Origin of the sequence: Thalassotalea sp. PLHSN55 (assembly GCF_052030545.1) — a bacterium.
In the GTDB taxonomy this organism is placed as follows: domain Bacteria; phylum Pseudomonadota; class Gammaproteobacteria; order Enterobacterales; family Alteromonadaceae; genus CANMXU01.
The window spans coordinates 57,672-115,342 of record NZ_JBPDIH010000010.1; the positions used below are offsets into that span (position 1 = coordinate 57,672).

Sequence of the window (57,671 nt, forward strand, 5' to 3'; positions counted from 1 at the left end):
GGCTAATCCGATAGCAATTGGCAGTTTGGCGGGTTGACCATTTAAGGTGAATGTTGAATTAACTTGATACAGCTGTGAGCCCAAGGCGAGTGAAACAGTCTTACTTTCGTTAACTAAACCTAGTGGCGTTTGCCATTCGTACTGTAAATTGAATTTAAGCTGATCACCGCCGCTTTCGATCACGCTATAACTTTTATAGGTATGGGCAGCATAGGCTTTATTATCTACCCAAATGGCAGAACCACCCACGCCACGGCTAATTCCTGTATGGTACGGGTCGTAACCTTCACCTTTGTCTTTATGGTATGAAATGCCGTTAACATGGCCTAAATACCACTTATCAATAATAGAATAATCAACTTTTTTCAGCCAAGCATCTACGCCACTAGAATGTCCTTTTAACGGTGCAGCAGGCCCATAAACCCTAAAAGCAACTTTGTCGTTTTCCCAAGCAAAATCGTCTCTGCGCTCTGGAACAAATCGCGCAAACGCCATGACTTTTGGCTGTGCAGAAGCATCTTTATCTGTCACAGCTTCGATGTGCTTAGCATTTGAGCAGCCTAATAAAGTCATTGATGTGCCCAAGCACAACAGCGCTGATGTTAAAGTTAAGCTAGAGAGTTTCATTTCATCTTTCCTGATATTTTGATCACAAAGCGTTTGTTTTATTGTATTGTTCATTGGTGACAGATAATGCATTATTGTGATTGAAAGTGCAATTATGATGTGGGTTTTCAGTCATGACCATTGGCAGGGTGTTAATAATAGAGAAGAATAATGATAAATAGACGTAATTTTATTTTAGGTGGAGCTGGGGTTTTAGCTGCTTCAGCCGCGTATAAGTTTGACTGGTTAACCGAGCTGAAAAAAGAATATCCGAATGTATTAATGCTTATTGTCGACGATTTAAATGATTGGATAGGGCCACTTGGTGGTCATCCCAATACTAAAACACCGAATATTGATCGCCTTGCTGCTCAAGGTACTGTGTTTACTAATGCTCATGCGCCTGCACCTTTGTGTGGTCCTTCTCGCGCAAGTATTATGACCGGGCTTGCACCTTCAGCAACCGGCATATATGGGCATGTTCGCGATAATGATATTAAATCGGCCAACGACAAAGCCGCACAGTCTATTTTCTTAAGTGAGTATTTTAAGCAGCATGGTTACCATACCGCAGGCGTTGGTAAAATTTTTCATCAACGTGTCGCTGATGGCAGTTTTGATGTTTACGGTGGGCGCGTTAAAGGCTTTGGCCCTTATCCTGAAAAACGTTTTAAATGGCACGATAAACGCACTAATACCGACTGGGGCCCTTTTCCTGAAAAAGACGAACAGATGCCAGACTACGACTCGGCGCAATGGTTAGCTAATCAACTAAAACAACAACACGATAAACCATTTTTTATGGTCGGCGGATTTTTAAGGCCGCATGTGCCTTGGATGGTACCGAAAAAATGGTTTGATCTGCATCCGGTGGAAACACTGACCTTACCGCCTTATCTAAAAAACGATTTAGATGATGTGCCAGACATTGCTAAACGCGTTACCGAATTACCCATGATGCCAACTACCGAATGGGCGCTTGAAAACGGCGAATGGCGAAATATGGTGCAAGGTTATTTAGCTAGCGTATCTTTTGTTGATGCTTGTATTGGTACCGTATTAGATGCGTTGGAAGCCAGTGACTATGCGAATAATACTGCGGTTGTCTTGTGGGGAGATCATGGTTATCAAATAGGTGAAAAAAGCAAATTTGCCAAAATGGCATTATGGGAAACGGCAACGCGCACACCGCTAATTATTAAACCGCCAAAATCGAGCAGTGCAAAGGTGAGTGATCGCCCGGTGAGTTTGTTAGATTTGTATCCTACGTTAGTTAAAATGTGCGGTTTGCCAGCTAATCCTGCCAATCAGGGGAACGACATAACGCCATTAATTACCAACCCCAATGCACCGTGGCAACATGCCGCACTGACTACCTATGGCCCGAATAATCATGCCGTGAAAACCGAGCGCTATCGTTATATTCGCTATGAAGATGGCTCTGAAGAGTTATATGATCACCAAAATGATCAGCAAGAATGGCAAAATTTAGCAGGCGATGTTGACTATCAAGAGGTAATAGCATCGCTAAAGGCACATTTACCTCAAGAGAACGAAAAGTGGTCAGCGGTTTCATATTATGAGGGGAACGCATACTTCAAGCAGCTAAGCGATAAAGCATCTAAATAAAAATATATTTATAAACAATTACTTATGACTATTTCTATTGGGTGAGTTAGTTCTAGCTCACTCCACTATTTACCTCTTCATTTCTCTTATTTGTTTCATTTTTAGAACGATTTTTTATTTTTCTCGGTGAATGTGATCGACAGCAAGTCGCGTGTATAAGTTTTGTCATGTATTTCTTTAGGTTTTTTATTTTTTATTTTCAGTGGTTTATATTTTTTAGTGACTTATTTTGAAACAAAAGTGTTGATAAATGATTTTTAATGACAGATATTGTCGTTCGAAAAACGAACACTAAAAATAAAAAACCTCATAAATAAAAAAATAAAATAAGGAATAATAAATGTTCAACATGCCTAAAAAACTATTAACCACCTTTGTTGCCCTACCATTGATGCTCGTAGCGAACATAAGCCATGCCGTTGACTGTACTAGTACGCCGGTAAACCCAGCAGGCAATGCCAGTAAACTAAAAGATGCACTTCAACAAGCGACTAATACGGGACAAGCGCTCACAATAACAGGCACTTACTATATAAGCGCTGATATGAAAGTGTATTTGAAGAAAGATTTGGTCGTAAATGCAACCGGTGCCAAATTTATTGCGACCTCAAGTTTAGATGGCGATATGTTTAGCTTTGATGCGCATACCACTAAGTCGAATGAGTGTAATAGCGCAGGCGTATTGGCAAACTTTACTTGGAAAGGTGGTGATTTCAATATGGCTAATGCAAAAGTCTCGAAAGTAGTGCCGCTTACCTCTAAAACCCCAGCAGGGCGTGAAGGCACACAATCGACTGCCGATGCACTTTCAATTCGAGGTGCAAACAATAGCAACAATACTAATAAAGTTGGCGAGTTATTGATTGAAAATATTAGTTTTACCGGTACAAAAAATAGCGCTGATCCTTATTATTTAGCCGGTGGTGATAGTGGTATTTTAATGACAGGTACCACCAAAGCGACGATTAAAAATAGCAACTTTTATGGTGTGAGAGATGCCGCTATTTATGTATCTGCTGGCGGTAATACCGGGCAGTTTGGTGATCATTTCACTATGACTGGAAATTACGTTGAACGTGCGTACGACGGTATAACAAGTAAACGTGGCGCGGATAATATTCGTATGGAAAACAATACGATGGAAGATGTGGTAGTAGGTTTAAGTATCAAGCGTGTTTATGACGGTTGGACTGCAACCAATGTAAAAATTAAAAATAATACGGTGACAAGTTCAGTTAGACCAATAAGTGTTGAACGTGCCAATAACGTCACGATTACGGGAAATACTATTTCACAATTAGGCGCTGTTGTTGCGGGTTCGAGCACGGCAACCAATATTTATGGTAGTCAGTATGAAGGTATCGCGCTAAATGGGGTGCAAGGCACTAATACGGTTACCGGCAATAGTGTTTCGGGTGTAACAGGCAGCCGAGAAGGTCAAACAACCACTTGGGGCGTGGTTACCCGAGCGGAAGATGGCCGTCAAACAACAGGTGAGACCATCACAAATAATACATTTTCTAAATTAGACAAGTGGGTTAAACGTCTTTAGTTTTAGCGAGCAGCAATACTCTGTGGATCAATGAATTATCGCTATTTGATCACTCTCTTAGTCCGATTGTTATCGGGCGTTATTGATGGGTTTTGCTGCTCTATTTAGCTGTTTACTAACCGTTTAATAAAGGTCACTTTGATTATGAACGTTATATTTAGAAAATTTTCATTTATTTTGGGACTCATGGTCGGAGGGCTTTTTATTGCAGCCTTTAATTGGTTGATTGAAAAGTCTTTGCCGCCCACAAGTTCTGATCTTAACAATCCACATGTAACGCAAAATGTTCCGCAAATTAGATTGCATAATGCGTTTGAGCATGTACGTATAAAGGAATCACCAATTGGCGATAATGAGCAAGCGCAACACCTTAGCGCACATTCAGCCATGCAAATATCTGATGCGACCTTATACGTTGAGCATAATTGGCAAAAATTACTTACTGAGTCGTTATCAGATGCGGAGTTAATGGCATTTTCTGAGGTGACATCACTAAAAGTTGTTGAGCAAATTAGCAATAACGAGATGCTGTTTACCCGTGTGTTAAACAAAATAATGCAATTTGATAAAAGCGAGCAACGAGCGTTTTTACTCAAAATGGTAACCTTGATGGGCGACGCTAAGCTCAATGAGTCTGCCCAGATATTACTTGCGTCTGAACGAGATGTTGATAAAGCCTCTGGCATACTTGTGTTAATGCAAGTACAAGATTTAGCCCTTAAAACATCGCACATTATCGACCTCTTGCAAACTTCACCATCACCTTTTGTGATCAATGAATTGCTTCACCACCTTAAAGCATCAGGCGACGCTAACTTGCTCGCAGCTTGTATGCAAGGTATTGAAAGTATTGCTTTATATGGGGCGTCGTATGAGAATCAAATGCTTGCTTTACGCACTTTGCTTGTCGTTGAACCTGTCGACCCTGACTTTGTTGATCGGGCAATAACGTCATTATTGTCTGATCAAGGCCAAGGCAGTCAATTAGCGTTAGATCTTCTTCAACATAGCGCCACGAATCTTCAGTATTATTTTTCGCGCGGACAAAAAGAGCAATTGATCACGCAATTACAGTGGCTTGCGGATGATACTTATGGCGACATAGATAAAAGGGTAGCAGCCTTAATCGCGCTAAAATCATTAACTGAAAGCTAAATAAGCGCAGGGCGTTGTTACTTGGCGTACTTTATTGTGATTGAGTAAATGCGTTGCTGCGCTTGTTGCATTATTACGTGTTGTTTTTAGGATTTTATTGAATTTAAATCATCTATCTAATAGGATTGCTTTCGACCCAATATGACTTAAAATGATTTATCATGGCTTTGTCGTTAGCGTTTATTCGTTTTAATTAGGACTTATTTTGATAGCGCCAAGCCAAATTAATGAAGGAAAACCAACCAAATGAGTAAATTGATAGTTGATAAAATGCAGGTAATAAAAAAAGGATTATCGATTTGTGGGAAAGTTTTTACCATCGCCATGAGCATGCTGACGTTATTAGCCTGTATTAGTCTTCCCGTGAAAAGTGAACCTAACGAGATAAATAGCCTCGCTATTGATCATGTGTGGTCTGGGCATCGCATAAAGCCTTATTTGCTAACTCGCGGTCAAGACCAATTTGTTGCCTATTTTGATGCTAATCGCCAAATGACCATTGCACACCGCAGACTCGGTAAAGTGTGGCGTTACTATAAAGTGGATAGCTGGTTAGGCTGGGACAGCCATAACTATGTCACGCTTGAAATTGATGACAAAGGTTATATTCACGTGATGGGTAACATGCATGCCGATCCGATGGAATATTTTAGATCGACGCAGCCATTAAGTGTTCGAACGTTAAAACGCGTACCTGTAATGGTTGATAACGCCTTAGAGCAACGTATGACCTATCCTATTTTTATGCGAGATAAAAATAACGCCTTGTTGGTTAAATATCGAGACGGCGGCAGTGGCAACGGTAACGAAATTTATAACATTTACGATACAGACTCCCAAACCTGGTCTCGTTTACATGCCAATCAGTTTCTTGATGGGGAAGGCAAAATGAGTGGTTATTTTGAAGGGCCAACAAAAGGACCTGACGGTTACTTTCATTTAATTTGGGTCTGGCGAAATACACCAAATGCTGCAACAAATCACAGCTTATCGTATGCAAAAAGTCTCGACTTGGTAAAGTGGCAAGACTCAAATGGCAAGCCGCTACCATTGCCTTTAACCTTAGCTAAAACTGAAGTGGTCGACCCGGTTCCACCTGGTGCGGGTATGATAAATGGCAATGTGAAATTAGGCTTTGACCAACAACAAAATCCGATAATTTCCTATCATAAATACGATGAAAACGGTAATACACAACTTTATGTTGCTCGCAAACAAGGCCAAAGTTGGCATAGCGTGCAAGTAAGCCAGTGGCAAAACTTTCGGTGGGACTTTGGCGGCGCTGGTTCTTTAGGACGTTTTCCGATTAAACCTTATGCGCCTGAAGTTATTGATGAAAATACCATTGGGGTGATGGTGAGAAAAAATGATGAGGTGATGCGATTTTATATCGATGCTAAGTCATTGACTGTTAAAAAGACCATGCCAGCGAGCTTATATCCACAACTAATTGAAGCCAAAACATTGGCGTCTAACCAAGCAATTACTAGCAGCAAAAGTGATCAGCTTGAACACCATGTATTTGTTGGTAAAGGTGACCGCAGCGCCGATGGAGGTCAGTATTACTTGTCTTGGTTTAGTCAACCGGGTAATAGAGACCGTGCCCATGAAACCATATCGCCGCCAAGCGTAATGCTATTACATGAAGTTAAATAAGATCGGTTAACTAAGGCAAGAAAAGGACGATTAAGCTGAGAAAGTAGGTTAGCTAGATATAGGCTAACCTATTTTTTATCTGTGTTTATTCGCTGGGGACAACATACCGACAGTCAGCAATTGTTTGCTAGTTAAATTTTATTTTACAGCTGCTTTATCGAGTGTTTAGCTAAAATAGTCAAATTTATTCAATTCATTTCTTTGTGTTATTTTTCAATTCTTTTAATCGCTCAATAATACACTTCGTGATTGAAAATGATTTAAAGTGCTTGACTGTGTTTGTTTAGGCTGTAATATGGCTACTATTGTTTTAATGTAAATAGATTTAGTTCACGCTAAGTGGGAGAGACATAGCAGATGTCAAATAAGAAAAATGAATTTCGTCATGTAGATTATAATTGGGACGATGCCGTAGCTGATAAACTAAGCCCGGTAGAGAACTTGGTTTACCGTTCAAATATGTTAGGGGCTGACCAACGAATTACTAATACTGGTGGCGGTAATACGTCGGCTAAGTTAATTGAAACTGACCCGCTTACCGGTGAGCAGGTTGAAGTTTTGTGGGTAAAAGGCTCAGGCGGTGATTTACGTACAGCTAAAGTAGAAAACTTTTCTTCTTTATATCAAGGTAAATTAAATGCTTTAGATGCAACTTACCAAGCACGCGATGATAAAGGTTACAAACAAGCAGGCGAAGATGCCATGATCGGCATGTATAAGCATTGTAACTTTTGCTTAAACCCTCGTGCATCATCAATCGATACGCCATTACACTCGATGATCGCTGACAAACACGTTGATCATTTACATCCAAATGCCGTTATTGCGATTGCCTCATGTAAAGACCAAGAAGCTCTTACTGAAACCGTTTGGGGCGGTAAGATGGCTTATGTACCTTGGATGCGTCCTGGTTGGGAAGCAGCGAAAGTATGTGAAGATGCTTACGCAGCTAAACCTGACAGTGTCGGGATTTTATTAGGTCAACATGGTCACACTAACTGGGAAAGCGAAAGTAAAAGCTGTTATGAAACCTCGTTATGGGTAATCGAAACAGCAGCACGTTATATTGAAGAGCACGACAAAGGCGAGATGACCTTTGGTGGCGCGAAAGTAGCCAGTTTGTCTGAACAAGCGCGCACTGAATTACTTGCTAAATTCTTACCAGTTGCACGTGGAATATTGTCTAATAAAGTGAAATTTATTGGTACTGTGCAATCAGACGAAACAGCACTGCGTTTTGTTAACAGCGTTGATGCACCTCGTTTAGCAAAATTAGGTACCTCGTGTCCTGATCACTTCTTACGCACTAAAATTCAACCGCTTTACATTGATTTCAACCCACAAGAAGATAGCTTTGATACATTAGTTGAAAAACTTAATGCCGGTATTGAACAATACCGTGTTGAATACAAAGCCTACTACGATGCTTGTAAGCGTGATGACTCACCAGCAATGCGTGATCCTAGCCCTACCGTTATCTTAATTCCTGGTGTTGGTATTATTGGTTGGGGTAAAAACAAGTCTGAATCACGTGTTACCACTGAATTCTACAACTGTGCCATTGAAGTAATGCGCGGCGCAGAAGCGATTAGCGAATATACCGCTTTACCTCAACAAGAAGCATTCGATATTGAATACTGGGCATTAGAAGAAGCCAAATTACAGCGTATGCCTAAAGAAGCGCCACTAGCGCGTGACGTTGTTGTGGTTATTGGTGCTGGCGACGGTATCGGTAAAGAAACCGCATTTCGTGTTGCCAGAGAAGGTGCTCATGTTGTTTGTGCTGATTTACGTTTAGCAGCGGCGCAAAAAACATCAGACGAATTAGCTGAAATATATGGCCAAGGTATTGGTGTAGCAGGTACAGGTATTTCTGGCTGTGGACCTGCGATTGCACAAGAAGTTAATATTACTGACCGTGAAAGCGTGCAAAAAATGTTTGAACAAGTCATTTTAGCCTACGGTGGTATTGATAAAGTTATCGTTACTGCTGGTGTCTTTTTAGCACCGGGCCAATCAGGCATGAGTGATGACCAACAGTTTGACGTAAGTTTTGCGGTAAACGTTAAAGGTGGTTACATTGTTGGCACTGAAGCAAACAAAATTTGGACTGCGCAAAATTTACCAGGCGCAATGGTATTAACGACTAGCGTAAACGCAGCGGTATCGAAAAAGGGCTCTTTGGCTTACGACACCTCTAAAGCTGCTGCAAATCATTTAGTACGAGAGTTGGCGGTAGAACTTTCACCATTAGTGAATGTTAATGGCTTAGCGCCTGCTACAGTTGTTAAAGGCAGTACTATGTTTCCTCGCGACCGAGTGATTGCTTCGTTAACTAAGTACAATGTTGATTTTTCTGACGCCGATTCAGATGATGAACTTCGCGACAAACTGGCGATGTTCTACGCGCAGCGTACCTTAACGAAACAACCTATTACACCAGCAGATCAAGCTGAAGCAGCTTATTTAATGGTTTCAGGTCAGCTAAGTAAAACAACCGGTCAAATTATTAGTGTAGATGGTGGTTTACACGAAGCGTTTTTACGCTAAGCAACCATTATTATAAAAACGATATTAGGGAATAACTATGACACAACGTATCGATAAAGCGCTTATTGCAGAAGAAAATGCAAAGTTAGAAGCTTATTTGAAAGAAGATTATGAAGCACTCGGTGCTAAACTTGCTCGCGAAGATATTAACATCGACGATATTACTGCTAAAGCAGAAGAGTTCCAAATTGCTGTGCCTTCATGGGGTACAGGTACCGGTGGTACGCGTTTTGCGCGTTTTCCTGGTGAAGGTGAACCACGTAATATTTGGGAAAAATTAGAAGATAGCGCTGTGATTAACGACTTGTCACAATGTACTGAGCGTGTATCGCCGCATTTCCCGTGGGATAAAGTGGATGACTTTAGTGAACTTAAGCAAACTTCTGACAGCTTAAACTTGAAATGGGATTCGATTAACTCGAACACTTTCCAAGATCAACCAGGCCAAGAGCATAGCTTTAAATTTGGTAGCCTAAGTAATACTAGCCAAGCCTCACGTGATTTAGCCATTCAGCATAACCTTGACTGTATTGAATACGGCAAGGCGCTTGATTCAAAAACGCTAACGGTATGGGTTGGTGACGGCTCTAACCATCCGGGACAACAACATTTCCAAGGTGCGTTTGAACGTTACCTAGAAAGCATGAAACAAATTTACGCGGGACTTCCGTCTGATTGGGAATTGCATATTGAACATAAAATGTTCGAGCCTGCTTTTTACTCAACTATTATTCAAGACTGGGGTAGCAATATCTTAGCGGCGATGGAATTAGGTCCACAAGCTAAGTCTTTGGTTGATTTAGGTCACCACGCACCAAACGTAAACATCGAAATGATTGTTTCTCGTTTAATTCAATTTAAGAAGTTAGGTGGATTCCACTTTAACGATTCTAAATACGGTGATGATGACTTAGATAGCGGTAGTTTGCACCCGTATCAACAATTCCTAATTTTCAATGAATTAGTTGATGCTGAGTACCGTAACCAAGAAGGTTTTGGTCCTAACTACATGCTAGATCAATCGCATAACGTTACCGACCCAATTGAAAGTTTGGTGAATTCAGCAGCCAGTGTGCAGCGTTCATATGTTTCAGCATTAATTGTTGATCGTGAAAAATTGTCTGGTTATCAAAATGATAACGATGCACTAATGTGTAGCAATACCTTAAAGCATGCGTTCACTACAGATGTTTCACCGATTTTAGCGATGGCTCGCTTACGTAAAGGCGGTGCTATTGACCCAATCGCGGTTTACCGTAAATCGGGTTACCGTGCGCAAGCGGGTATTGAACGTCCAAACAGTGGTGGCAATGGTTCAGGTATCGTTTAAAGCCAAACCTATGTACGTATATTTGTACAAATATTAAAAATTTCATGGAGATGCTTAGGCATCTTCATGTGTTTTAATACAGTAAATATGTTCTGATATCTCTATAAAAATCAATGAGTCAGTACTGTGGTCGCTGAAAAAGACCAAAAAATAATAATATAATAAAAAAATAACATGTTCTACCAACGACATTCACAAACGAAGCATTGGTAAACACGGAGTAAATAATGACAACAACAGCAGAAGAATTTGAAACCAAACCAATATCACCACAAAAGCTGCAAGGTGCAAAAACCTTCGCCGCAAGCTACGCAGGCGAACATGTTGCAGGCACTGAATTTGTCATCGGTGCTTTATTTGTATCTTGGGGGGTTGGCGCGGTAGATGTATTGCTTGGTTTATTATTAGGTAATTTATTAGCGGTATTAACTTGGGGTTTAATCACTGCCCCAATCGCAACCGATACGCGTTTAACCCTGTATGCCTACCTAGAAAAAATTGCCGGTCCAGGCACAATTAAATTATACAGTGTTGTTAATGGTATTTTATTTTGCGTACTGGCAGGGGCAATGATCACCGTTTCGGCTTCCGCGGTAAGAATTTTATTTGGTATTCCTGATCAAGTTGGCTATTTTCCCACTGATTTACGATTTGTACTCGTTGTACTTGGCGTCGGCGCCGTTGTCGTTTATATGGCGGTAAAAGGCTTTGAAAAACTTGCAGCCTTTGCCGAAGTCTGTGCGCCATGGATGATTTTAATGTTTTTAGTGGGCGCTTTTGTCATGATGCCTACAACGGTTGGTGCAACCGCTGGCGTTGATAGCATTAACAGCTTTGCTGACTTTTTAACTGTTGCCAGTGAATCTATTTGGAAAGACAGCGATGGTGCAATTGGTATTTGGCATGTTGTCGCATTTGCTTGGGTCGCTAACCTTGCTATGCACGGTAGCTTAGGGGATATGACCTTATTACGTTTTGCTAAAAGCGCAAAATATGGTTATTTCTCTGCACTTGGTATGTTCATTGGTCATTACATGGCATGGATTTGTGCCGGTATTATGGGCGCAGGTGCTGCAATTATACTGAAAACGAGTATTACGGCAATCGACCCCGGTTCTGTAGCGTATCAAGCATTGGGGGCTTCAGGTATTTTAGCGGTAATTATTGCTGGTTGGACAACGTCAAACCCAACAATCTACCGAGCTGGCTTAGCTTTTAGCTCTTTAAACCATACTTGGGGACGCACTAAGGTAACGATTGTGGTTGGTGTGATCACGACCATTATTGCCTGTTCGCCATTTGTCTTTTCCGGCTTGCTTGGTTTTGTTGGTTATATGGGGCTATTACTGGCACCCGTTGGTGCGATTATTGTCGCCGAACATTGGCTATTTCCACGTATCGGCTTAACGCGTTATTGGTCATCGTATAAAGGCAATACCACGAATATGGCCGCTTTTATCACTTGGATTGTATCTATGGTGGTTGGTGTTGCCCTCGATAAGCTTGGCGTTATGCACTTGTTCTTTATTTTGGTGCCTTTATGGACATTCGCAACGGCAATGTACATTGTTATGGCGTCAATGATGGGCGCTAAAGACACTTACCCTGAAGCTAAAGAAGCTGAAGAAGCCGAACGTTTGAGAAAAGAAGCTGAAGTGGCCTATTTAAACTCTCCTGAATCAAAAATGCAGTCAGCTAATCAACAACTACCAGCGTTGGCCAAAGCTGCTAAGTACATTTCTTGGGCGGCGTTAGCAAGCTGTGCTTATATGGGCTTAATGTCTTATATTAATCAAGATATTGAAACTATTAGGGCTTGGTTAATAGTGCCGACACTCGTTTATTTCGTCACCGCAACTTATGCGTATTTAGCACAACCGAGCAGTGAAGAAAAAGCCGTAGCAGCCAATTTAAACAGCGCAACCTAACCATTTAATTGGCAGTACACATTGCCATTAATGTGTACTGCCATATCAAAAAAGCAATGTTGATGGCACCGGTTGTTTTGTTTTACAAGCATGCTACCACCGCACTATATGCTCTTTTGGTGTATACCGTCTTATAAAATAAGGGCTGTAAATAAATCTTAGCGTTTAATTTAAATGGCTAAGCACGTTTTGTTAATTAATTGAAAAAGAAACGTAATGACGAACACAAATAAAAATAATACCGTGATCATTGATATCGGTAAAACCAATATCAAACTCCATGTATTAGATAAAGATGACCAACCTTTGTTTGCGAAACAAATGAGCAATACGGTGGATACTTCAGGCATTTATCCGTGTGCTTGTGTCGATGATATTTGGCAATGGTTATGCGATACCATCAAATCTGTAACGCCTCAATACCCTATCAGTAGTATTACCATAACCACACATGGCGCAACAGCTGCACTGATTGACCGTAATGTCACCGGTGGCAATGGCTTGGTGTTGCCTGTGCTTGATTATGAATTTGCAAATATTTATCAGCAATCACCTGATTATGACCAAATTCGACCGCAGTTTAATCAAACCTATTCACCAAACTTGCCAGCAGGTTTAAATCTAGGTCGACAATTATTTTGGCTAAAAGAAACCTTTGATCAGGCCTTTAGCTCTGCTACCGATATTTTAATGTACCCACAATATTGGGCTTGGCGCTTCACTGGGCAATGTTATTCTGAAATCACATCGTTAGGTTGTCATACAGATTTATGGTCAATTGAACAAAACGATTATTCAAGTTTGGTTGATGAATTAGATTGTCGTGAACTATTTCCGCCAATGAAACCCGCTTGGCACAACTGTGGTGAAGTTTCAGCTGCCATCTGTGAACAACTAGGGTTAGATAAAAACTGTCGTTTTTATAATGGTTTACACGACAGTAATGCAAGCTTTTTGCGTTATCGCATGACACAAAAAGACAATCCGTTTACGGTAGTTTCAACAGGCACGTGGACGATTTTAATGGCGTCACAAGTGCCTTTAGCCAATCTTGATGCCAGTAAAGATATGCTCGCTAATGTCGACGCTTTAGGCACGCCGATCGCGTGTGCTCGTTTTATGGGGGGTCGAGAGTTTGAAGCTGTTTGCACTCAAGCAGGTGGAGTCGTTGGCGAACAATTTAGAATGCAAGATATTACTTCACTTATCGAGCAAGAGGTATTTGCTTTACCTGACTTTAGTGATGGTAGTGGGCCATTTGGTGGTCAGCAAAGTGAACTTATTGGTGAGTTTGAACATGTTAATCCAATGGCGTTAGCGACGGTTTACTGCGCATTAATGATTGACTATCAATTGACAAAACTCGCTGCCAAAGGTGATATTTTCATTGAAGGCGCCTTTCTGAAAAATCCATTGATGTGTGCGTTATTAAATCAATTGCGATCGCAACAAGATGTTTACTTATCGTTAGATGAAACCGGCACGGTATTAGGTGCAGCGTGTTTAACCCATTGGCAAAGTGCACAAGCCAATATTGAAACGCAGCTCGCCCAGACCAGTGAAATTAAGCAACTAGATGCATACAAAAATAAATGGCTTAACTTGATTGAAAAGCGAATGTAACGACATGGCTGTAATGCGGTTGTTATAGGGTTTTTTAAGGCAGGAAAGCACGACAGGAAAACACAAAAAATTAAGGCGATTTAAAGCCAATGTATTTGGTTTTAAATCGCCTTTTTAATTTATAGCATATAAAAGGTTTTGAATAATAACGACAAATTATTCGTTCACGGCTTCTACAGTTATTACTTCAATACCACTTGCTTCAAAATGACTGATTAATTCAGGATCGGCATTAGAGTCAGTGATCAAAATATCAACTTCGTTTAATGGGCAAAAAATAAAGTTACTGCGCTTACCGAGTTTTGAGCTGTCAGCCAATATGACTAATTTTTCAGTTTGCTTTTTAAGTTTTTGCTCTGAACGGATCAGTAATGGGTCAGACTCCATAACACCAAACTTACCAATACCTGGGCTACCCATAAACATCATAGTGCCGTGATAATATTCGGTACTGTCTTTTTCGTAAGAGCTAAGAATAATACCTTGCTCTCGGTATATTTCACCGCCGGGTAGCGACACTTGGTTGTCACTGTTTTCAGTAATATAGTTCGCGAGCACAAAGGAGTTAGTTAAAATATTTAAGTGCATATCTGATAAGTATTCACCCATCATATATGTAGAACTACCACCATTAATAATAATTGAATCACCATCACTACAAAGTTCGACTGCGCGCTTGGCAATTAACTTTTTCGTTTCAGAATGTTTGGTTTTATCTACTATAAACGCCGAGCTAGAAATGTGCTTCTTTTTAGGAACACCATTAATTGATTCAGCACCACCACGGATTTTGGTAATTTCACCACGCTTAGACATTTTGGTAATGTCACGTCGTATTGTGGCTTCTGAAGCATTAAGTTTTTCAGTTAAATTCCTGACGCTTGCAAATTGCTGCTGATCCAAAATATCTTTGATCAGTTGTTGCCTGTGTTTTTCTAACATAGGTAAAACCTTTTCTGTGGTAACGCTGTCGTTTTTATTAGGATTCATATTCTATAGGCAATTTTTAGTAGATACAATTATAAGATAATTTAACATATTTTGAGCGATAAAGAAAGTTTGTGAGTAAATGTGCTTATTATTAAAGGTGGCTAACTGATAGCCATTTCTCATTTATTTATCATTAATATTTCTTTAAATTCCTTGATGTTAATCAAAAAATTCAACATTAGCGTTTACAATTAAATATATTTGATGCGATTAATCATCATGACCCTATCAACTTTAGTCTTATTTAATCATTTACAATCATTTGGTGCGTGTATATAATCATTTTTTATTATGATTATGCTGTTTATTACTTTAAGTTGCTCATAAAAGTCGCTTACGGTTAACAGATTGGCGTTTGATTACAGATAATCATCAGTTAAAAAAGCACAATAAATAATATAGTGGTTAGTACAACAATGACGTTTAAACGATTTGTGTCACTAAAAACCACTGCTAAATTTGGGATACAGCACATGCAAGAATATTTATCTAAACAATTTGGTTTAACAAATAAAGTTGCCATTGTAACTGGCGCAAGCCGTGGCTTAGGTCAAGCAATGGCTATCGCATTAGGTGAAGCCGGAGCAACGATTGTTGCAGTAGGTTCAAAACCTGAAAATGTTGCCAATACCATTTCACTGTTGAAAGCCAAAAATATCGAATGTTTAGCGTTAGGTTGCAACCAAGCAAATGGTGAAGAAATATCCGCTGTTGTTGCCGACACCATGTCAGCTTATGGAAAAATAGATATTCTTGTTAATAATGCTGGCACCATTAAACGTGCGCCAGCACATGAGTTTAGCGACGACGATTGGAATGAAGTGATTAACGTAAATCTTAATGGTGTGTTTAAGTTTTGTCGTGAAGTCGGTAAACAGATGTTAAAGCAAGGTAGCGGCAAAATTATCAATATCGCCTCACTGTTAAGTTTTTCAGGTGGCATTACCGTGCCAGCCTATGCGGCTAGCAAAGGTGGTGTTGCACAAATAACTAAAGCACTTGCCAATGAATGGGCAAATGCAGGTATTCAAGTTAATGCTATCGCACCCGGTTATTTTGAAACAGATAATACCTATAACCTGCGTCAAGACGAAGAACGCTATGCCAGTATCACTGCAAGGATCCCTAGTGGTGAATGGGGCAAACCAGAAGACTTAGCGGGTGCTACGGTATTTTTATCAAGCAGAGCATCAAATTATATGAATGGGCATGTCATGTTAGTTGACGGTGGCTGGATGGCGCGTTAATTCGTGCTGATATTTTAACTTATCTATATTAAGGAAGTTTCATGGACTTTTTATTTTCTGCTGACATTCGAAGCTATAAAGATATGCGCAACGCTGAGTTACGCGAAGCATTTGTTACCGCACCGCTATTTTCAGCCGGTCAAATTAGCTTAACTTACACTGATGTTGATCGTGGTGTTGTTGGCGGTATTATGCCAACGGCCACTTCGATTAAATTACCAACCCATAAAGAGCTTGCTGCTGACTACTTTTGTCAACGCCGTGAAGCGGGTGTCATCAATATTGGCGGTGAAGGCTATATTACCGTTGATGGCGAAAAATACGCGATGGCGAAAAAAGACAGCCTTTATATTGCTAAAGAAAGCAAAGAAGTCGAGTTTTTCTCTATTGATGCAAGCAACCCGGCTAAGTTCTATTTAGTTTCGTATCCTGCGCATCGTGTGACTAAAACTGTGCACGTACCCAAAAATAAGGCGCAAACCGTTGAGCTAGGCTCACAAGATACGTCGAATGAACGAACAATCTTTCAATCTATTCGCCCTGGTATTGTTGACAGTTGTCAGCTTGTTATGGGGATCACCGAATTAAAAACCGGAAGTGTTTGGAACACCAAACCACCACATACTCATTTTAGACGTACTGAAATCTACATGTATTTCGACTTACCTGAAGATGAAAAGGTGTTTCATTTAATGGGGGAACCGTCAGAAGTTCGCACGTTACCACTAGAAAGTGAGGTAGCGATTGCATCACCAAATTGGTCTATTCATAGCGGTGTAGGTACCACAAACTATACCTTTGTTTGGGCAATGGGCGGTGAAAATCAAGAGTTTGACGATATGGACCATATCAAGGTCGCTGATTTGAAATAAGACCGCGCTAAATAAGTAGCAGTTATTTTACGTGATTCGCGTTCGCTAGCTGTTCATTTAATTCTCGTTTAACAACCGAGTGTACTCATTAAAATATCTTGCTGTGCTGTTATTGCATAGCAGGATTTTATTACCCTAAATTTAGGAATTATTATGTCGATAATTGCGTTTCCTAAGGAAACAGTCACTGGAGAAAATCGGTGCACTTTATTGCCAAGTAATGTGAAAGCGTACTTACTGATGGGAGCTGAAGTTCATATTGAATCAGGCTTAGGAGAAAGTCTTCACATTGACGATAAACAGTATGAAGCGGCTGGCGCAAAAGTTATTGCCAACCGAAATAAATTACTGGCGTTTGCAGATGTAGTGCTAACTCTGCATAAACTGCCGGTTGACGATTTAGCCTTGTTAGCCGATAAAGTTGTGATCAGCTTTTTGGACCCATTTAATGGCGGAGACTACGTACAAGCGCTTTGTCAGCAACAAGTGACCAGTTTAAGCATGGAAATGATCCCACGTTCAACACGTTGCCAAAAAATGGACGCGCAAAGTTCTCAAGCGAGTTTAGCGGGTTATGTCATGGTGCTTAAAGCAATTAATGCCCTTAAAACCATTTTACCTATGATGATGACTGCAGCAGGCACAATTAAGCCGGCAAAAGTTTTTATTATCGGCGCTGGTGTTGCGGGGCTACAAGCTATCGCGACAGCTAAACGTTTAGGAGCAGCAGTAACGGCATTTGATACGCGCTCAGTTGTCGCAGAGCAAGTGCAGTCTCTTGGCGCGAAGTTTTTAGAAATTGATTTAGGTGAAACAGGGCAAACCGCGCAAGGGTATGCACAAGCGTTAACACCTGAACAAATTGCCATTCAACAAGAAGCACAAGGTAAGTGCATTGCTGATTCCGATATTGTTATCACGACAGCGCAACTGTTTGGCCGCAAGCCACCGGTACTTATCAATAAAGAGACGATCGCTTCGATGAAGCCTGGCGCAGTTATTGTTGATATGGCGGCTGAAAATGGCGGCAATGTAGAAGGTTCAGTGGCGGGTGAAAATGTCGTTATCAATGGTGTTACTGTTATTGGCACAGGCAATTGGGCTAATGAAGTTGCACAAAATGCCTCACAAATGTATGCCAATAATGTTTTTAATTTGGTCAGTGAATTTTGGCATAAAGAAGATAAAGCGTTTGTTGTTGATCTTGATGATGACATTCAAAAAAGCGCGGTGATCACTCATGATGGCTTCATCACCAATGAAACCATTCGCACGATATATGAAAATTCAAATATCGCCCCAAAAGAAATTAAAGTCGCCAGCAATGACAAGGTTGAATCAATGCTGCTAGTGGAGAATACGTAATGACTGCTGTCTATCTAATTTTTATTTTGATGCTTGCCATATTTGTTGGCTTTGAGCTTATTCGCAAAGTGCCAGCGACATTGCATACCCCATTAATGTCGGGTGCCAATGCCATTTCAGGCATTACCGTGCTTGGCGCATTAAGCCTTGCTGGTGGCGAGCATAGCCAGTGGAGTACCTGGCTTGGCGCTATTGCTGTTGCTTTAGCAACAATAAATGTTGTTGGTGGTTACATGGTAACCGACCGTATGCTAGCCATGTTTAAAGGGCGTTAGGGAATACGTATGAGCGATTATTCATTATTAATTAATTTTGTCTATGTCCTGTCGGCAACCTTATTTATTTTCGGTTTAAAACTATTGAGCCACCCATTAACGGCAAGAAAAGGTAACTTATTATCGGCCACCGCAATGTTAATTGCCGTGATCGTGACCTTGTTAGACAAACACATTATCTCGTTTGAAGTGATAGCCGCGAGTGTGGTTGTTGGATCATTTATCGGTGTTATTGCCGCTAAAAAAGTTGAAATGACGTCAATGCCTGAGTTGGTCTCATTGTTTAACGGTATTGGTGGTTTAGCAAGTTTAGCAGTTGCCTATGCCATGTTCGTGGGCAAAGAGCCGCTGTCTACCTTCAATCTCATTGTTAGCTTTCTAGCGTTATTTATTGGCGCAATTACTTTTTCAGGCAGTATCGTTGCTTGGGCAAAACTCAGTGAACGTATAGTGGGGCGCCCGATTGTGTTCAAAGGGCAGGTAACAACCAATATCCTGCTTTTAGCTGCCATTATTGCAGTTGGCACTTTGATTGTTACGCAACCTAATGTGAGTACTTGGCATTATGTGGCAATAGCGCTGTCGTTAATTATTGGCATTATGTTAGTTATTCCAATTGGCGGTGCTGACATGCCTGTGGTTATCTCATTACTTAATAGTTATTCAGGTTTAGCCGCATGTGCTGCAGGTTTTGCTATTGAAAACAACTTGTTAATTGTGGCCGGTGCACTCGTTGGTGCCAGCGGCATCATTCTTACCAACATCATGTGTAAGGCAATGAATCGTTCGTTGGTCAATGTGCTCACCTCTGGGTTTCAAGCCGTTGTTAGTAGCGATATGAAAATAGAGGGTGAAATAAAACCACTCACACCAGAAGATGCTTTTTATGTGTTAGAAGCATCGCAATCAGTGCTAGTTATTCCAGGTTATGGCATGGCGGTAGCACAGGCGCAACACACAATGAAAGAGCTGCAAGAATTACTTGAACATAATGGCGCTGAAGTTGTTTATGCGATTCACCCTGTTGCTGGAAGAATGCCGGGACATATGAATGTATTGCTGGCTGAAGCCGATGTGTCATACGAGCAACTTTATGAAATGGATGAAGTTAACCCACGTATTGAAAACTTTGATGTGGCAATTGTTATTGGCGCAAACGACGTTGTAAACCCAGCCGCACGCGAAATGGCCGGCAGTCCAATTTATGGTATGCCAGTAATTAATGCTGATCTTGCCAAGAATGTTTTTGTGCTTAAACGTGGTATGGCGACAGGTTTTGCTGGCGTCGATAATCCATTATTTTTCAAAGACAATTGCCGAATGATTTTTGGTGATGCCAAAGAAACTTTGGGTAATTTAGTAAGACAGTTTGCTGATTAATTAGGTCCGTGAACCTTACCTTGAAGCGAGCAACGGGTTGCTAACGTTGCCCCGATAGGTGTCGGGGTAACGGAATTCATTTTAAAAATATTGATTGATAACTGAAAAGGATGGCATGAGCATGACAAACCTATCAACGCAAATACCCGCCGGTGTGGTTACCGGTGAACAGGTCACCACATTGATTGAAACGGCCAAGCAATATCAGTTTGCTTACCCCGCTGTAAACGTTGTGGGAACAAACTCGGTGAATGCGACACTTGAAGCCGCTGCGAAAGTAAACTCTCCCGTTATTTTGCAGTTATCATATAGCGGCGCAGCATTTTTTATTGGCGACAATAAGCAAGCGACAATGGACAAGGCGATTGCTGGCGCAATAGCAGCAGCTCACTATATTCGTTCAGTTTCAAAAAGTTACGGCGTGCCAGTTATTTTGCATACCGATCATGCATCGCGCAAATTACTCCCTTGGATTGACGGACTTTTAGATGAAAGCGAGCGCTATTACGAGCAAACCGGTGAACCACTGTTTAGCTCTCATATGATCGACCTTTCTGAAGAAAGTCTTGCTGATAATATTGGCACTTGTGCTAAGTATTTGAAACGCATGTCAGCAATGGGCATGACTTTAGAAATTGAATTAGGTTGTACTGGTGGCGAAGAAGATGGCGTTGACAACACCGATATCGACAGTACAAAACTTTATACCCAACCTGAAGATGTTGCGTATGCTTATGAAAAACTGAGTGAAATTAGCCATCGTTTTATTGTCGCGGCATCGTTTGGTAATGTGCATGGTGTTTATCAGCCGGGCAATGTTTTGTTAAAGCCAATGATCTTAAAACAGTCACAAGCTTATGTTTCTGACAAATTTGATTTACCTCATCACAGTTTAAGCTTTGTCTTTCATGGCGGTTCAGGATCAGATGTTGGTGATATAAAAGAAGCGATTTCGTATGGCACGATAAAAATGAATATCGATACCGACACGCAATGGGCGACTTGGCAAGGTGTCTTAAATTTTTATAACGACAATAACGCTTATTTAACTCGGCAAATAGGTAATCCAGAAGGCGCAGATAAACCTAATAAAAAATTCTATGATCCGCGAGTTTGGTTACGCAAAGGAGAAGAGAGCATGGTTAAACGCCTTGAAAAAAGTTTTATGGATCTTAATTGCATGAATCGTTATTAGCTAATAGCGCTAAAAACGAAGTGTTTTGAGCCAACCCCCCGTTACTTCACGCACATTAACAGTGTTAGTGTGCGTACAACACCATCCTTATGTGTCTTCTTTTCTGATTTTATAGCTTCAACCACATTCTCAGTAGGCTGTTATACTTTTTTGATATCTCGATAAAAATTTTCATGCGAAGCCAATGTAATAAGTTCAAGTGTTACAGTTCCATCTTTATAGCTGTAACCTAGCAAGGTGAGTTGTTTTACCATTTTAAATTTGTATACTCGTAAAAATGCTAAATCACCTTTTTTTTGCACCCCTAAATAGGGATCTTGAATAAGTTGCCTAATTGCATCGTCAAGATCCGCTTTTTGGTTCTTATGCAATTTCTTTACAGCTTTTTTAAAAGTTGGTGTTTGTAAAATATGGTTTATTTTAATCAAAGCTATAAGCCTCTAACTTACCTGCCTCTTTTTCCGCTTTAGCAATAATAGCTTGTTTTACAAATTCGTAAGGTAAGTCAGGATTATCTTCCATCATTTCGCCAATTTTGGCCCAATGTTCAATCTGTTTTGGGGTTGTACGATTTAGTGCTTTAGCCATGATAGCTGCTTTTTCAAAAAGTTCTTGGTCAATACGCACGCTTGCAGTAGCCATAATAAATTCCTAGTTTTTTGCTAAACGCATCTATTGTAGCAGAATGCTACAATAGATGCGAATTGATACATTGTGTAGAGTAGGCTTTTAACATTAATGAACAGTAAATTTTTATGAGGAAGAAAAGGGGGAGTTTATTTTACTTAAACGCGCAAATAAACGTGTTGTTATAACCTGCTCCCCACGTTACTGTGCAAACATAAACACTGTTTAATAACGTTTTTAAACACCGTTTAATAATGGATTTTTACCAACAATTAACGAATAGAGGGGAAAGTGTTTGAATATTGTTTTTATTGGGCGTAGTTCCATTGATGTCGAGATATTTGTGTTTTATTGTTCAGATAAGTGCTCAACTTAACGTCAAAGCCGCTACCGACAGCAACACTTCCGTTTTGATACCTTACCATTGTGTTGTGCTGATTCTGAATTTCTTGGCAGATTCGCAGTTGTTTTCGTTAACTTAGATGGTTCAAAGATATCTTTATATCGATGTACTTAGGTCGGAAACCAATTTATTTTAATAACTTTTAGTCCTTACAACATCTACCATTGAAGCTTATTTTAGGTGGATAAATAGTATGGCTTTCAGTATGATTAAAACGTGTTTTAACAGTAAAAAATATGATTGGAGGTATTTATGGTTGGCCCAAAAGTTATTTAGATGTGTGATCTACTGCCAATTTGTAGACGTCTAACTTCCAATTAAAAACCTGTTTTATATTCATCAGTTCAAGTTGAAACCACTTAGCTAAATTCGTTTTACTGCTATTTTATAGACCTGATTACGGTCACGCTTTCCAACAACAACTATTGCAATTTAAATGTCACTATCGCTCACTTGATATACTAATCTAAACCCTGTGCTACGTAATTTGATCTTGTAGTCGTCTTTCATATCACTCAATCGACAAGATTCAACTCTGGGAAGATCTACCCTTTCAATGAGCTTCTTCTTAAACTGGGCCTTAATTGCTGAATCTAGCTTACCCACTTTTTTTGGCGTCTTGCTTAAAAATAAGCTTAAAGGTCTTTTATAGAAATATATTAACTTTGATTTACCGATTTTTACTCTACACAGTCATCGGCTTATTACTTTGTTAAAGCTATATAACTGACTATTTCCAGATACAAAACCGGTTGCCATTGATAAATTAGAGGTTAATCAATCTGTATACATTTTCATGAAAACCTTAAATCTTCATTTTGCTATCCTATAATTTTATGTTCTGAACACTAAAGCAACTACTTAGTTAAATGTATGTTTTACTAAGTATTGTTTCACTAAAATTGATTTTGTGGGTTGTTGGGCTTTTATTTCACGCAGAGTTATAATATTATGAGCTGTATGAATATACAGTGTAGTGTGCTTTGAATGGGAGAAAATTTGGATAATAGTTTAGTTTCAGTTGATAATGAAAAGTTATCGTCAGACCTTATTCCGTTTAAACCCTATATCCGACGACGGTCAAATTCGTTATCACCATCGTACCTTTATTTAATTTCGCTTGATTCAGCGGGTAGTCGCAAAACGATGGCCAGTTGCCTCAATTTTGTTGCGCGTTTTTTTGGTGTCGACAACCATATCAATATGGCATGGGAACATCTCACCTATGAATCGGTGTGTGCTATTCGTACAACGTTAATAAACACAAATTCTGCACCGTCAGCCATTAATTTAAAAATAACAGCAATTAAGCAGGTTTGTAAGGCGGCATTTCGTATTTCACTGATGAGTGCTGATAGTTATGAAAAAATTAAATTAGTCGAGCGAGTAAAAGGTAAGCGAGTAAGAACGCAACGCATCATTACCACTGCAGAAATTCAGCAATACCTTAAAGCGTGCGATGATAACTCGTTTATGGGCTTAAGAGATGCGGTAATATTTTTATTGATGATCGGCTGCGGTCTACGTCGCGCAGAGGTTGTTAAAATAATGATTGAGGATATTAATTTTGCCACTTGTGAAATTATTATTAATGGTAAAGGTAATAAGCAACGCAAAGTATGGATGCCACAATTAGCAAAAGAGTATCTTGATGCTTACATTCAAGAGATAAGAACGATGGCGCCAGGGCCACTTATTTTAAAATATGCGATTAATGATGAAATTAGTCTACAGTATTTAAAAAACGACATGTCTTGTTGCTTAGCGCCAGATTCTGTTAATTATATTTTAAAAAAGCGTGGTATCGCATTGGCGGGCTTAGACAAATTTAAGCCACACGATCTTCGTGGTAGCTATGCGACAAAACAATTAATGAGCGGCACACCGATACAAACAGTCCAAAAGTTACTAGGGCACTCTGATATTAGTACCACTCAAATATACGATTTAAGCGATGAAAATGAAGCGAAAAATGCTGCGTTAACGCATGCTATTATTTAACCTTATCCATGACATCTTTAAGCAGTGAATCAAAATATTTAGCAATAGTATAGGCTTAGTCAGCGACGGGCCATTACCGACGCTAAATCCGATACCATTCAGTATCGGACATAGCGTTTACTGTTGATTGATAGTGATATTGGCATAGTTAAGTTTCAATTATTCTTTTTAATATACATTGGTCAGTTATGTTAATCGTACTCACCTTTTGTCACAACATACCACGATTTAATAAAAACATGACGCACGAACAAGTCCGCTGCTACCTTTGAATTTAGTGATACTTAAAAAACACGTTAGTTTCACACGCTAAAAATTTCGCAACCTATGTTGTGGTTTAGTAACACTCAGTGATTGCGGCCTGCTTTTTCAATAGTCAACTTTGGTATGTTGTGACAAATAAATTTTGACAAGTGACATTATTTAGCCAAAGTCAGGTTTATTGTTTTGCAATGACTTAAGTTAGATTAATTTACAATCCAAAACGTGCCTAAACCAATTGAACTAAGGCCAAGCAGTTTAGTGAAAATATTGGCGACCTTGTTGGTGATGTTTTTCAACTGCGTCTGATATAAGCTAAACGCATAGCCAAAACAAAACATCCCCACTAAGCAGCCTAATGAAAAAAGTGAAATGTGTAATATGAACTCGGCTTGTTGCATGTTTGGCATAATAACTAATAATGGCGCACTACCAGCTACGCCATGTAACATGCCAATAAATAGCGATGTGTGATCATGCTTACCGGTAAAAATTTTTATTTTGCTTAATTGCGACTGTAAGTTAAAAACACCTGAGTGATGTAAAAACAATATTAATTTTAGTCCTAAGTAAATCAAGACAACACCAACAAGTATTTCTGCATAATGAACAAACCACTGCGGTAACTGAAAGCCCACAAAAATAAGGAGCAAACCTAAAATAACTAAAACACCACCATGCCCCATTCCCCACTTTAAGGTATGGGTTAGGATCGATTTTTTATCTCGGTGCTGCCCTGAAAATGACGCCATTGCCATAATATGGTCAGCGTCAAAGGCATGGATAACACCAAAGAACATACCGGTTGCTAATAGTGCTAAATAACTCTGTTCAATCATCATTATCGCTCACTGAATTGGTTAATAATTTTAATTGCTGCATTAGCACCACCAAAACCATTATCAATATTTACCGCTAATATACCCGGAGAACATGAAGCTAAGGCGCTATCTAACGCTACTTTGCCATCTTGGGAAACGCCATAACCAACTGAAGTTGGTACGGCAATGATCGGTGCTCTAACTAAACCAGCCAGCACACTAAATAACGCACCTTCCATTCCCGCTAGCGCAATAATAATTTTGTATTGACGAATATGATCTATTTTTTCCATTAAACGCCACAGTCCAGCAACGCCAACATCTGAAAAAATAGGTGCCTTGTAGCCATTAAACGCTAAGGTGCGTTGTGCTTCAGCAGCAATGTTAAGATCAGAAGTACCTGCAGTAACAATGCAAATGTCGTTACAGCTGACTATTGTTGGTGGTTCATTAATAATCGCCGTGGAGGAAGTGGTATCGTAATCGAGTATTTGTTGTAACTTTACTGGAAGGCGTTGATATTGATCTAAGTTTAGCCGTGTTAACAATACAGGCGCTTCATTACTTTGGCTAAATTCAATAATTGCACGCAGATCTTGGTCACTTTTATGGGCACAAAACACAGCTTCGGCAACCCCTGTTCTCGATTGACGATCTTTATCCCAAACAAAATTATCCATGGTTTACCCCATTAAGAAAAGCTGAACCCTTTTGGTAGAGCTTCATGCCAGAAAAAATTCTTCCTTGCTCTGCGCAATATTGGCTTAAACGTGCTGACAAACGATCAAATAGCGCTTGCTCGGGCAGTTGGTCAAGTTCAATAAAAATGCCTTGATGAGAAATGCGACACCGAATATTTTTTAAGCTGGGTAACGATTTTCTTACTTTTTGCTCAACCTTATCTATAAATTGCATATCAACAGGTTTAATTTTAATGCCAGTCTCCACACGGCTTGCTAAACAAGGTTGTGCCGGTAAGCTGTGTATTTCTTCTAAACCATAATGTGCTGCGAGTTGGTAAATATCGGCTTTATTCATACCCACTTCTACATAAGGATGGAGTACATTTTGTTCTTTCGCTGCGGTAAGTCCAGGGCGTACATCGCCTAAATCGTCAAGATTAGTTCCTGAAAATATCGGGCCAACGCCATGTTCAGCGATACGAGTATATAAATTACTTTTACAATAATAACAACGATCTACAGGGTTATCTAAGTAGTTATCGTCTTGAAATTCTAACGCATCTATTACCTTAAGTTGCCAAGTGTATTTCTTGGCATAGTTTTTAACCCGTACTAAGGCACTTTCTGGTACGGCAGGCGAATAAGCGTGTACGATATTCACTTGTGCTTTAGCGTAACCATTCGCGATATAGGCCAATAACATGCTGTCGATGCCACCACTTACCGCAATAGAGAATTGCTCAAACTGATCAAAAAAATCGACAAGTTGCTGTGTTTTGGTCATCACTTAGCGCCCTCTTTACCAGAAAATTCGACTTGCTGCTTCAGAGCTCGACGTTGCTGTAACGAGCCAACATCCGTTAGTTCGTCATGTTCAATTTTATCGGTTATTTCTCCGTTTGGGCGCTTAACACTTTTAACATTCTTTGATGATATTTGATGATGTTCTCTTGCTAAAAACTTTCTAGTTTCAAAGCGATAGCGTAAACCTATGGTCGTCGTTTGGTTAAAACATTCATCAATAACTGATTGGTAATTGTCGGTACCCGCTAATAATCGAACGGCTTCTGTTGCGCGATTTTTTTTGCTACGCGCCGTTTGCACAGTAACGTCAATAACACCGGTTTTCGCACGTAAAATATCAAGCGACAAGGCCAGTTCTTCTCCGGTCATATCGTCGACATCAAACTCAATAACTACCACGGCCGCATGTGAATCTTGACCAGCATATTGTTTATCAAAATGCAGTGCCCGCAAAATATTGGGCATTCCGTGAAAAGTTTTACTTCCTAAACCATAACCTGTGGTCACTAATGTGGCCTGTGGTTGCTCGCGAAGCAAATCGTTTTGTTTAAGGTATTTTAATATCGCAGCACCTGTTGGCGTAATGCGCTCGCCGGGAATGTTGTCGTTAAAAAATTCAAAACCTAACAGAATCTCTGCCGTAGCTGGTGCCGGAACAGGAATTAGGCCATGTTGAGTATTCACTAATCCACTACCTAACGGCAGTTTTGAAATACTCCAAAAACTGGCAGACAGGGCATCCAAAATAACCGCTGCGGCAACAACATCCATCAACGAATCCCAATCCGCTAATTCATGAAAATGCACATCGTCTAAGGTTTTGTTATGAATTTTAGCTTCTGCTATGGCAATAATTGTCAGTAGTTCAACCGCAATTTTTGTGATCTGTTCTGGTAACGGGCTTTGCTTTAGTAGCTGGCATAAATGCCGATAAGTGGTTTCATCATTATGATCATGGTGGTGAACATGGCTGTGATCATGGTCATGAGAATGATCGTGTGCATGATGATGTTGATGGCTGTGATGATGAGAGTGATCATCTTTGCTTGTCGCACCGTTGGCAGGTATTAGCGTAAAGCGTAAACCACTGATCCCTGAATTCAAGCCCGCTGATATCTTCGCCTGCCCTGCGTGCTCAGGCAATACTTGTGCAATGGCTGAAAGCACGCTCGGCTGCAACGATTCAAACGCATTAAGCATAGCGCTAACAAACATATCGCCGGCAATACCTCCAACAATATCTAGGTGAATGTGCGATTGCTTTAATGTCGTATTCATAATTATTACCTACTCTGTCATCGAGTGAATGCGTAAACGATTACTTTTTAAAGTTTTCTTCAGTAGCCCATAAACCCAATGCCGGATTACTAACATAGAAGACTTCCTCACCATTTTCTAACGTGTTCCAACCATTGGTTAACTTTTCGAGTGGGTAGCGTTTTATCATATCGTTGTAGTGACAATATTGATAATTTACCGACTCCACTTCTTCTTTGCTTAAACCGTCGCTTGGACAATATGTCACTTTAAAGCGATTGTTAGTTGTACCGTGAATAAGGTGCGCTGCCGCCGATAAATTACTTGCCAATTCAGGGTTGTTTTTCACCGCGACGAGCGTTTCATCCGTGGTTTTGTACCCGTAGGTGCGAATAAGTTGGTCGATGCCCATATCTTCACCAAAGCGAATTAACCCGGGCGCAAGCACAATTAATTCACCGTCATCGGCCATTGCCATACGTGTTCGATAAATGGCTTTATTGCCCAACCATGTGGTTTTAAATTCCGCGGGTTCTAAATACACTATGGCTTTTTTTATCGGCTTTTCCAGTAAATTCAAATTAAGCTGCTGACTTAACTCACAAGCCGCTTCATAGGTATCATCTTGGTTACCGCAATACACGCCTTGTAAGGCTAATTTTCCTGATTTTTTACCCAATACCGTCAAAATAAACTCGATCGGTAGGTGGCGTAAAAACTGATCAAACCCTTCATTTAATGCTTTTCTCACCGGAGTAGAAGTGCGCCCCATAATGCGTTCCATGCCATAAACCGCGCCTAAATAATGGGATTTATGAATAGTGTCTTCGCCGCCAACACCAATAAGTACGTTTTTGGTGTAATTGGCCATACCAATCACTTCATGAGGAACAATTTGGCCAACGGAAATGATCAGATCCCATGATTTATCCAGTAAGAGTTTATTCACTGCAACTTCCATAGTGCAATCGAGTTTAGCTTCAGACAACTCACTTATACGCTCTCGTGAAATTTCGCCTAATACTTGTACGTCGGTTCGCCAAAAGTGTGGTAAAAACTTTTCTTTTGGAATGTCGCTGCCAAACATTGCATCTATTTCTGCCTCAGACATAGGTTCATGCGTACCTAAAGCCGGTAGAAAAAACACCTCGGCACGCGGGCTTAGCTGTTCATACAAATAGGTAGAAATAAAGCCTGCTTTTGAATAAAAACGCGTAATATCAGGCGGTAAGATCAGTATTTTTTTTGCATTTTGGGCTTTTTGCGCAATAAAGCTATCAATAATGCCTTTTAAATCTTCATCCGAAATAGTGTGTTCAGTATCAACATGGTGAATTGGATAAGTCATTCTTTAATAGCCTCTACAATTTGAGAAATAATAACCTGAGGACTGTGCTCGAGTAACACAGTAATTGCTTGCTTAGGAGGCTCAAGTGTATCTAGTTGGCTTTGTAATAAATCTGCCGACATAAAATGTGCCTCTCGCTCACTTAAACGCTGCGCCAATAGTGCTTTGTCACCTTTTAGATAAACAAATTGCACGACATTATCAGTCGTAGCACTTAAAAGATCACGATAGCTTTCTTTCAGTGCAGAGCAAGCCAATACCGCGCCGCCTTTTGCTTGCCAAGCTACGATGTTATTAGCCAACAATGTTAACCAAGGCTTGCGGTCATCGTCGGTTAATGGCGTGCCATTTGCCATTTTTTCAACCGATGCCGATGAATGAAAATCATCAGCATCGTAAAAAGGTAAAGACAATTCTTGCGCAAGCAATTGACCTATGGTTGATTTTCCACAACCGCTAACGCCCATAACGATATAAATCATATTTACCTCTTAACAATCAACATTCGCTATTAGGCTAATACAAGCCAAACAGTTGTGGGAAAAATTCACTAATTGCTGGCACATACGTCACCAACATTAAAATACAAAACATCGCGATATATAACGGCATTAAGGGGCGAATAATTTTACCTATCGTCGTTTTTGCTACCGCACAGCTAACAAATAATACCGAGCCGACCGGTGGTGAACAAAGACCGATAGATAAGTTAAGTACGATCATTATGCCAAAATGCAACGGCGACATGCCTAGTTCAACCGCGACCGGTAAGAATATTGGCGTGAAAATAAGTACCGCTGGCGTCATATCCATAAAGGCGCCGACTGCTAATAATGTTAGGTTGATAATTAACAAAATAAGCAGCGGATTTTCGCTCAACATTAACAAGAAATTAGTAATGGTTTGCGGAATATTTTCGTAAGAAAGGATCCACGACATACCTGATGACGCGCCGATCAGTAACATGACAATAGCAGTTGTTTCACCCGCTTTTAATAATATTGCTGGTAACTGAGGTAATTTAACTTCTTTGTAAACCACAACCGATAATAACAATGAATACAACACTGCGATCGCGCCTGCTTCAGTTGGCGTAAATATGCCACCGATAATGCCACCAATAATGATAAAAATAAGAAATAGGCTAGGTAATGCTGCGATCAGTTTTTCCGCCATCACTTTAAACGGTACGCGTGCTTCGGTAGGGTAGCCATTTAATTTTGCATATCCGGCACAAACTAACATCAAGGCCAACGCCACTAATATGCCCGGTAAGTAGCCAGCAACAAAGAGTGCCGCAATCGATACACCACCACTAGCAATTGCATAAATAATTAAGATATTGCTTGGCGGAATTAACATACCTGTGGTGGCTGCTGCGCCAGTTACCGCGGCACTAAACTCTCGACTGTAACCTTTCTTCTCCATCTCTGGGATCATAAAGCTACCAATTGCACTCGTGGCTGCAACCGCAGAGCCTGAAATCGCCCCAAACAACGTACACGATAAAACATTCACCAATGCTAAGCCGCCAGGTAACATACCAATGAGTGCCATAGCGCATTCAATTAACCTTTTGGCAATGCCACCTTGGCCCATAATTAAACCCGAGAGCACAAAAAATGGAATTGCGAGCAAGGCAAAACTATTAATACCACCTGCTAAGCGCTGAGCAATAGTTGTTGCCGCTGGCACAAAATCTATGCTGTACAACATGGTGGCAAAAGTTGCTAAACCGATACTAAATGAAATTGGAATATTGATAAGCAATAAGCCAAAGAAAACCACGAGTAAAATAACACCTGAAAATTCCATGATTACGCGACCTCGCTATGATTTTTGTGATTGAGTGCGCATATCAACGCAGAAATTTTCATACAGGAAATATAGACAATAAGTACACCGGATAGTGGTACCACGGCGTAGATATAACCCATTTGTATTTCAAGTGCTGCTGAAACTTGCGGTGGTTCAAACGCTAATAATACTAACGAGATGCCACCAACAATCATCACAGTTACCGCAAAAAACATAATCAAAAGATGACCAACAATGCACACACATTGCTGCATTTTTTGATTAAAACGAGTGGTCAAAATATCTAAACCTAAATGCGCATTAGAATGATATCCGTAGGCTCCACCAAGCAAACCTATCCAAATCAATAAAAAACGCGCGAGCTCTTCAGTAAACGAACTGGGCGATTGCAATATAAACCGAGAAAACACCTGCAACGTAACCACGGCAACAATGGCAAACGACAAAATAATTACCGTTAATTTTAGGGCACTAATCATATGCAAATACAACTTATTCATGTGCCGCTCCCTGCGTTTTCAACGCATTGATCCGCTCAACATAATCACCAATATTGGTGCCATTTAAGCTTTCATATAAAGGCGCTAAAGCATCGATAAAAGGTTGTTTATCTGGGTATATCACTTCTACCCCATGTTTTTTGACTTCCATCAATGACTTTTCTTCCAGTGCAAGCCACAAGGTTTTTTGCAGCTCAATTGAGTCTTGAACTGCGGCCTTTAACCATGTTCGTTGTTGCTCAGTCAAAGAGTCAATAATATGTTTACTGGCAATAATGACATCCGGCACGGAGGTATGTTCATCTAATACATAATATTTAGAAATTTCGTAGTGACGCGATAAGTAAAACGACGGTGGATTATTTTCAGCACCATCAACAACTCCTTGTTGCAATGCGGCATATAGCTCACCAAAAGAAATTGGCGTTGCAGAGCCTCCAAGTGTATTAACCATGGCAACCGCGCTTGGGCTTTGCATTACACGAATTTTCTGGCCATCTAAATCAACAGGCGTTTCCACTTTTTTGTCGGTCATGTAAAAACTACGACTACCCGAGTCGTAATAGCCAAGACCAACCAAGTGTGCTTTTTGAGTATGACTTAATAGCTCTTGACCGACTTCCCCGTGCAATACGCGCCATTTATGATCGCGATTTTCAAAAAGATAAGGCACACCATAAAGCTTCATTTCTGGCACAAAACCTTCAATCGCTGCTGCTGATACTTTCGTCATCGCCAAACTGCCTATTTGCAGTAACTCCACCATTTCACGCTCTTTGCCTAATTGAGCGCTAGGGTAGACTTTAAGTTGCATGGTATTGTTTGAATAGTGCGCCAATTGTTTGGCCATATGCAGCATGGCTTTATGCACACTATGTTCAACATCAAGTGCATGGCCAATACGTAAAGTGGTCACCTCAGTTTCTTGCCTGCAGCCAGTTATGGCTAAGCAAAAAAGTAACCCCGGTAACACGAGTCGTAATATTTTCATCTGGAATATCCTCGATAAATACTGACGATTTAACGAAGTTCAGTCGCGGTATAAGTGTCCATATCATCATATGCCAGATTTTCCCCTGCCATCCCCCAGACAAATGAGTAATTTGATGTACCTGAACCACTGTGAATTGACCAAGGTGGTGAAATAACGGCTTGTTCGTTATGTACCCATAAATGACGTGTTTCGGTAGGCTCCCCCATAAAGTGACAAACCGCTTGGCTCGGATTCACATCAAAGTAGAAATAAGCTTCCATGCGGCGATCATGCTGATGCGCTGGCATGGTATTCCAAACACTGCCCGGTTGTAGGCAAGTTACACCCATTTGTAATTGGCAAGTTTCAACTACGCCATTAACGATTAGTTGATGAATTTTACGTTCATTTGCCGTTTCTTGAGAGCCCAAAGACAATATATTCGCTTCTGCCATACCAATTTTAGTGGTAGGAAATGCTTTGTGAGCCGGTGCTGAATTAATATAAAAGTGTGCAGGCTGATCAGCATTAGAGCTACTAAAAATAACGGTTTTAGCACCTTGGCCAACGTACAAGGCTTCTTTGTTTTCTAGGGTATAGTCAACACCGTCTACTGAAACAACGCCAGTACTGCCCACATTAATAATACCGAGTTCACGGCGATCTAAAAAGTGTTCAGACTTTAACGCGTCAATTGTTGCCAGCGTTAACTGTTGTTTTTTAGGAATAACACCACCAACAATGAAACGATCATAATGGGTATAAACCAAAGTGATCTCATCTTCTTGCATGATATCTGCCATTAAAAATTCTGCGCGTAATTGCTCAGTAGTAAAGGTTTTTACTTCATTGCGACCAATGGCATAACGTGTTGTATATTGTGTGCTCATGCTAACTCCGAATGTGTTTTATAATGTGGGCGACTCGTCAGCCCTAATAAGGTAAAAAGGTAGCGAATGGCTTTCACTACCTCATAAAAATTAACGTGCTAACCAACCACCATCAACCGCCAATACATGGCCGTTAACATAATCGCTAGCCGATGACGCTAAGAAAACAGCAGCGCCTGCAAGTTGCTCTGGCATGCCCCACTCGCCTGCTGGAATACGCTTTTGAATATCTGCGCAGCGCTCTGGGTTATCTTGTAAAGCTTGAGTATTGTCAGTTCTAAAATATCCCGGTGCGATAGCATTCACTTGAATATTATTAATCGCCCATTCGTTAGCTAAGGCTTTCGTAATACCGGCAACAGCATGTTTACTCGCTGTATAAGCCGGCACTGTCATACCACCTGAATAAGAAAGCATTGAGGCAATATTGATAATTTTTCCGGCTTTGCGTTTCAACATGTCTTTACCGGCAAGTTGGCTTAATTGAAATAAACCATTTAAATTAACATCGATGACTTTACGAAATTCATCCATTGGGTACTCGTCAGCCGGAAAACGTGAAATGGTGCCACCGTTATTAACCAGAATATCAATTTGCCCAGTCAATGAAACGGCTTCTTGATAGAGCCTAGCAACGGCTTGTTCGTCTGATAAATCGGCCGCTAAGCCAAACGATTTACCACCCTCACTTTCAATAAGCTCCTGTGTTTTATCAGTGCCACCAGCACGTGATGCACAGCAAATAACCACGGCACCAGCTTTTGCTAAACCAACAGCAATCGCTTGTCCTAAACCTCGACTTGCGCCAGTGACTAAGGCGGTTTTACCGACTAATGAAAATGATGTGTTATGTGCGTCGTTCATAAGTATTCCAATTAATTTCTGTATAAAGTTGTCTGTTTTACTACTAGGTTAAGCAGTTTTGATAGGCGTTTTTCGCCAAGCGGTATGACAAGTCATGTGCTAATTCAAAGGCAGCACTTTCGCTAATTCGATGTTGGCAAACTAACTGTGCCAAAAAGCGGCAATCAATTCTTCTCGCCACGTCATGGCGAGCCGGTATGGATAAAAAGGCGCGGGTATCGTCGTTAAAGCCAACCGTATTATAAAAACCGGCGGTTTCAGTAACTTGATGACGAAAACGTAACATACCTTCTGGTGAGTCATTAAACCACCAAGCAGGTCCTAATTTTAATGACGGGTAATGTCCAGCCAACGGCGCCAGTTCGCGTGTATATGTGTCTTCATCGAGTGTGAATAGAATTAGGCGAAGATTTTTTTCATTACCGTATTTTGACAATAACGGTTTTAAATTATTAACATACTCAGAGCTGACCGGAATATCACAGCCTTTGTCTGCGCCATAAGTGTTAAATATTGAGGTGTTGTGGTTTCTATGCACTCCCGGATGCAATTGCATCACCATGCCGTCGTCAATACTCATCCCTGCCATTTCGGTTAGCATTTGTGCACGAAATAGCTCTTGTTCTTGCACGGTCGCAGCTTGACTCATTATTTTTGCAAACAGTGCGTTGCATTCAGCTTTAGACAAATCAGCTGTGCGGGCAGTTGCATGACCATGATCTGTAGCTGTCGCGCCGTGCGCTCTAAAAAATTCACGTCTATTGCGAAGTGCGTTCAAGTAGCCGTCCCACGAATGGGTGTCTTCACCGGTTAACTCACTTAAGCGCTGAATATTTTTTTCAAAGCCTTTTATTTGCGGGTCAACCACATCATCAGGTCTAAACGTAGTGATGACCTGATCGTTAAATCCTAGGGATTTTATTTGTTGGTGATGTGCCAAGTCATTAGTGGCGCCTTCTGTTGTAGCAAGTAATTCAATGTTAAATCGTTTAAGCAGTGCTCTTGGGCGAAACGCAGGCGTAGCAAGCGCTTGATTAATAGTGTCATAAAAGTATTCAGCATTGTCGGCGTTAAGTTCAACATCAAAACCAAACACTTCGCAAAATACATAATCCATCCAAATGCGCGAAGGTGTGCCATGAAAAAGGTAATAGTGGCTAGCGAAAATTTTCCACACCGCTAAATAATCAACGTTTTCAGTACTACCATCTAAACGGGCGATACCTAATTGATCAAGGTTGATACCTTGGCTGTAAAGCATACGAAAAACATAGTGATCTGGAATAATTAACAACTCAGTCGCATTTTTAAAAGGCGCGTCGCTAGCAAACCATTTAGGATCGGTATGCCCGTGTGGACTAATAATAGGCAATGCTTTAACGCTGTTATATAACTGACGGCTAATGTCACGCTCTTTACTATCGCTACTAAATAAGCGATCAGGATGTAAAGTATAAGGAGTATGGTTTACGTTCATTGGATCCTCGCATCGTTTAGGCATAAATTGATAATGCACGTTCATTGCTATTTTGAAAAAACGCCATGGTATTAATATATGCTTGGCTGACATTGTCGATAAATGCGCTATCTTCGCTCAAGGTTTCAGGAATAAGACCTGAGATAGAGAGCAGCGCCGCCACCGTATCAGTTGGTTCGCCTTCTCCTTTTTTTAACGCAGCAACAAACTCATTAGCGCGCGGATCATTAATAACAATACTGTTGTCAACACTGTTTACAAGAAAGTGAAGCCATGCAGCTACGACAATCGATAAGCCTTTGGTACTGAGACCTTGAGCAACATTTTCAGCTAATGGTGCCAGTATGCGAACCGGAATTTTCATCGAACCGTCGCAAGCAATTTGCGCCAGTAAATGTTTAATTTTAGGGTTTTCAAAACGGGTAAGAATGTCGAGCGCGTATTGCTCGATGTTTAAACCATCAATAGGTTCTAGTGTTGGAATAATTTCTTTTTCAAGTAAGTCGACTAAAAACGATTTTATCGTTGGATCTGAAACCGCTTGATAAACACTTTCATAACCTTTTAACGAACCAATATAGGCAAGCGCTGAGTGCAAACCGTTAAGCACGCGTAATTTTGCTTTTTCAAACACGGCAACATTATCGGTAAAAATAACGCCAACGTTTTCCCAGGCAGGGCGATCGAATGAGCAGCTTTCAATCACCCATTGTGAAAAGTTTTCACGTTGCACAGGCGCGCTGTCACATACACCTAACGCTTGTTCAATCAGCTCAACCGTCGCTTGCTCTGTTTTTGGCGTTATGCAATCCACCATGGTATTTGGGAATTGGGTATTATGTTCAATCCAACGAGCAAGTTCTGGTGAGATTTTTCTAGAGAATTGAATGACAGCAGATTTTAGTTTTTCACCGTTATCGGGCAAATTATCACAGGCAATAACATTAAAACTTTGAATACCGGCATTAAAACGTAAACGGCTGGCTTCAACTAATAAGCCAATGGCTGTGCATGGGCTCGATGGGTTGGCAATGTCATGCTCAATGTCAGGTAAATTTTCATCTAAATAACCATCAGCCGTTAAGCAATAGCCTTTTTCTGTCACGGTAAGTGATATAATTTTAGTTGTTTCAGCCGCCATACGCGCTAAAACATCGGCTAATTGATTTTTAACGACTAAAACTTCTTTCATCGCGCCAACAATTTGAAAACGGTCTTGCACATCTAGCGTTGCACAAGTGTATAAACAGTCTTGCTGTTGCATTTGCGCTTGTAGCGCTTCGTTTCTAAAACTTACCCCACATATACCCCAATCACCTTCACCATGAGCATTTAAAAATTGTTCAGTAAAAATAGCTTGATGAGAACGATGAAAAGCGCCAAGGCCTAAGTGAACAATGCCAATACCAAGGGCATCGCGGTCATAACTAGGTAAAATAGCACGCTGTAAACTATCGGTAGCAGGCAGTAAGGCTAAACTTGTTTGATCTAACTTATTGGTCACTTTATTCATGTTGCAAACATCACCAAATCCGTTACACGGAGTATTAAACTGTAATCTTGTTTAAATACTACTCCGAAAACATCATTGCCGTCAAGTGGCCTTACCAATATTGAATTAACAGAATGAGTAGAATGTTGTCGAGATAATAAAAGGTCACTTAATAAATAAAATCGCAAGAAATAAAGTATAAATACAATTAATAACAATGAGTTAAATTACTTTTCAGGCGACAAGGCAAACAAAGTTTTGATCAACAAAAAATAAAATTCACGGGGACGCCGTATAACAAGAAACTGGCATTTTCTTTAAAATGACCACGAAGAAAAGCGATCTGAAGTTGTAAATTAGCGCTAACACTTATTAAACATTGTTAGCGCTAAGGTAAGTATTGGCTTGTTACTGTGTCGCCAATTGCATTTTTCTTATGTTCGCTTCAACGAAATAAAAATCTGCATACATAATGGCGGTATTTATTTCACTAGTATTAGGTAAGTTACCTGTTGCTTGTGTTAATACAAAGCCAAGTTCATAACTGCTACCTTTTTCTTTATCGCTTAGGTAATGCTGCGTTAATTCCAACATAATTTTATCTGCTAGCACGACATATTTATCAGCCTTAGTTTGATCACTCGACGTTTGGGCATAACGATATAATGCCGATGCCATAATTGCAGCCGCAGATGTGTCTCTAGGAATAGTGCGTCCATTTAAATCATAGGCTTGGGTGCCGCAAGGAGCAATTTTGCCGTTTACAATAAAGCTTTCGCCGGTAACTGAAGTCAATTGACTTAACGACGCTAACGCCGACTCAGTTAATAAAGCGCTATCGATGGAAATGGGGCGATAACCGACATAAGGTAGCGTTTCTTTTGGAATTTCATGATCACATAAATCTAATATTCTCGAGTAATAATTGGTACTCTTTTCCATGTTTTCAGCCAAAAGATAGGCATCATCTTGATCCGCTAAAAAGTCCCAATACGGCACAGGACTCTCACTTAATCGATAATTCATCGACTCATATAAACTATCAAGGTGCTTTTCAAAGGTGTTGCGTTCTTGTTCAGAGATGCCAAGTCTATTGGCCGCTTCTACAACAGTAACAAAACCATACAGCGACCATGCTTGGCCACGTGCCCATGCAGAAATACTGCCTAATCCCTGCCAATTACCCGGTTTCATCGTGCCATAATCAATTAAGTGATAAGACAATGGTCTTTCTTTATTAACATCTTCTGGCGTATAAAAGTAATGATTTTTGCGCGTAGTTTCGGCATGGGTGAAAGCTAATGTTTGATACTGCTGATTATCGCTAGCAAACAGAAAATCAAGGTTCATCATATTATCAACAATCACCGGATACGACCAAGGATTTGCCAAGTCAAACGCAGCGGATTTCACTTCGCCATTTTGCAAATATTTCGTCGGTAATGTTGGCAGAAAATCCCACGACTTAATCACACCATATTCAGTAGAAAATCGTGTAGATAAGGTATCTCGGCCGTCATTAAGAATTTGCTGATATTGTTGACGTTGCTTAAGGTTAAGACCAGAATAGTCAAGAGCTTCCCCGTAAGAATCATATAAAATAAACCCTAAATCGTGTGTAGTGCCGCGCTTAGATTCACTTTTTAGTGCCTGTTGATAATGGCTTGCTGTTTCAGCGATAACTTGTTGCTGTTCATTACTAAACCCGTCGATACGATCACTTACCGATAAGAGTTTCCACAATAGACCAGGGTAAAAACCATTGGTCCACTTCTCTGGCTTTTCCATAAAGAGTTGTCCGTGCTCTTCTGAACGAGGAAAACACAAAACTGGCTCTTGCTTACAGCGCTCTGCAAACATTAGATTGTTGTTATTATTTATATTTTCAATCAACTTTAAATATTGGTCTTTACTAAAACGTAAATTATTTTTAGCATCGGCCACTGAAAAAGTCTGCGATTTTTTATCATCTGCTATTACTGCCGCCTGACCCTTGTCTTGAGGCTGCTGCGTGTCTGTGCAACCCACTAATAATGCACTAACAACAATAGACACAGAGAAAATTCTATTCATACTTTCTTATTCCTTTATGGCACACAGGACAAGTGGCCTTACCAAACAATAAATTAAATGCTACAGAATCTTATGAGTAATGTCTAGTAGCAAAAATATCGCCTGATACGGGTAAAAAACGCACAACATTGCTATAAAGATTGACATAATTAAGATTGAGTTATAAATTGGCATTACCAGTTTACCAAAATCAAAATAACATGATGCACATAATATTATTACTAAAATCAATCAAACAAGGGCATAACCCTGCGCTTTTATTTTTATTATTATTCATTCCATTCAATGCGTTATCATCTAATAACACCCAAGAAACGGGTGTCGCTTATCAGCAAATGATCAACCAACAATGGCTTTATCTTGAGCAGGATTTACAAGATGTTGGCGCTGTGAACAAGGAAAAAAACTGGCAACCAGTGACTTTACCGCACTCTTGGAACAGCAAAGATACATTAGACAGTGTGCCCGGATACCGACGAAGCGCAAGTTGGTATAAACGACACTTAACCTTAGCCAAAATTAAAGCAAAAAAAACTATTCTTTATTTCGAAGGTGCTAACTTTGAAACCAAGTTATATGTCAATCAAAAACTGGTTGGTGAACATATTGGCGGCTACCTTGGTTTCGAGTTTGATATTTCAGAATATGTTACTGCTGGTGAAAATGAAATATTGGTTAGAGTTTCCAATGCTTATAATAAGAACCTCATTCCTTCTCAAAAAGCAGACTTCTTTTTACATGGCGGTATTACTCGCGATGTTTGGCTAAAACAATACCCCGACGTTTATTTGCAAGATCTGGTGGTAAAAACCCCTAAGGTTTCGCACCAACAAGCTAATACCACAGTCACATTTAGTACCAATACCTTGCCAACTAGCGCCGATTATGAAGTCATCGCTTCGTTATATGCTCCAGATAAGACATTGATCGAGACTAAAAAGTTATCTCAACTCGGTGTTGAAAATATGACGGTTGAATTTTCAACGTTATCAGCTCCTAAGCTATGGTCACCCGATCACCCAAACCTGTATCAAGTCAGCGTAAAATTATTTAAAAATAAGCAATTACAACATGCCATCACTGAAAACATTGGCTACCGTTGGTTTGAAATGCGCGCCAACAAGGGTTTTTTCATTAATGGTGAACGTGTACTGATACGCGGAACTCATCGCCATGAAGAGCACGCTGGCTTAGGTGCGGCACTGTCGAATGAACAGCACCGAAAAGACATGGAACAAATTAAGGAGATGGGCGCAAATTTTGTTCGTTTAGCTCATTACCCACAAGATCCTGAAGTATACAAAGCCGCAAATGAACTGGGTTTAGTATTATGGGATGAACTTCCTTGGTGTCGAGGAGGCAAAGGTGGTCATGAGTGGGAACAAAATACCGAACGTTTGCTTAGAGCACAAATTAAACAAAATATTAACCACCCAAGCATAGCATTTTGGTCGCTTGGCAATGAAATTTATTGGGAAGAAGATTTTGTTGGTGGCGGTCGCGACGAAGTGATCATGCCTTATTTAACAAAACTTAATAGCTTAGTAAAACAGCTTGACCCAACTCGCTTAACCACCATTAGAAAATACTACCCAAGTGCAACACTAGTCGACGCTTTTTCTCCTTCTATTTGGGCCGGTTGGTATGGCGGTGCTTATGATCAATATGAAGAAGCACTAACAACGTCAATGAAGAAATACCCAACCTTCTTGCATATGGAATATGGCGGTTCTAGTCATGTCGGTCGACATACAGAAACACCTATTAGTTCATCTGGTATTGCTGGTGGACAAGTATCGGTTTCTGAAGCTATGAACCAAGCCATAGTGAAAAGTGTCGCCAAAGATTCTGACTGGAACGAAAATTACATGGTTGATCTATTTGATTGGCATTTACGTGCCTCTGAACAAATGCCAAATTTTGCCGGTAATGCGCAATGGGCGTTCAAAGACTTTGGCACGCCACTTCGTCCTTTAAACCCAATTCCGTTTATGAATCAAAAAGGGTTAGTCGATGCTTCAGGTAAACCAAAAGACGCCTATTACGTATTTAAAAGTTATTGGAGCAAAGAACCGTTTTGTTATATTGAATCAAAAACATGGACGCACAGAAATGGTCCAAAAGAAGGTAGAAACGTCAATGTATACTGTAACACTGAACAAGCTGAATTATCATTAAACGGTAAATCATTAGGGGTGAAAACCAATGACAAAAGTATTTTTCCAGCCGGAGGGTTAGTTTGGAAAGTACCCTTTATTTCAGGTAAAAATACCCTTGAAGTTACCGGCTTTAATGGCAAGAACAACGTGGCTCAAGACACCTTAGCCATTACCTACCTAACTGGCAAACATGGTAAATATGATCATATTTCGTTAACGTCAACACCGTTATCAAATGGTAATATGTTAATCACCGCAGAAGCTCAAGATAGCAAAGGCAATCGAGTACTGGATTATTCAGAGCGCGCTTATTTTTCTAACCTAGAAGGACATGGCGAACTACTCGAACACTATGGCACACCTACACGCAGCAGTATTATTGAAATGGCAAGCGGTGTTGCGTCAATCGAGTTTGTACCTGATGAAAACTCCCCTGCTACCATTGAATTTCGCAGCCAAAATATTAAAGGTGTTTACATCGTTATCGATAAAAAATAACTGAGTATGAATTTATTTATGCTCTGATGCGATTTAATTAGCACATCACCTTTATAACACTAGCTTGAGTCACCACTCCCTGACTCAAGCTTTTTTGCTTTTTAAATTGTAGGCGCCATAGCTTCAATAGGCTTGTTTAACAGACAGATAATAGGCTAGTATTCCTCATGAATTTTATAACTATGCGTCAGTTCAAAGCATTGGTAAGTAAATTTACCATTCAGTTTTAAAAGGTGCTCACTTGTCTTCTCCTAAAACCAGTATTAACCCGCAGCTATCCTCCCACCACAAAAATGAACAAAATCTCGCTGAGGGTTTTGCACAGCTGTTTGAACCTAACAAAAATAGACTATACCGATATATTTACGTGTCTGTTTGGGATAGCGCAGCAGCTGACGATATTTTTCAAGACACCAGCTTAACCTTATGGAATGAATTTTCAAACTTTGAACCGGGAAGCGATTTTTCAAAGTGGGCAACCTGTATTGCTTTCAATCGTATTAGGGCATTTCGACGCACCCAAAATAAATATCAGTTAGGTTTAGACGATGATCTATTGCAAGAATTTAGTAATAACCTCCCTACTATTGAAACCAGCCCTACCTCTCAGGAGGTAAAGTGGCGCCATTTAGAGCATTGCCGCACACAACTGCCCCGTACAATGCAAGAAGTCTACAACTATTTTTACAATCATAATTTACAGGCACAAGACATTGCCGAAAACTCTGGACGTTCTATTTACGCCATACGTAAGGCCATACATAAAATACGCAAAAAGCTATTTGATTGTGTTGAAAAAAAATATAGCGGAGCTGGAAAATGATCAGAAGTGAAAAGTTCGCCGCTATTCGTGAGATTGCTGATGCGATAGGAACAAAATCAGCAACGGTAGAACAAGAGAAACAACTCGCTCAGTTACTCAGGGGTAATATTGAAGCACAAAGTTTTTTCTACGATTACATGAGCATGCACGTTTATTTACTCTCTGACACCGATCATAATTTTGAATTTTCCTACAAACGAATCACTGAAACAGCCGTGACCGAAGAACTTGTTGTTCGCCGTAAAAACAACCAACCAATAGCTAATAACCTGCCGATGGTTAACAATACAACGCAAGATTTATTAGCTTCAAACGAAAAACAAAAAACTGAAAACGTTAAAAAAACACCTCCACCTAGCAATGCTAAATTATGGGGCATAATATCCACCTTATTGTTATTGCTGTTAATCATCTGGCAACTGTTTTACCAACAATCTACGTCTAAAATTGCAGAAATAGCACACGGAAAAATCGCAATTATTGGGCAAGGCTCGATCGAAGGAGATCATGTATTTTCTGGCGAATATGAAATAGTACAACAGTCTAGCTTAATACTCGCAGATGGTGACATTTTGCACTTAGCGCCTCACTCAAAGATTAAGCTTTTTAATAATAATGAAATGCGACTCATCGATGGTAAGTTAAGTATTGAATCAACCTCACACAACAATATTATTGTACACGGACCAAATTTCACCTTGCACTCAAATGGTGGAGAGCTTTCACTCGATTTAACGCACAATCATTCAAACCCCATAATCGATAGTGGTGAATACACTTTATTAATACCAAGTCGCTGGCAACCCAAACATTTTTGGAGTTTTGATAGTCAAAGTGATCGCGCCATAGATTCCGTAGGCGGTGCCACAGGCATACCAGCAATAGGAGCTACCCGCATCAACGGCATTACCGGCCAAGGTGCTTTTATTTTTGATAATAGCGCCGATGCACGAATAGATGTTGGCTCAGGTGGTGGTACAGCTCCGGCAACAGGATCTTTTTCGGTGACAGACGGCGTCACCATTGAAGCCCTTATTCGTCCTGAGTTTTCTGGCAAATTTAAAGCAATAGATGTTATCTTTCGAAAAGATAGAGGCGATGATGAACTCCGCATGCTGCTTAGTTTTCAGCATGACCAAGGTAAAAGCTACTTAAGGCCAAAAGGTGATTTTAACGAAAGTTTAAGTTTTGGTTTATACATTGTTGGTCAAGGTTACCATGAATTAAAACTACCGCTTGATGGTCGTGAAGGCCGACCGACCTTAGCTCAACTAAAAGAAGGTGATTTTCATCATATTGTCGCCAGCTATCATGTAATTACCGGTTTAAAGACCATTTATATTGATGGTGAACTGCTTGCCAGCTATCAATATCCCCCAGGTTCAAAAATATTAACAGGTGGCCCTGGGCAAGCGTCTATCGGCAATAACCCAGCAGAGTCGCGTTGGGCTAAAGAGGCTTTTGCAGGCACAATTGATGAAGTGGCTTTTTACGATTTTGCACTTTCGCCATTGATACTGAAAAAACACTTCAACAATGCTCAGCAAGGCAATAATTACTTTGGTTTTCCACCAAGCGCTACCCCTTTGCCAAAAGATATTCAATTGGCGTTACCTGCCTTTACGGTTGTTCAACTTGACCCTTTAACCGGACTGCCCTATCAAGTCATTGAGCAATAACACCAGCGACAGTTGCTACCACTGCCAATGTGACTTAACCAGTGACATTGGCAGCTAGTACTCATTTAAAAAAATTAAAAACCATGGGTATCAATTTCAAGAATCGGTGACTTAGTCTTATATGCATCACAGCTTTTATGCATATACATACAACGCAGTTAATCACTGCCAAGTGCAGCATTAACTAAATAGTGCGCTTGCTAAGTACAGTGCTTATTAGGACACCACATGACTAAAAAAATAACAATGCTCTGGCTCATCACCAGCTTATTAACCTTAACTTCATTTCAATCAGTCGCGCTCAAATGGGATGCAGAATGGATTTGGACTAAACAAAAAATTGGCAATCCAAACACTTGGGTAGCGCTGCGTAAAGAAATCGATATCACTGATTTTGATAAGATAGCAGCTAATGAAACAATAACCGCTTATATCAGCGCCGATACCAAATATTGGTTATGGATCAATGGTGAAATGGTGGTGTTTGAAGGCAGTTATACCGGTGGCCCATCGCCAGTAAAAGCCTCGCCTCGCGTTGACGGTTTTCCCATTGCATCGAATAAATATTACGACCAAGTTGATATCAAGAAATACTTAAAAAAAGGTAAAAACACCATTGCAGCTTTAGCTTGGTATTATGGCGCTAATGGTGACAAAGGCACCCACATTTCTTCGAGAATTGGTGGTTTTATATTTCAGGCTAAGGTGGGCGAACAGCTCATTATTTCTGATGCCTCATGGAAAGCTAAAAAGCATGAGTCTTACCAACCAGTAGAGAAAGAAAAACACCGCCGAGTTGCTGCATGGAGCGTTAATTATGATGCCCGCAATGACATGGGTGATTGGGGTAACGACGCATGGTATTTACAGGGTTATGACGACTCTAAGTGGAAAGCGGCCAATAGTGCAAAAACCCCTCCTCGCGCCCCGTTTTTCGAGTTATTCCCGAGTGAAATTCCACCATTAAATAATTATGGCTTAGCTAACTGTACAAACTTCCCAGCATCCAAGTTCCCGTTTATCAGTGACGGTAAAAAAATAAAATGTAAGTTAGATTTTAATAAAAACTTCACGCCCTATTTTGATATCGAAGCAAAAGAAGGTTTAAAAGTACACGTAAAATCTAACATGCGTCTAAATACTATTCAGACCTTTTACACCACCAAGCAAGGTCGCCAGCAGTTTGAATCCTACTCTTGGATGAATGGTCGCATTATTGAATACACTATTCCAAAAGGTGTAAAGGTACACGGTTTGAAGTATCGCTGGACAGGCGTTGGTTCAACACCAGGACATTTTGAATCTGACGATCCATGGTTCTCACGCATTTGGCAGATGTCTGAAAACACCTTATACATTTGTGCTCGCGATAACTTTATGGACACTCCAGACCGTGAACGCGGTCTGTGGATTGGTGACGTTGCCGACCAAGCAAGCTACCTTTTCTACTCTATGGATAAACCCGGCCGCGATTTGCTGAAAAAAGCAATTAAAGTCACCATGGCCTTTAGTGATTCTGAATCGGGTGTATTTGCTGGTTTAGGCCCAGGGCGTTTTCGTGAATTACCGGCGCAAAGCTTACAATTTATTGAACAAGCGATTTGGCACTATTATTACAACACAGGTGATAAAGAAACGCTTGCTTATGCCTACCCATATGTACATAGATACCTAACCCTGTGGGGCATTAAAAACAATGGCCTTGCGACCTTTAGAAATGGCGCATGGAAGTGGACCGATTGGGGCCCGCAAGACACGATTGATTACGATGTAATCCAAAACGCTTTGTATTACAGCGCTTTAGTATCTGCACGTAAAATGGCAAAAGCCTTAAACGACAATACTCATATAGCGTTTTACGATCAACGAATTACAGAGCTGAAAAAAGCCTTCCAACAACACTTTTGGCAAGATGGTTTTTACAGTAGCAACCCGAAAAAGTTCAAAGATGATAGAGCTAATGCCATCGCTATTTTATTTGGTTTAGCCAAGTCAGAGCAGTATCAACAAATTGTCGATAACGTATTAATTCCTAATCACTTTGCCAGCCCGCATTTTGAATGGATGATTTATAACGCCATGGCAATTTCAGGCCGTTACGACGATGCGTTAGCGCGAATGAAACAACGTTATGGCAAGCAAGTGGATAACAAAGAACGCTCCACCTTAACCGAGTATATGGACGGTCGTGGCACCGAAAACCACGCATGGAATGCTCCCGCTACGGTACTAAGCCAATATATTGCCGGCATTGCACCAACATCAGTGGCTTGGAAAACTTATGAAATCATGCCGAATATGGCACACATGAAGCACATCAAACAATCAGTGCCAAGCGTGCAAGGTGATATTGATTTTGATATTCAACGCACCGGCTCATCAATCACCATCGCATTAACCTCGCCAGCTAACACTACTGCCGTCGTCGGTATTCCTAAAGAATATTTTGAAATTGGCCGTGTTAAGGTTAATGGCAAAACCGTGTGGACAAAAAACAGTTCATTCTGGAATAAGCCTGAAAAACTAACGGGCATTAACTTTATTGACGAAGACAAAAAGTATCTGAAGTTTGAAGTCACTAATGGCACTTGGTCTGTCAACGCGACACAAGATTAATAACACAAAGGCCATGTACTTTAGTAAGTTCATGGCCTATCTTCAAATGCGCTAGCACAAATACGATAACAAATAGTCTATAAGAGAATGATGACCCACCTTTAGTGAGTAACCATACTTAATACGGGTCTTTTGGTTTTAATTTAATCAGTTGCGAGTAATCAATAATACCATTTTCTTTTTTCCATTTTTCAGCCATCGCTGTCAGCTTAACCACCAATTCTGGATGTTTAGAGGCTAAATTATTTGCTTCACCTGGGTCCTTTTGTAAGTCATAAAGTTCATAAACAATCCCAGGTTTTGCAAGTGTTTGTAAATACCAACCAGGCTCAATTAGTAATTTCCAACGCCCTTGATAAACCACACTTTGTTGTCCTTTATCATTAAAGAAAATGGCTTCAGGCGGCGCCATGTTTTCACCTTGCAAACTTGCAAGCACACTGCGACCATCAGGTTTTCTAGGCATTGAACCATGAAATTTTTCAGGGAAAGGTGTTTTAGTAATTTCCAATAAGGTTGGCACGATATCCCCTACCCACACAAGATCGTTCGAAATGGTATTCGGTGCGATAATCCCAGGCCAGCTCGCAATTGCATGAGTTCTTGCACCACCTTCCCATAACAGTGCTTTAACCCCTTTATAAGGTGAATTCATTAAATCGCCAATATGTGCCGCTGCGCCATTATCTGAAAAATATAAAATGAGGGTATTTTCATATTCTCCGCTTTGTTTTAATTGCGCGATAAATTTTCCAACATTTTCGTCAATTTTTTCAACCATGGCGGCGTGAACAGCAGCTTGTAAACGAAATTCTTCTAATTTTTCTTGTTTTTGATTGCTCCACAATACATTGGTATTGACAATTTGTGCACTGTCAGGAAAGAGATCTTTCGCCACTAAGCCCGCATGACGGTCATCTGCAATTTTCTGTATATTTTCATAGCGTTTTAAATATTTTTGAACAAGTTCTTCTGGTGCTTGCAAAGGTTTATGCGGTGCACGATAAGCCAAATACATAAAAAACGGTTGTTCACTTTTAGATGCCTCGGTAACCATATCAATAGCGCGATCAGTCACCCCGTCGGTAGCATAAAACGCACGGCCCGATTTACCATCACAAGCACCATAACGTTGTTTATTAAACTCCGTTTTAGTGAAACAACGCATACGGTAGTTGTAATCATATTTAAGACTAGCCCTTTGATTATTCAGGTAATATTCATGCTTATCTTCAGGAGTAACAAACAGGTTTCCTTGCGCGCCATGAAATACAAAGCTGTTATTAAAACCACGTTGCGGCGGCAAACCTAAGTAGTCTTGCTCCATTTCTTCTTGTGTAAGCTCCATGCCTGGATGTGTTTCTTTCCAAAGAGGACTCAGCTGCTTAGGGTGGTCTTTAATATAACTACCACCTAAATGCCATTTACCAGCCATCAAGGTTTGATAACCATTGCCACTTAACATTTCTGAGATTAAAGGTTGCTCATAAGGTAATCGTCCTCGATGCGCTTTATATGGCATTTCTCGAACCCAATCACCAACGACACCACCACCAAAACCTACATGTGCCGCATCTACGCCGGTTAATAAAGTGGCTCGTGTTGGGCTACATCTGGCATTACTGTAGAAATTGCTAAAACGCACGCCGGTATTGGCTAACTGATCAAGGTTTGGCGTGTCAATTTCGCCACCAAAACTCCCTAAATCGGTATAACCTGAGTCATCGGATAAAATGACCACTATGTTTGGGCGTTTATCTTCAGCATGGCTAATAAAAGCAAAAAGTGTAATAGATAAAATAAGATAGGTAGTTAGTAAACTTCTCATAATAAATGTTTATTGTTGACAATTTACACTTAGTGTATATTAACGTTTCAGATCTGTCATGAAAAGAATGATGAGGATGTACGTTTACCGATTAATTTATATAATAAATTAATCGTCAAAAAAAACCTGCTATGACTTTCGCCACAACAGGTTTTTCACTAGTTTCAGTACACTTTACATAAACGTATACTTAATAGCCGCAGTATAAACTTTACCTGAGAATTTTGTTGTTCTCGGCTGCCATTCGTTATTTTGATACTCTTCATACAAGGTATCGGTTAAGTTGTAAGCTTTAAAGCTAAACTTAAGATCGTCGGTAATATTGTAGTAAAAAGAGGCATCTAAACGACCTGCTGGTGCAACTGAGCGATCACCTGAACCATTGGCTGTACCTGTAGTTCGTAAGTCATACGCGGTGCGATAGTTATACGCTAATCTTACGCCGTAATCGTCTTGCTCATAGTATGCAATGGCATTATAAGTTTGGTCAGAAATACCCGGTACACGTGCTTCATCGCTATCGTCTTGCTTAGTGCGAGAATAGTTAAGCACGCCACCAAAGCCATTCCATGGGTAAGGTAAGAAGTCTAAGTTTTGCTGAATTGAAACTTCTAAACCACGCACAGTAATTGTATCTTCAATATTAACAATACCTGCCATACGTACTTCATCACCCGCTTGAATCAGATCTTCGTCAGCTAGGTTGTCGTCACCATCGGTAATACAGGTTCCATCAGCTTCTTCTGTTAATTCACCTAAATCAACACCTGTGCCTTCTAAAGCACTGCTGTCACAAATACCCACCGCATCAAACAAATTTTCAATTTCTTTTTGGAAGAGCGCTACAGTAATCGCACTACCTTCACGGTTATACCATTCTAATGAAAGATCTAAAGAGTCCGCTTCAAATGGCTCAATGCCAACACCCGGTAACTGTACTTCAGCTAAACCTGGAATGTACTTAAATTGTGCGGTTGGTGAAGCTGCACGCAAGTCAGGACGTACCAATGATTTGTTATACGCAAAACGTAACATGAATTCTTCATCTTCATCTAGATTCATGGCTAAGTTAACACTTGGCAGAAAGTGGCTGTAATCTGCTGGATAAACACCTTCAGGTAAATTGTTTAAATCTGAATTTGGACCAACGAGCGGTGCACGAGATTCAGTTTCAGAGTCAATATAACGACCACCAACATTACCTGTTAAGTAAGTATCACCAAACTCATATTCAAAATTTGCCATGGCGTATAAGGCATGTGTATTTAATGATGACGAGAAAATGTAGCCATCAGCTTGTCGACCGCCACGTTGAATGTATCCCATAGGTGTAAGTACTGGGTTTTCACCACTGCTTGATGGTGCAACATTATTAATGTCGATAGTACTGATCAAGCCAGCATTCATACTGTTAAAGTCAAACGATCTCCAACCGTCTGCTGCACTTACAAAGCCAGGAGCTTTACCACCAAAAAATGCTTCTTCTGACACGTAAGACGGGTCGGTAATTGCATCACTGGTTAAGTGCCCTGTAGGATCAACACCAACGGAAGAGCCTTTTGAATAATCTGAGTCTTGGGCAACTTCAGCATAACGATAACCAAACTTAACGCTTTTAATAAAGCCGTCATCAAACATATGTTCAGCATTAAATTCAATCGCGTCACTATCGTGTTCTACTTTTTCATAGTTACCGGTAATGATCATGTACAACCCATTGTCTGCACCAACTAATGCCGTATTGGCAACAGCAGTTTTTGGATTCCATACAGCATTATCCCAATCCATCGCGCCATTCGCGTTTTCCATATCAAAGAAAAATTCACCAATATCACCTTCACCGGTAAATACACGGCCATTTACACCTGAATTGTTAATACGTGAAGAAAGCAAGACTTCGTTACGTTCATTGGTCGCCGATGACAAGGTAATCGCCGCATCAAATATCCAGTTATCTCGGGTATATTCAGCATCTAAAATGATCGCTTGCGATTCTTGTAATTGTGCATCTTGGCGATTATCAAAGTAATATCTTGCATTGTTGAAGTCGACACCTGATAAAACGTAGACTGACTCGCCACCATTGCCCACTTCACCTGTTGCTCTTGGTGCGTATTGCGCTAACGGCGTAATGCCTACGGTATTTTGATCAAGGCGCATCTCTAGTTGTTCTAAGCGGCTACCATCAAGTTGTCGCTTAGTATAAATAACATTCGCACCTATCTTTAATTCGTCGGTTGGTTGATATTCAACGCCACCTGAAAATGACAAGCGATCACCTGTATTGGTTTCACTTTGCTGGCGATATTCACCCGGCATTTTAATAATCGAGTCTGTCGCTAAACCGTTGGCCGTTTTCCATTCATCAAATGTGCCGGTATTACCCGCACCTTGATCAAAGTTTCTTTCTTTAATGGTGTCGTAAGCATTAATCTTGATCAGATCTTGGCGAAAGGTTTGTTCTGAATATGCCAAGGTACCGTTAAACGCTAAAACATCTTCGATAATATGTTTAGAGCCTGAAATAACTGTTTCTGGGTCAAACGAGTCTGATAGTTCTTCAAAACGTGTGCCTAAGCTAAAACTTAACGAGTCTTTGCGGCTTAACGCACCACGTAAGCCTTGGTCGATAGTACCTGCTATACCACCTTCTTGCATTTCAGCGGTTTGCGATTTAACGACTTTAATGCCACTAAAAACGGCTGGGTTATAGGCACCAAATGGGTTACCTGGACCATATGCTGATGCTGAACTATTACGCGTTGGCGTTGCAATTGATTGTCCATTAGCAGTAGTTAATACAAAACCAGACGGTAAACCACGTAAATTCACACTTGATTCACGGCGACCACCTTCACGGTTTAATTGTACACCTGGCACAGCTTGTAAAGCTTCACCCATATCAAGCGCTGGCAGTGAGCCAATATCGTCGGCTGAAATGCTATCAGAAACAACACTTGATGATTTTTTGTCATTTAAAGCAGATTCTAAGTTGCCTTTAAATGTACCGGTTATTTCAATAACTTCTATTTCAGCTTCTTTTTCAGTAGCTGCTTTACTGACTTCCTGTGCATTAACGCCCATAACACTCATAGCGATTATTGAGCTGAGTATAGTTCGCTTAAAGCAAGGCTTTTTATTATTAGTGTAACTATTCGACATTCTCGTTCCCCTGTTTCAATCATTTATATTTTTTGTGATTGTTTTGTATTCGAAATCAATATAGCACCAATGCAACACCAAGGTAAAGAGGCAAGGCGGCCTTACCAATTACCATATTTTTAATTTTAAGTTAATATGTTGAATTTTAAGAGTTTTAATATTTAATTATTTTTACTTGATGAGATAACAACCAACCAAAGAACGATTTTCAACCAAATTAACGCTAAAAAAAGTAGGGAAAAAAAGTAGTTTTAACGTAACTAACGCTCTAATTCTGGTGCAAATTATCGTTAAAATATGGATACAAATAAGGTTCGACGAAACGAAGAAGTGAATAGGTATAAATTAAAAAACACTTAATATGCATTAAGTGTTTTACAAAGTGTCAACAATTAAAGGTAGGAATATTAAAATCTTACAGTTCAAAATCGATAGTAGTGGTAGCATTATCTAAGTGGTTTTTCATTGCTAAGCGCGCTTTTTCAGGGTTTTTCTGTGCAATGGCGTTAACTATTTTTTTGTGCTCTTCAATACACAAGCCTTCTTTAGTTATGGCCTCTAAGACTAAATTCTTTAATACCGACTCGTTTCTTAACTTCCATAGCCAAGCAATTGATGCTTGCAGAGCACTATTTTGGCTCATTTGCGCAATGGCATTATGTAACTTGCAATCGGTATCTTCGAATGTTTGGGCATCAGTTGCCGCTTCCATTTCTTTAATAATGTCTTTAAGTTGTTCAACTTGTTGGTCATTAACACGAGCGGCAGCTAGCGCACAAATTTCTGGCTCTAAAATATAGCGCATTTCTAAAACTTCAAATGGACCTATGCTTTGACCAATAAGAGCTGTGTCGTCTTTAACTTTATTTTCAGTGACATAAATACCTGAACCCGTTCGAATTTCGATTAATCCAGATATTTCCAATGCAATCATCGCTTCGCGAATAGTCGGGCGACTTACGCCGAGCTTTTCTGCTAACGCTCGTTCTGCTGGAAACTTGTCGCCAACTTTAAAAACACCATTTTCAATCAATGTTGTTAATTGTTCCGCAACTTTTATATATAGCCTATCTGTTTTAATGACCTTGAATTGATCAGCGCTCTTCACAACGTAAATCCTATGACTCCACTACAATTGTGGTGATCATAACACAATATTGGCACTATTTTTCAAAGTGTTTCGCCGCATTAACCGTAGCGTTTTCAATATGATTCTTCATCGCTAAGCTAGCGCGCTCTGGGTTACGTTGTTCAAGCGCAAACGCTATTTTTTTGTGATCATCAATTGATGGCTGAATACCTTCTTTCCTGATAGTTTGGAAAAATGAGTGACTTAATACTGACTTGCTACGTAAATCCCATAACCATTTAACCGACTCGTATAAGGCACTATTTTGTGCAGCTTCAGCGATTAGTAGATGAAACTTACCATCCGCTTGCTCACTTGCATCAGGTCGTTTTTCTTCTTCTTCCATCTCGTCAATCAATTCATAGAGACGCGAAACTTGCTCATCAGTAATTTTAGTCGCCGCAATAGCACATATTTCAGACTCTAAAATGTAGCGCATTTCTAATATTTCAAACGGTCCAATACCTTTATCGGTGAGCTTTGGTGCGGAAAGGTTAGCGCGATTAGAAACGTAAATGCCAGAGCCGGTGCGAATTTCGATAATGCCAGAAAGCTCAAGCGCAATCATCGCTTCTCTGATTGTTGGCCGACTTACCCCTAATTTTTCAGCGAGGGCTCGTTCTGCAGGAAACCGATCGCCAGCCTTATACACGCCTTTCTCGATCAGCCCACGTAATTGCTCAGCAATTTTGATATACAAGCGATCTGTCGTAATGGCCTGAAAATTATCGATGTCGTTCATTGCGGTTAATCCTATTCATTACGTATGCATGAGTCATTAATTTGAAATGTTTCACTTTTGTGGGCATAGCTCACCAATAAAGCCACCTTACCAATTTACACTAATCAAAGTGCATAGGCAAAAAGCAGGGCAATATTTAGCTAACAAGCGTATATGTTACCAAAAACTCGTCGAAAATCGCACTTTTCACAATCGCGCCGTGATGTTGGATAACAAATTTAGCGGTATCTGCGGCAGCGTTAACTGCGGTTTTTAAAGAATGTCCGTGCAAACGTGTTGCCAAATAGGTTCCTGCAAACGAATCTCCGGCTGCGGTCGAGTCAACTTGGGTGTCGGCAGGTGAAAAAGGTAAATGAAAATCAGCCTCTTGGCCTGCATAACTATAAACACCGTCTTTACCGCATTTTATCACGATTTCAGATACTGAAAATTGGCCTAGATATGCGAGGATTTCTTCGACATTTTGATGACCTAACAAGTCTTGATGATCTTCAAGGCCAGGTAAAACGATATCGCTACAAGCATAGCTTTTTTCTAGCCAGTGTTTCGCCTCGGCTTTACTGGGCCACATATGCGCTCGGTAATTAGGGTCAAAAGCTATTTTTGCCCCTGAGCTTTTTAACTGAGCAAGTAACTCAAATAATGTTGTGCGATCTTCCACTGATAAAATCGCTAAGCTGATGCCGCTAAAATACACCAAATCAAACTGAGATTGACACAGCGAACTGTAATTTCCTGCTAACATCGGCATCATTTGCGTGGCAGCTGATTGATTGCGCCAGTAAGTAAAGCTGCGCTCACCATGCTCATCTGTGGTAATAGAATAGATGCCCATATGACGATCATCAGAATGCAACATAGCCTGTTGATCTATGCCCTCTTCTTGGCAAATCATCTCAAATTGTTGGCTAATAGGATCCTTGCCAATAGCGGTTAAAAAGCTAATTTGTGCCTCGGGAAACCATCGTTTTGCATAAATCGCTGTGTTGTATACGTCGCCGGCGAAACTTTTTGCCATGGTGGTCGCACTAGACTCTTTTAGCTCCATCATGCACTCACCTATTACTAACATTTTTTTCATGGTTTTCTCTTAATTATTTAAGGTTATTTAAATATTGATGCCATTTGTCACTACTGGTGATCACACCTGCTTTTTGCCAGCCATACCCAGCCTGATAGGCAATTTGACCTTGGTCATTGGTATGCAGCACAAATAACGCATGGCCATTATCTTTAATACCATTGCTGTGAATAATTTTTGTCGCCTTTATTTGCTTAGGGTCAACACGCACTGCGGTGCCTAAACCATATTCATCTAATATTTCCCATGCTGATAGCCAGCCATTTTTAAGATTAACTGACACCATCGCTTTTTCGTCATGCGTTGCTAAAGCAACCGTTACCGGCAACACCTTCGCAATATCACCATTTTTCCAAAATGTTGATGTAACGCTATACAATCGCTGGCCCAGTTCAATTGAAATTTGTTTTTCTTCTTTGTAGGTATCACCAGCAATTCGCTTTTCATAGGTTAAAACAAAAACGGTTTTTTGTTGGCTCTGCTCAATAATTTTCCATTGTGTGTAGGTTTCCAAAGGTACTCTTTTTGAATTAAGCCAAAGCGACGTACTGCCACAACCGGCAGACGAACCAACATGATAATTATCTAGCCCTTCGCCGTGATCTTTATGATAACTAATGCCTTGTTGGTGACGGCTATACCACAAATTGATAATCGGCTGTTCTACGCGTTTTAGCCAACAATCAACACCTGCGTTTTCAGCGCCTTGACGTAAAGCAGGGCCATAAGCACGAAAAGCAACCAGGTCGTTTTCCCACGCAAAGTCATCTTTACGTTCAGCAACAAAACGGGCAAATGTTGCAGGCTCAAACGTGGCTTGTATGTCTTTTTCAACGGCTGTTGCTGAGGGAGAAAAAACGAACACAGCCATAGCAGTTATCACCGTTAACAGAAATTGAAACATAATCGCACCTTAAAATTTATTACCGTTATCAAATAAGTTTAAACATCGTAAGTGGTTGACGCGGTATCGCCACCACGGCCAGTCCAGTTAGTATGAAAAAATTCGCCGCGAGGTTTATCAACACGCTCATAGGTATGGGCACCAAAGAAGTCACGTTGCGCTTGTAATAAGTTAGCTGGCAATCGTGCCGTTCTAAAACCGTCAAAGTAAGTTAATGCTGAACTTAAACAAGGTATGGCAATTCCATTAGCTACCGCAGTACCAACCACCTGACGCCATGCAGCCTGTGAATTGGTGACAGTATCCATAAAATATGGGGTAAGAAGTAAGTTTTCTAACTCCGGCTGCTCATCATAAGCCTCTTTAATTTTTCCTAAAAATGCGGAACGAATAATACAGCCACCTCGCCACATTAACGCAATAGCGCCATAATTTAGCTGCCAGCTAAATTCTTTCGCCGCTTCTTGCATTAACATGTAACCTTGCGCATAAGAGACAATTTTCGCCGCTAATACCGCCTGCCTTAATTGCTCAATAAATTCCGCTTTATCGCCATTAAACGTTATTGTTGGTCCAGAAATAAGTTTTGACGCGGCAATACGTTGCTCTTTTTTCGATGAGATACAACGTGCAAACACCGAGTCAGCTATTAGCGTTAATGGCACCCCTAAATCAAGTGCGGTGACTCCAGTCCATTTTCCGGTGCCCTTTTGTCCTGCGGTATCAAGAATTTTTTCGACTAAAGCTTCGCCATTTTCATCTTTAAAGGCAAAAATATCTTTAGTAATGTCAATAAGGTAGCTATCAAGTTCAGTGGTATTCCAGTGAGCAAATACTTGTTGGATCTCGTCAGCGTTCATACCTAATACGACTTTCATCAATTGGTAAGCTTCGCAAATAAGTTGCATATCGCCATATTCAATGCCGTTGTGCACCATTTTAACAAAGTGACCAGCACCTTCGTCGCCAACCCAATCGCAACATGGCATCACTTCATTACCGTGGCTATCAGCAACTTTGGCAGAAACCGCTTGAAAGATGTCCTTGACTATCGGCCACGCTTCTTTTGCGCCACCGGGCATAATTGAAGGCCCTTTTAATGCCCCCTCTTCACCGCCAGAAACACCAGCGCCGATATATAATAAATTTTTTGTTTTCAGATATTGAGTGCGTCGATTTGAGTCTGGAAAATGCGTATTACCGCCATCAATAATGACATCGCCTGCGGTTAAATGAGGGATCAGCTGTTCAATAAAATCGTCAACCGCTTGACCCGCTTTCACCATCAGCATTACTTTTCTTGGCACAGACAAAGATTCAACAAATGCTTGAATGCTGCTTGCGCCCCGAATATTTTTACCTTGAGCACGACCATTGAGAAAATGTTCAACTTTGCTATAGCTAC

General features: G+C 40.4%; 44 protein-coding genes (2 of these 44 cut by a window edge). 19 read left to right on the top strand and 25 right to left on the bottom strand.

The window, feature by feature from the left end; translation table 11 throughout:
- Window positions 1-627: the 5' portion of a DUF4861 family protein gene (locus tag ACRRSQ_RS17365; protein ID WP_440877046.1), read on the bottom strand. The gene continues 294 nt to the left of window position 1, outside the view; the window shows 627 of its 921 coding nt (coding positions 1-627); it begins with the start codon at window positions 625-627; its stop codon lies beyond the left edge, outside the window.
- Window positions 628-777: 150 nt separating this feature from the next.
- Here ACRRSQ_RS17365 and ACRRSQ_RS17370 point away from each other — a divergent pair, with 150 nt between their 5' ends.
- The 8 genes from ACRRSQ_RS17370 to ACRRSQ_RS17405 all read left to right on the top strand — a co-directional run bounded on the left by ACRRSQ_RS17370 (window position 778) and on the right by ACRRSQ_RS17405 (window position 14,029).
- Window positions 778-2,235: a sulfatase gene (locus ACRRSQ_RS17370; protein ID WP_440877047.1), complete on the top strand. Its 1,458-nt coding sequence runs from the start codon at window positions 778-780 to the stop codon at window positions 2,233-2,235.
- A gap of 340 nt (window positions 2,236-2,575) precedes the next feature.
- The gene (locus ACRRSQ_RS17375; protein WP_440877048.1) at window positions 2,576-3,787 is read left to right on the top strand and encodes a right-handed parallel beta-helix repeat-containing protein; all 1,212 of its coding nucleotides are present in this window, start codon (window positions 2,576-2,578) and stop codon (window positions 3,785-3,787) included.
- 144 nt (window positions 3,788-3,931) lie between these two features.
- Window positions 3,932-4,942, top strand: a complete 1,011-nt coding sequence (locus tag ACRRSQ_RS17380) for a hypothetical protein (RefSeq protein WP_440877049.1) — start codon at window positions 3,932-3,934, stop codon at window positions 4,940-4,942.
- Window positions 4,943-5,188: 246 nt separating this feature from the next.
- Entirely contained in the window at window positions 5,189-6,598 is a 1,410-nt protein-coding gene (locus ACRRSQ_RS17385; protein WP_440877050.1) for a BNR repeat-containing protein, read from the top strand.
- Between the two features lie 357 nt (window positions 6,599-6,955).
- Window positions 6,956-9,148 (top strand): bifunctional rhamnulose-1-phosphate aldolase/short-chain dehydrogenase, encoded by a 2,193-nt coding sequence (locus ACRRSQ_RS17390; protein WP_440877051.1) that lies wholly within the window; start codon window positions 6,956-6,958, stop codon window positions 9,146-9,148.
- Window positions 9,149-9,185: 37 nt separating this feature from the next.
- Window positions 9,186-10,478 carry an L-rhamnose catabolism isomerase gene (gene rhaI, locus ACRRSQ_RS17395; RefSeq protein ID WP_440877052.1) on the top strand — a complete coding sequence of 431 codons (1,293 nt, stop codon included), beginning with the start codon at window positions 9,186-9,188 and terminating at the stop codon, window positions 10,476-10,478.
- Between the two features lie 227 nt (window positions 10,479-10,705).
- Complete coding sequence (locus ACRRSQ_RS17400) at window positions 10,706-12,406, top strand: nucleoside transporter (RefSeq protein ID WP_440877053.1); 1,701 nt, start codon at window positions 10,706-10,708, stop codon at window positions 12,404-12,406.
- Between the two features lie 216 nt (window positions 12,407-12,622).
- A complete protein-coding gene (locus ACRRSQ_RS17405) occupies window positions 12,623-14,029 on the top strand; it encodes an FGGY-family carbohydrate kinase (protein WP_440877054.1) in 1,407 nt (468 codons plus the stop codon).
- A 156-nt stretch (window positions 14,030-14,185) separates the two neighbouring features.
- On the opposite strand, the gene ACRRSQ_RS17410 is transcribed toward ACRRSQ_RS17405, so the two are convergent.
- Window positions 14,186-15,019 (bottom strand): DeoR/GlpR family DNA-binding transcription regulator, encoded by an 834-nt coding sequence (locus tag ACRRSQ_RS17410; protein ID WP_440877055.1) that lies wholly within the window; start codon window positions 15,017-15,019, stop codon window positions 14,186-14,188.
- A gap of 473 nt (window positions 15,020-15,492) precedes the next feature.
- Here ACRRSQ_RS17410 and ACRRSQ_RS17415 point away from each other — a divergent pair, with 473 nt between their 5' ends.
- The 6 genes from ACRRSQ_RS17415 to fbaA all read left to right on the top strand — a co-directional run bounded on the left by ACRRSQ_RS17415 (window position 15,493) and on the right by fbaA (window position 21,353).
- Complete coding sequence (locus ACRRSQ_RS17415; protein WP_440877056.1) at window positions 15,493-16,266, top strand: SDR family NAD(P)-dependent oxidoreductase; 774 nt, start codon at window positions 15,493-15,495, stop codon at window positions 16,264-16,266.
- 41 nt (window positions 16,267-16,307) lie between these two features.
- Entirely contained in the window at window positions 16,308-17,138 is an 831-nt protein-coding gene (gene kduI, locus ACRRSQ_RS17420) for a 5-dehydro-4-deoxy-D-glucuronate isomerase (RefSeq protein WP_440877057.1), read from the top strand.
- A 153-nt stretch (window positions 17,139-17,291) separates the two neighbouring features.
- Window positions 17,292-18,503 (top strand): NAD(P) transhydrogenase subunit alpha, encoded by a 1,212-nt coding sequence (locus ACRRSQ_RS17425; protein WP_440877058.1) that lies wholly within the window; start codon window positions 17,292-17,294, stop codon window positions 18,501-18,503.
- The gene (locus ACRRSQ_RS17430; RefSeq protein ID WP_440877059.1) at window positions 18,503-18,778 is read left to right on the top strand and encodes an NAD(P) transhydrogenase subunit alpha; all 276 of its coding nucleotides are present in this window, start codon (window positions 18,503-18,505) and stop codon (window positions 18,776-18,778) included. The genes ACRRSQ_RS17425 and ACRRSQ_RS17430 overlap by 1 nt, the downstream gene beginning before the upstream one ends.
- 9 nt (window positions 18,779-18,787) lie before the next feature.
- Window positions 18,788-20,158, top strand: coding sequence for an NAD(P)(+) transhydrogenase (Re/Si-specific) subunit beta (locus tag ACRRSQ_RS17435; protein WP_440877060.1), 1,371 nt, complete (start codon window positions 18,788-18,790; stop codon window positions 20,156-20,158).
- 121 nt (window positions 20,159-20,279) lie between these two features.
- Entirely contained in the window at window positions 20,280-21,353 is a 1,074-nt protein-coding gene (gene fbaA, locus ACRRSQ_RS17440; protein ID WP_440877061.1) for a class II fructose-bisphosphate aldolase, read from the top strand.
- Between the two features lie 140 nt (window positions 21,354-21,493).
- On the opposite strand, the gene ACRRSQ_RS17445 is transcribed toward fbaA, so the two are convergent.
- Window positions 21,494-21,781 (bottom strand): type II toxin-antitoxin system RelE/ParE family toxin, encoded by a 288-nt coding sequence (locus tag ACRRSQ_RS17445; RefSeq protein ID WP_440877062.1) that lies wholly within the window; start codon window positions 21,779-21,781, stop codon window positions 21,494-21,496.
- Window positions 21,774-21,995, bottom strand: a complete 222-nt coding sequence (locus ACRRSQ_RS17450; RefSeq protein ID WP_440877063.1) for a TA system antitoxin ParD family protein — start codon at window positions 21,993-21,995, stop codon at window positions 21,774-21,776. Before ACRRSQ_RS17450 ends, ACRRSQ_RS17445 begins: the two co-directional genes overlap by 8 nt.
- A 1,387-nt stretch (window positions 21,996-23,382) precedes the next feature.
- On the opposite strand from ACRRSQ_RS17450, the gene ACRRSQ_RS17455 reads away from it, so the two are divergent.
- Complete coding sequence (locus ACRRSQ_RS17455; RefSeq protein ID WP_440877064.1) at window positions 23,383-24,384, top strand: tyrosine-type recombinase/integrase; 1,002 nt, start codon at window positions 23,383-23,385, stop codon at window positions 24,382-24,384.
- A gap of 467 nt (window positions 24,385-24,851) precedes the next feature.
- Here the strand turns inward: ACRRSQ_RS17455 and ACRRSQ_RS17460 are convergent, their stop codons facing one another.
- The 14 genes from ACRRSQ_RS17460 to ACRRSQ_RS17525 all read right to left on the bottom strand — a co-directional run bounded on the left by ACRRSQ_RS17460 (window position 24,852) and on the right by ACRRSQ_RS17525 (window position 39,645).
- A complete protein-coding gene (locus ACRRSQ_RS17460) occupies window positions 24,852-25,487 on the bottom strand; it encodes an urease accessory protein UreH domain-containing protein (protein ID WP_440877065.1) in 636 nt (211 codons plus the stop codon).
- Window positions 25,487-26,146: a nickel pincer cofactor biosynthesis protein LarB gene (gene larB / locus ACRRSQ_RS17465; RefSeq protein ID WP_440877066.1), complete on the bottom strand. Its 660-nt coding sequence runs from the start codon at window positions 26,144-26,146 to the stop codon at window positions 25,487-25,489. The genes ACRRSQ_RS17460 and larB overlap by 1 nt, the downstream gene beginning before the upstream one ends.
- Window positions 26,139-26,933: a hypothetical protein gene (locus ACRRSQ_RS17470; protein WP_440877113.1), complete on the bottom strand. Its 795-nt coding sequence runs from the start codon at window positions 26,931-26,933 to the stop codon at window positions 26,139-26,141. The genes larB and ACRRSQ_RS17470 overlap by 8 nt, the downstream gene beginning before the upstream one ends.
- Window positions 26,933-28,231 carry a LarC family nickel insertion protein gene (locus ACRRSQ_RS17475; protein WP_440877067.1) on the bottom strand — a complete coding sequence of 433 codons (1,299 nt, stop codon included), beginning with the start codon at window positions 28,229-28,231 and terminating at the stop codon, window positions 26,933-26,935. Before ACRRSQ_RS17475 ends, ACRRSQ_RS17470 begins: the two co-directional genes overlap by 1 nt.
- A 40-nt stretch (window positions 28,232-28,271) precedes the next feature.
- Window positions 28,272-29,558: a lactate racemase domain-containing protein gene (locus ACRRSQ_RS17480; protein WP_440877068.1), complete on the bottom strand. Its 1,287-nt coding sequence runs from the start codon at window positions 29,556-29,558 to the stop codon at window positions 28,272-28,274.
- Complete coding sequence (locus ACRRSQ_RS17485) at window positions 29,555-30,040, bottom strand: gluconokinase (RefSeq protein ID WP_440877069.1); 486 nt, start codon at window positions 30,038-30,040, stop codon at window positions 29,555-29,557. Before ACRRSQ_RS17485 ends, ACRRSQ_RS17480 begins: the two co-directional genes overlap by 4 nt.
- A 34-nt stretch (window positions 30,041-30,074) precedes the next feature.
- Window positions 30,075-31,373, bottom strand: a complete 1,299-nt coding sequence (locus tag ACRRSQ_RS17490; protein ID WP_440877070.1) for a TRAP transporter large permease — start codon at window positions 31,371-31,373, stop codon at window positions 30,075-30,077.
- 2 nt (window positions 31,374-31,375) lie between these two features.
- On the bottom strand, window positions 31,376-31,876 hold the full coding sequence (locus ACRRSQ_RS17495) for a TRAP transporter small permease (RefSeq protein WP_440877071.1): 501 nt from the start codon (window positions 31,874-31,876) through the stop codon (window positions 31,376-31,378).
- Window positions 31,869-32,867, bottom strand: coding sequence for a TRAP transporter substrate-binding protein (locus ACRRSQ_RS17500; RefSeq protein WP_440877072.1), 999 nt, complete (start codon window positions 32,865-32,867; stop codon window positions 31,869-31,871). The genes ACRRSQ_RS17495 and ACRRSQ_RS17500 overlap by 8 nt, the downstream gene beginning before the upstream one ends.
- 29 nt (window positions 32,868-32,896) lie before the next feature.
- The gene (kduI, locus tag ACRRSQ_RS17505) at window positions 32,897-33,739 is read right to left on the bottom strand and encodes a 5-dehydro-4-deoxy-D-glucuronate isomerase (protein ID WP_440877073.1); all 843 of its coding nucleotides are present in this window, start codon (window positions 33,737-33,739) and stop codon (window positions 32,897-32,899) included.
- 90 nt (window positions 33,740-33,829) lie between these two features.
- The gene (locus ACRRSQ_RS17510; protein ID WP_440877074.1) at window positions 33,830-34,603 is read right to left on the bottom strand and encodes an SDR family oxidoreductase; all 774 of its coding nucleotides are present in this window, start codon (window positions 34,601-34,603) and stop codon (window positions 33,830-33,832) included.
- Window positions 34,604-34,646: 43 nt separating this feature from the next.
- The gene (gene uxaC, locus ACRRSQ_RS17515) at window positions 34,647-36,080 is read right to left on the bottom strand and encodes a glucuronate isomerase (protein WP_440877075.1); all 1,434 of its coding nucleotides are present in this window, start codon (window positions 36,078-36,080) and stop codon (window positions 34,647-34,649) included.
- Window positions 36,081-36,096: 16 nt separating this feature from the next.
- Window positions 36,097-37,593 carry a mannitol dehydrogenase family protein gene (locus tag ACRRSQ_RS17520; protein WP_440877076.1) on the bottom strand — a complete coding sequence of 499 codons (1,497 nt, stop codon included), beginning with the start codon at window positions 37,591-37,593 and terminating at the stop codon, window positions 36,097-36,099.
- Window positions 37,594-37,980: 387 nt separating this feature from the next.
- Window positions 37,981-39,645, bottom strand: coding sequence for a hypothetical protein (locus ACRRSQ_RS17525; protein ID WP_440877077.1), 1,665 nt, complete (start codon window positions 39,643-39,645; stop codon window positions 37,981-37,983).
- 200 nt (window positions 39,646-39,845) lie between these two features.
- Here ACRRSQ_RS17525 and ACRRSQ_RS17530 point away from each other — a divergent pair, with 200 nt between their 5' ends.
- The 4 genes from ACRRSQ_RS17530 to ACRRSQ_RS17545 all read left to right on the top strand — a co-directional run bounded on the left by ACRRSQ_RS17530 (window position 39,846) and on the right by ACRRSQ_RS17545 (window position 47,420).
- Window positions 39,846-42,302, top strand: a complete 2,457-nt coding sequence (locus ACRRSQ_RS17530; RefSeq protein ID WP_440877078.1) for a glycoside hydrolase family 2 protein — start codon at window positions 39,846-39,848, stop codon at window positions 42,300-42,302.
- A 241-nt stretch (window positions 42,303-42,543) separates the two neighbouring features.
- Complete coding sequence (locus tag ACRRSQ_RS17535; RefSeq protein WP_440877079.1) at window positions 42,544-43,125, top strand: sigma-70 family RNA polymerase sigma factor; 582 nt, start codon at window positions 42,544-42,546, stop codon at window positions 43,123-43,125.
- Window positions 43,122-44,804, top strand: a complete 1,683-nt coding sequence (locus tag ACRRSQ_RS17540; RefSeq protein WP_440877080.1) for a LamG domain-containing protein — start codon at window positions 43,122-43,124, stop codon at window positions 44,802-44,804. Before ACRRSQ_RS17535 ends, ACRRSQ_RS17540 begins: the two co-directional genes overlap by 4 nt.
- A gap of 228 nt (window positions 44,805-45,032) precedes the next feature.
- The gene (locus ACRRSQ_RS17545) at window positions 45,033-47,420 is read left to right on the top strand and encodes an alpha-L-rhamnosidase-related protein (protein WP_440877081.1); all 2,388 of its coding nucleotides are present in this window, start codon (window positions 45,033-45,035) and stop codon (window positions 47,418-47,420) included.
- Between the two features lie 118 nt (window positions 47,421-47,538).
- Here ACRRSQ_RS17545 and ACRRSQ_RS17550 read toward each other — a convergent pair whose 3' ends face one another.
- The 7 genes from ACRRSQ_RS17550 to gnd form a co-directional block, all read right to left on the bottom strand.
- Window positions 47,539-49,248, bottom strand: a complete 1,710-nt coding sequence (locus ACRRSQ_RS17550; RefSeq protein ID WP_440877082.1) for a sulfatase-like hydrolase/transferase — start codon at window positions 49,246-49,248, stop codon at window positions 47,539-47,541.
- 174 nt (window positions 49,249-49,422) lie between these two features.
- The gene (locus ACRRSQ_RS17555) at window positions 49,423-52,332 is read right to left on the bottom strand and encodes a TonB-dependent receptor (RefSeq protein WP_440877083.1); all 2,910 of its coding nucleotides are present in this window, start codon (window positions 52,330-52,332) and stop codon (window positions 49,423-49,425) included.
- Between the two features lie 493 nt (window positions 52,333-52,825).
- Window positions 52,826-53,518: a FadR/GntR family transcriptional regulator gene (locus tag ACRRSQ_RS17560; RefSeq protein ID WP_440877084.1), complete on the bottom strand. Its 693-nt coding sequence runs from the start codon at window positions 53,516-53,518 to the stop codon at window positions 52,826-52,828.
- 55 nt (window positions 53,519-53,573) lie between these two features.
- Window positions 53,574-54,281 carry a FadR/GntR family transcriptional regulator gene (locus ACRRSQ_RS17565; RefSeq protein ID WP_440877085.1) on the bottom strand — a complete coding sequence of 236 codons (708 nt, stop codon included), beginning with the start codon at window positions 54,279-54,281 and terminating at the stop codon, window positions 53,574-53,576.
- A gap of 136 nt (window positions 54,282-54,417) precedes the next feature.
- A complete protein-coding gene (locus tag ACRRSQ_RS17570; protein WP_440877086.1) occupies window positions 54,418-55,362 on the bottom strand; it encodes a sugar kinase in 945 nt (314 codons plus the stop codon).
- 13 nt (window positions 55,363-55,375) lie between these two features.
- Window positions 55,376-56,266, bottom strand: coding sequence for a DUF4861 family protein (locus ACRRSQ_RS17575; protein WP_440877087.1), 891 nt, complete (start codon window positions 56,264-56,266; stop codon window positions 55,376-55,378).
- 38 nt (window positions 56,267-56,304) lie between these two features.
- Window positions 56,305-57,671 carry the 3' portion of a decarboxylating NADP(+)-dependent phosphogluconate dehydrogenase gene (gene gnd / locus ACRRSQ_RS17580; protein WP_440877088.1) on the bottom strand. The gene runs 103 nt beyond the window's last position, so the window shows 1,367 of its 1,470 coding nt (coding positions 104-1,470); its start codon lies off the right edge, out of view; it ends in the stop codon at window positions 56,305-56,307.

Bases quoted from the DNA above. Each gene is read 5' to 3' on its own strand.
- ACRRSQ_RS17370 (WP_440877047.1), top strand. From the start codon at position 778: ATGATAAATAGACGTAATTTTATTTTAGGTGGAGCTGGGGTTTTAGCT.
- ACRRSQ_RS17375 (WP_440877048.1), top strand. From the start codon at position 2,576: ATGTTCAACATGCCTAAAAAACTATTAACCACCTTTGTTGCCCTACCA.
- ACRRSQ_RS17380 (WP_440877049.1), top strand. From the start codon at position 3,932: ATGAACGTTATATTTAGAAAATTTTCATTTATTTTGGGACTCATGGTC.
- ACRRSQ_RS17385 (WP_440877050.1), top strand. From the start codon at position 5,189: ATGAGTAAATTGATAGTTGATAAAATGCAGGTAATAAAAAAAGGATTA.
- ACRRSQ_RS17390 (WP_440877051.1), top strand. From the start codon at position 6,956: ATGTCAAATAAGAAAAATGAATTTCGTCATGTAGATTATAATTGGGAC.
- rhaI (WP_440877052.1), top strand. From the start codon at position 9,186: ATGACACAACGTATCGATAAAGCGCTTATTGCAGAAGAAAATGCAAAG.
- ACRRSQ_RS17400 (WP_440877053.1), top strand. From the start codon at position 10,706: ATGACAACAACAGCAGAAGAATTTGAAACCAAACCAATATCACCACAA.
- ACRRSQ_RS17405 (WP_440877054.1), top strand. From the start codon at position 12,623: ATGACGAACACAAATAAAAATAATACCGTGATCATTGATATCGGTAAA.
- ACRRSQ_RS17410 (WP_440877055.1), bottom strand. From the start codon at position 15,019: ATGAATCCTAATAAAAACGACAGCGTTACCACAGAAAAGGTTTTACCT.
- ACRRSQ_RS17415 (WP_440877056.1), top strand. From the start codon at position 15,493: ATGCAAGAATATTTATCTAAACAATTTGGTTTAACAAATAAAGTTGCC.
- kduI (WP_440877057.1), top strand. From the start codon at position 16,308: ATGGACTTTTTATTTTCTGCTGACATTCGAAGCTATAAAGATATGCGC.
- ACRRSQ_RS17425 (WP_440877058.1), top strand. From the start codon at position 17,292: ATGTCGATAATTGCGTTTCCTAAGGAAACAGTCACTGGAGAAAATCGG.
- ACRRSQ_RS17430 (WP_440877059.1), top strand. From the start codon at position 18,503: ATGACTGCTGTCTATCTAATTTTTATTTTGATGCTTGCCATATTTGTT.
- ACRRSQ_RS17435 (WP_440877060.1), top strand. From the start codon at position 18,788: ATGAGCGATTATTCATTATTAATTAATTTTGTCTATGTCCTGTCGGCA.
- fbaA (WP_440877061.1), top strand. From the start codon at position 20,280: ATGACAAACCTATCAACGCAAATACCCGCCGGTGTGGTTACCGGTGAA.
- ACRRSQ_RS17450 (WP_440877063.1), bottom strand. From the start codon at position 21,995: ATGGCTACTGCAAGCGTGCGTATTGACCAAGAACTTTTTGAAAAAGCA.
- ACRRSQ_RS17460 (WP_440877065.1), bottom strand. From the start codon at position 25,487: ATGATGATTGAACAGAGTTATTTAGCACTATTAGCAACCGGTATGTTC.
- larB (WP_440877066.1), bottom strand. From the start codon at position 26,146: ATGGATAATTTTGTTTGGGATAAAGATCGTCAATCGAGAACAGGGGTT.
- ACRRSQ_RS17470 (WP_440877113.1), bottom strand. From the start codon at position 26,933: ATGACCAAAACACAGCAACTTGTCGATTTTTTTGATCAGTTTGAGCAA.
- ACRRSQ_RS17475 (WP_440877067.1), bottom strand. From the start codon at position 28,231: ATGAATACGACATTAAAGCAATCGCACATTCACCTAGATATTGTTGGA.
- ACRRSQ_RS17480 (WP_440877068.1), bottom strand. From the start codon at position 29,558: ATGACTTATCCAATTCACCATGTTGATACTGAACACACTATTTCGGAT.
- ACRRSQ_RS17485 (WP_440877069.1), bottom strand. From the start codon at position 30,040: ATGATTTATATCGTTATGGGCGTTAGCGGTTGTGGAAAATCAACCATA.
- ACRRSQ_RS17490 (WP_440877070.1), bottom strand. From the start codon at position 31,373: ATGGAATTTTCAGGTGTTATTTTACTCGTGGTTTTCTTTGGCTTATTG.
- ACRRSQ_RS17495 (WP_440877071.1), bottom strand. From the start codon at position 31,876: ATGAATAAGTTGTATTTGCATATGATTAGTGCCCTAAAATTAACGGTA.
- ACRRSQ_RS17500 (WP_440877072.1), bottom strand. From the start codon at position 32,867: ATGAAAATATTACGACTCGTGTTACCGGGGTTACTTTTTTGCTTAGCC.
- kduI (WP_440877073.1), bottom strand. From the start codon at position 33,739: ATGAGCACACAATATACAACACGTTATGCCATTGGTCGCAATGAAGTA.
- ACRRSQ_RS17510 (WP_440877074.1), bottom strand. From the start codon at position 34,603: ATGAACGACGCACATAACACATCATTTTCATTAGTCGGTAAAACCGCC.
- uxaC (WP_440877075.1), bottom strand. From the start codon at position 36,080: ATGAACGTAAACCATACTCCTTATACTTTACATCCTGATCGCTTATTT.
- ACRRSQ_RS17520 (WP_440877076.1), bottom strand. From the start codon at position 37,593: ATGAATAAAGTGACCAATAAGTTAGATCAAACAAGTTTAGCCTTACTG.
- ACRRSQ_RS17525 (WP_440877077.1), bottom strand. From the start codon at position 39,645: ATGAATAGAATTTTCTCTGTGTCTATTGTTGTTAGTGCATTATTAGTG.
- ACRRSQ_RS17530 (WP_440877078.1), top strand. From the start codon at position 39,846: ATGATGCACATAATATTATTACTAAAATCAATCAAACAAGGGCATAAC.
- ACRRSQ_RS17540 (WP_440877080.1), top strand. From the start codon at position 43,122: ATGATCAGAAGTGAAAAGTTCGCCGCTATTCGTGAGATTGCTGATGCG.
- ACRRSQ_RS17545 (WP_440877081.1), top strand. From the start codon at position 45,033: ATGACTAAAAAAATAACAATGCTCTGGCTCATCACCAGCTTATTAACC.
- ACRRSQ_RS17550 (WP_440877082.1), bottom strand. From the start codon at position 49,248: ATGAGAAGTTTACTAACTACCTATCTTATTTTATCTATTACACTTTTT.
- ACRRSQ_RS17555 (WP_440877083.1), bottom strand. From the start codon at position 52,332: ATGGGCGTTAATGCACAGGAAGTCAGTAAAGCAGCTACTGAAAAAGAA.
- ACRRSQ_RS17565 (WP_440877085.1), bottom strand. From the start codon at position 54,281: ATGAACGACATCGATAATTTTCAGGCCATTACGACAGATCGCTTGTAT.
- ACRRSQ_RS17570 (WP_440877086.1), bottom strand. From the start codon at position 55,362: ATGAAAAAAATGTTAGTAATAGGTGAGTGCATGATGGAGCTAAAAGAG.
- ACRRSQ_RS17575 (WP_440877087.1), bottom strand. From the start codon at position 56,266: ATGTTTCAATTTCTGTTAACGGTGATAACTGCTATGGCTGTGTTCGTT.